This window comes from Leptolyngbya sp. AN10, from assembly GCF_050565645.1.
Lineage (GTDB): Bacteria > Cyanobacteriota > Cyanobacteriia > Leptolyngbyales > Leptolyngbyaceae > Leptolyngbya.
Window position 1 is genome coordinate 1 of sequence record NZ_JBNXVP010000041.1, and the last position, 57,671, is coordinate 57,671.

The following is a 57,671-nucleotide window of genomic DNA, read 5'->3' on the forward strand; positions in this document are numbered from 1 at the left end:
GAGTATCTATGAACTCACTCATCTTTTGATCAAGGTTGAACAGGATGCTACGGAGATGATCGAAGCCATAACGAAAGATGCTTTTGGCTCTGCGACCATGCTTTTTCAGCTTCAGGGGATTGAGTTGATGCAACCACTCTCAGACTAAGATCGCCCAGCACAAGGCTAATGAAAGGAGTGCTAATAGCTTGCTCAAGCGCTTGGGGTCAGTCAGGTGAGTCGATTCCAAGCAGAAGCCACGGGTCTTGAAAATGCCGAATAGGGTTTCAATGCCCCATCGCTTGGCGTAATCGGCAATCGCAGACTTCGGAGCGCTTTGGGTAGCGACCACGAGCAATTCGCCATTCTCTAATCGGGTTGCCGCAATGTAAACCCAATGCCCCCATAAACGGCGTTTGTGCCGCAGCACCTTCGTTTGACCGACTTGCAAATCCGCAAAGAGAACCCGAACTTTGCGACTGGTCTGCCCATCGCTCAGTTTGTGATTCTCACGAATCCGAATCCGAAAGGGCGTGAGCGGGTCTTGCAACAGGTAGCCAAACCAAGCTTTGCCGACAAACTCCCGGTCTGCAGTAAGACAAGCAATGTCGCGATCTCCAAAGCGTTCAAGAAACTGGTTGAATAACTCCATCTGTTCTGTACTGTTAGAATTGCCTCGCTTATCGAGTAGACACCACACCAGTGGAAACGCAACCCCATCCTGCACCACACCCAACATCAGGATATTGAACACACAATCGCCAAACTGCCAATCGGTACGGTCAATCGATAGCACCCAAGGTTCAGGAATTGCCATCAGGGTGACAATGGCTTGGGCAATCTCTGCATAATCCATCTCGTAATCTCGGAAAAATCGTTGCAGTCGCTTGTAATGTGAATCGGTTTGAGCTTTGCCATTGAACGCCGTTGCCAGTTCGCTAAAGTTAACGGTCTTCACCCGAAACAAGGCAATCAAGAAAGCAGCAACAAAGCTCAATCTTGCGCCATGCCAAGCGAGATGCGGTCGCAATTTCTCTTGAAGTCGAGTAACCTGATTCATAGGGGTTTTGTGGTTTAAGAATGTGGTAATTCTCATGAAACCCCTTCCTATGAATTATTTGCAAGCTTTTGTCCTGTACTTAGAGCAAACATACTAAAGACTGCACCAGAACAATCTATGCAATTGAGAGCAACAGCGGATAACGGCGAAGTCGTTGACAGCGCGATCGGACAGGGAACTGTGAGAGCTTGGAGAAGCATTTACTAAGCAATTTCATCTCACTCTGTCTGGTTAGAGAATGTGCTGAGTGATTCAACACGCCAAAGTATTTAATACGATTAGCGTAACCGTCTCTTGAATTTTGCGATGCTCTTTCATCTCGCTTTTTCAGCGATTTTCAGTTCAATCATCGCTCTAATCATGACTCGATGCGCTACAGTTTTTGCTTAAATTGCAGTCGATCGAGTCTCAGTTGGTGTTGGATGTTGAACAATGATCGAAAGCCTAGCAATACAATTCCAATCGTCGCTAGTCCAGTTGCGGCTGCGATCGCAAAAATCAGCACGATTTGATAACGGACTGCATCGGTTGGACTTGCTCCCGCGATGATTTGTCCCGTCATCATTCCAGGTAAGCTTACCGTTCCCATGACCATCATTTGATTGATGGTTGGAATCATCCCCGTTCTCACCGCTTCTCGAATGGTTCCCTGTGCAGCTTCCCAACGGGTCGCGCCCAGTGCTAGCAATGATTCGATTTGGTCTCGTCGCACCGTCAAATCTTCGGTAAAGCGATCGAGTGCTAGGGATGTTCCTGTCAGTGCATTGCCTAAAATCATCCCAAGCATCGGAATAATATATTGCGGATTGTACCAAGGCTCAACGCGAATGATTCCGCTCACGATTGCTCCCAGCATCAGTGCAGAAGAAGTAAATATCGAAACAAAGCTATTCCAATACATTCCTTGGTAGCGGCGTTTTGTTCGATCAATCGCGGATTGCCCTGCTAGAAGCGTCATAATCAGCGCTACAGATAGCACCGACCAAGATGATTGTAGTGCAAAAATCCATTTCAATACATAGCCAATCAGTAAAAGTTGAACTGTCATCCGAATGGAGCCAATCCATAATTGTTTCTCCAAGCCAAGTTGTAAGACGATCGAGAGGATGAGGTTGATCAAAATCAGCATTGCTGCTAGTGCAAGCTGTCCATCACTAATCAGAACATAATTTGTCATGGCCGTTTGAGGGTTAATCGTTGATCGGTCATTCGCTCTAATTGTTCTGGATTATGGCTTGTCCAGAAATACGATCGCACTGGGTTTTCCTGCTGCCAGAGGCGCACAAGAGCTTCAAATCGCTGCTCGGTCTGAGCATCGAGTGAGGCAGTTGGCTCATCGAAGAGCATAACAGTTGGAGAACAAAGTAAGGCTCGTAGGAATGCAGCGATTTGACCTTCTCCACCAGAAAGAGCATGAGTTGGATGATCGAGAAAGTCAGGCGATCGTCCCAGAATTGATAGATATTCTAGAATTCGTGGTCTTTGATCGCGGTAACGATCCGGCGAACGACGAACCGCCATTCTGTAGATCGCTTGTAAGTTCTGTTCAACAGTTCCTTCGAGCAGTGCAGGGCGTTGATGTAAGTATAGAACTTGAGTTCGGTAATGGGGAATGAACCAATCAGAAAGGGATTTTCCTTGAAGAGCGATCGTTCCAGATTGAACCGGGTCGAGTGCTGCGATCGCTCTCAATAGTAATGTTTTTCCGGCTCCGGCTTCTCCAGCGATCGCACATCGTTCTCCCGGATACAACTCAAAGTTGATCTGCTTCCAAACCCAACGTCCTTGAATCTGCCGCCCTAGATCCTGAATAACTAACATACTGATTCCTATCGGTACAGCAGAATCAATATACAAAATCTTAAACTCAAAGTGAAAGTTATGTGAGTTTCTTTACTCCAGCGAATATTCTATTCTTCACTAATCTAAATAATAACTCTAACCCAGGGCGAGGTCGTCAATTTGAGGCGGGGTGAAAGCAGATTTCAACGATCGCCCCATGCCTGATCGATTCAAACTGCCCTTGTTTTTTGCACACAAACAGGTACAATTAGGACTAATTTGCGTTAAGAGTCTTCTCTTACGATGACTTCTACTCTCCCTAAAGTTTATAAACCTCTCATTCCTCCTGTGTTGGGACTCGGTTTAGGCACGCTCATCTTGCTAATTATTCTGATTCACAGTGTCACCCTTGGTGCAAGAGATATTCCATTGCCAACAATTCTGGCATCGTTTACGACCTTTGATAACTCGTTTGATCATTTAGTAATTCAAACCGTTAGATTGCCACGATCACTGATTGCTCTCTCCGTCGGTGCTGCTCTTGCAGTCTCAGGTGCATTAATGCAAGGTTTAACTCGCAATCCACTCGCTGAAACCGGAATTTTAGGAATTGAAGCAGGCGGTGCTTTAGCGGTTGTCATTAGCTTATTTCTGTTTGGCAGTTCCTCGTTAACGATTTATGCAGGAGTAGCATTTTTAGGAGCCGCGATCGCAGCAATCCTTGTTTACTTTCTCGGCACATTGGGTCGAGGTGGCGCAACTCCGTTAAATCTGACAGTTGCAGGAGCCGCAATGTCTGCCTTGATTGCTTCAATCACGACTGCCATTCTGATTGTGAGCCAGCGCACGCTTGAGGAAATTCGCTTTTGGTTAGCAGGATCATTAGCAGGACGGGATTTTGATTTATTCTTGCAAGTTCTACCATTTTTGAGTGCTGGATTGGTGCTTGCATTCCTGCTCAGTCGGCAAATCACAACAATTAGTTTAGGTGAGGAAGTTGCAACAAGTTTGGGACAGCAAACCCTTTGGGTGAAGTTTCTAACTGCTACGAGCGTTGTTCTATTAGCAGGAAGTTCGGTCGCGATCGCAGGACCGATCGGCTTTATCGGCTTAGTTGTCCCCCATATGGTCAAATTTTTCATCAAGACCGACTATCGCTGGATTTTGCCCTATTCAGCCATCCTTGGAGCAATTCTATTGTTAGTGTCTGATATTGCGGCACGAGTGTTATTAAAGCCTCAAGAACTTCCCGTTGGCGTAATGACTGCGATCGTCGGTGCGCCGTTCTTTGTCTATCTTGCAAAATCGAAGGTGAAAAAATGAGCGATTGGCGTTCTCCTGTACTTTCTTTTCGGCTTGATCGACGAGTGCCTGCGATCGCGCTTTTGCTACTCGGAATTGGGTTTGCAGCAATTGTTTTCAATGTTGGACGAGGAGAATATCCGATTGCAGTATTCGACATCATCAGAACCTTGTTTGGGATTGATACAGGCAACCCGGATCATGCGTTCGTGATCCAAACGTTACGCTTACCTCGGACTTTAGTTGCATTCATGGTTGGGGCTGCACTCTCCCTATCAGGTACTATCTTTCAAGGCTTAACTCGCAATCCACTCGCTGACCCTAGCATCATTGGGATCAACACTGGAGCAAGTCTTGCAGCGGTCTCGGTGATTGTTTTGTTCCCAAACGCGCCTGTTTATGTAGTTCCGTTTTCTGCGTTTGCAGGTGCAGCATTAATGGCGATGTTAATCTATGGATTAGCCTGGCATGGGGGAAGCTCACCGACTCTGTTGATTTTGATGGGGATTGGACTCTCTGCGATCGCGAGTGCGTTTACCAGTCTGCTGATTACCTTTGGCTCAATTTACGATGTCAGTCAAGCTTTGGTCTGGTTAGCAGGGAGTGTTTACGGTCGCACTTGGGAACAATTTTTTTCATTTCTTCCCTGGTTGATTGTCCTTGTACCTGCTGCATTCGGGTTAGCAAGACATCTCAATGTGCTGAATTTAGGGGAAGACATCGCGAAGGGATTAGGCAGTCGAGTCGAATGGCAGCGAGGATTGCTAGCCATGGTTGCAGTCGGATTAGCGGGGGCATCCGTTGCAACTGCGGGAACGATCGGTTTTGTTGGGCTGATTGCGCCCCATCTGGGACGGCAGATTGTGGGCAATCGTCATGAAGAATTACTGCCGATCTCTGCACTTATTGGAGGGGTGTTAGTGGTAATGGCTGATTTTGTGGGGAGAACAGTTTTTGCACCAATCGAGCTTCCTTGTGGAGTCGTGACAGCGGGGATCGGAGCGCCGTTCTTTCTCTACTTACTGGTTCATCAACGGCAAACTGCGTAGCGATACTTTACTCTGCATCATCTTGATTGGAATTTGCAGCTAAAGTGTATATCTATCGAGTGCTAGACAATCGAATTGTGCGATCGCAGAAGTTACTCCTCATCTTCTTTCTCCGGTGAGAAGGTGAGAATGGAAGGAATACAGGCGAGTATTGTAGATTCTAGCTGCTGCGGTTGATTTTTCCAGCTAAAGCCACCTTTGGGATGATTGCTACACATCTGGATGAGTTGAAGTAACGCATGATCTGTGTCAGGCGACAAATCACCGAGTAAATAAATGCGTTTTTCTGGATTCGCTAAGGCAACACAACCATATATTTTCTCAAGAAGAGATCTCAAATAGGCTCTACAGAATTGGCAATTACTACTGCTCATCAAACCATCTTATTCCTTTAGAGCTGATATTCAAACTCATCTTGATTCAAAACAAAAGATGCCGAACAGTCTAAAGGCGAAGCTTTTCGACTATGCGGCATCCTTGTGATTAAACGCATCTATGATCAAGCGTACCTAAGCTCCCATAAAATTAGTGATAAAGGTTCTCATTAAGCGTATAGTAATAGACGAGTGTTGAGCAAGCCTGTGAAGTGGCTGATCAACGAGGCTCATCTCTTGGCTTAAGAGAATGTTGCCAGATTAGAAAGATAGGGAGGTCAAGAGAAATATGACATAACACCTGACAATGTGTTTGCAGGAAGCAAACTAGTTCAATACTACTAAAGTATCTGGAGCTAGAAAATGCGCCAAGTGGTAAGCCCGTTCCTCCGTTTTGAGCAAGATTGTCTCAAGTAGATGGCGGGTGGCACGATCGCCTAGGCTCTCCGTTTGTGATGCCAATCGACGAAGTAGCGAGATCAACGCTTGTTCGGCTGCCAAATCATTTTCAACCATTTGACGACACCGAAATTCTCCATCCGGTTCAGGTGTGAAGCAGCATAGTTCTGCAAGTTTTGCAAAGCTCGCAACTGGAACGCCACCTAATCCATTCAGTCGTTCTCCAATATCGTGAACATGTCCCTGAACCGCTTCATAACCTTCTTCAAAAAATTGATGCAATGAATAGAATTCAGCACCCTCAACAACAAAGTGATGCTTTTGATATTGCAAATACAACGCTTGAAAACTTGCCAATGCAATATTCAAGCCTTCACATACAGGTTCGGTTGTCGATCGATCTAGTAAAATCACGTTATCGGCAACTTGTCCAAAGGGTCTAACTAGCATTTGCGTCATCGGTTTTCTCCCAAGAAATAGATAGCCTTGAGCATTAACATTTTTTGTCTCTAGACAACTTCTTAAGGTCTGTTAGTAACTCTTGGTATGAACGCGAGTCTAACAATTCTCTTTACAAGTCAACTGTCACCTTCATGGAAATTTAAGGTGACAGAAATACAAGTTTCTTTCATCAATCACCCTGTAGAGTGACCCTGAATATAAAGACCATGATGATGGCGTTGTGCAGCTTTTCCTTTTATTACTTTGCCAGTTAGCCCTCACAGTAGACATTAGATGAAAATAACTCTCATGAATCCGTTAACAAATCAACACATTACAGGTAAGAAATAATATGGATATTAATGATTTATCTCAAGAGTTTGAGGAAATCGAAATTGATGGCATCGATCGCTGGTAAATTTATTTTCGGTTGCAAGAATTAGGCATTCCCTGCCGCTGCACCGGTCATGAACCCTTGAAAATTCTAATAAAAAATGCAAACTCAGCAACTCAAGTCTGGAGCGTAGCTAAACATATTGCAATGCACCGCCACGAACTCGTGCAGTGGCTTGAAAACTGCTGGGTATCACATTAACTCAATCAGATTCAGATTGAAGCAGTCTTTGCTCATCTTTACTAGGACACAATGGAGATGACTGGATGTTCATAGAGTGAAATACCCTAACACTGACACTTCAAGGGAACAAATCTTTTGAATAGCAGCAACACAATAGTATAGAGGAATGACAACTATCTCTCGCCTAGTTCGATCTTTACTACTTTTTGCTTTAACGATTCTGTTGGTTTGGGGATGTAACAGAACTCTTTCCACAACTCCACATCTAACCTCAGAACCGATACAACCAATACAGCCAGCCGCGAACTGTCAGTCCATTGAGCACGCCGCAGGGTCAACTAAGATATGTCGTCAGCCTCAGAAAATTGCTGTACTGAGTCCGTATCTGTTGGATATTCTGCTATCTCTAGGTGAACAGCCTGCTGGCTATGCAGGCACCTCCATAGGTCAGGGTCAATTCGATCATCCTGCTCACCAAATTCCTTACTTAGGAAATAGGATTATCACTCAACCTATGAATCTCGGAGATCGTACTTATCCGTCTTTGGAAGCTCTTGCGTCTCTTAAACCAGATTTGATCTTGGGTGAACTATGGCAGGGTAGCCAAGGCAAGTACGACCTGTTTTCACAAATTGCGCCTACAATCCTGATCGACGATCAACAGGGAGGTTGGCAGAGCAATCTTCAACTCATTGCCAAGGCAATGGGGCGTCTCGATGTTATTCAACCGCTGATGTTTGCACGGGAGCAGCGCATGAGTGCAGCGCGTCAGCAATTGAACGCTATCGTGCAGGCAAATCCCCGCATATTGTTATTGAGTTCTGGCGATCTCGCGAATGGTTTTTATGCGTATGGGCAAGACCGGAGCGTTTACTCGGATTTGTTGGAAGCATTGGGATTCAAGATGACTCGCTTGAATGACTCAATGTTGGAAGCGATAGGAGCCGCGCCGCTTTCCCTAGAAATGCTGCCTCAACTTGATACGGATATGCTGATTGTCTTAGGGTGGGATAGTAATCCTAATCAGAATTCCCTCGCCTGGAAACGCCTACAACAGAAATGGAACCAAACACGCCTGTTAAAGGCATTACCTGTATCACAAGCAGGACGAGTGTATTTTATGGATGGTCATTTAACAATGCTGCGAGGCCCCATCGCTGAAGCGTATATTCTGAATGACTTGCTGAAACAGCTTACCTCGAAAATGTGAGTCGGAGAGAAAAAATAATGGTTCCCTTTTTTTGTGCGGATGCTGCCCGGAGCTCGAATGCAGATCTAATTGGTACGGCTTCACCCTACAAAGCTTTTATTGCAGTTGAGTGTCCTCCACCTTGGACTCCGAATGAGCTAGATTCTAAATCCGTTCCAGCTAATCTCAGCACACTTGGGGAATGGGTGAATGAGGATTACGATCGATTTCAGACTTGCCTGCTATTGATCTACAACGAAACCTTGAATCAATCTGGGTTTACTAGACTGCTTATCTTTGAGCAAGCTTCCAACTTTACAAATACCTATCGCCAGCAAGAGTTTCACATCGCTGATCCCAATGAGATTGCCCCACTGATTCAAGCCTATTTAGCAGGTGAGCCTATCGATGTGACTCCGGTTGACAACTCGTTTCGAGATATTTTCGTTTGTACTCACGGGAGCCACGACAAGTGCTGTGCTAAATATGGGTATCCACTGTACCGCGAAGCTACCACGATCGTGAATCATCTATCGTTACATCAGGTTCGGGTTTGGCAAGTGAGCCATATTGGTGGACATCGGTTTGCTCCAACCGCGATCGACCTTCCAGCGGGACGATACTATGGACATCTTAATGGGTCATCCCTCACCTCCATTTTGACGCGAACAGGTGATATTCAGGTTTTAAGACAGGTGTATCGAGGCTGGAGCTACTTGCCTTGGGCAGTACAAGCATGGGAGCGCGAACTACTGTTGCAACAGGGTTGGGAGTGGATGAACTACAACGTTGCAATTCAAGTTTTGGCACAAAATGAAGATGAAACCTTGACTTCGGTAGAATTGACCTTTGAAACACCGGAGGGCGATCGACAGATTCATCGAGCCGACATTATTGCTGACCCCAACAAAGCTGTTTATCTCAAAGGAGAATGTGATAGCGAACAGGCATTTCCATTTCCCCAGTATGAGGTACAGAACTGGATTCGGATCAAGTAACGCTGATGCCCTTACTTGGAGCTATATGGTTCAACATCATGATCGCAGACGGTCGTTTCCATATCGCGCAACGTTGGAATCCAATATCCAATCGCACCCACCAGGACTAAACCGATCGATGAGATGACATACAGGAGTGCCATTCCTGCACCAGATCCGGTTCCAAAAATGCTACCGAATATTCCTGCAAGCCAACCTTCTGGCATCATGGCGGGTTCAAAGATTCGATCTGCCAGTGGTCCAGCCATTAAAGCCGCGATCGTTGAAACAACCAGGAGTAATAGTGAGCGAGTTGCTACAACTCGTCCCTGTCGCTCAGGGCTGACCTTGGCTAGCCAAATTGCATCATTGGAACTACCCAGAAGGGGAAAATTTAGGGAGGAGCAGAATTGACTAGGGAACCAAAGCAATGGTGATTGTCCCAGACCAAATATCGCTTTACTGATTCCTGCGCCAACCATTCCTAGAAGAAAACCATGGATCTTTCGTTTGGGACCTCCTAAGGTGCTCATGATGATCGCACCTATCACTCCACTGACTCCTGCGATCGCAGACAAGCTTGCTAAGACCGATGCATTGTTATTGCTACGCGCTAAAACCATTGCAGAATACAATGACGCACCAATGTCATGGGCAAACCAAAACAGCAAGGCTGCAACTAGGAGCGCAAATAATCCCGGTTGTGCAAACACATAGCGAAAGCCAACCAGCATTTCCTGCAATAGTGTTGTCTGACTTTGAAGTGAGGGTCGAGAAGCAACAGGTTGGGGAATATGAACTCGAAATACGGTCAAAATCGCAATACAAAACGTCAATAAATCAATGAGTAATATACCCAGTAGCCCAATACTGTAATAAAGAATCCCTGCCAGTGCAGGGGCAAAGATATTAGAACTATAATGCAGAACCGATCCCATGCTACTCGCGCGAGTATAGTCCTGCTTGGAAACCATCATTGGGATCGAAGCTGAGTAGGCAATTTCTTGAAGGTCGCTGAAAACGCCATTGATCGCACTCGTTACATAAAAGTGCCAAACTTGTAAATGCCCAGTCAGATAGAGTGAAAGAATGGCGACAGTCGATAGCGCAGCCACTGCATCACTCAACATCATCAGTTTTTTGCGATCGTAGCGATCGACAATGACCCCTGCGAAAGGAGTCACAACAAGACTTGCAACCTGACTAGAGAAAATAATTAGAGTCAGTGCTGTGGCTTGTCCTGTAAGCTGCCAAGCCCACAAAGTAATGGCAAAGTGCGTCATGTAGCTACCAATGGCAGAGACCAATTGACCACTCCAGACGATGACAAAGGTACGCATGGAAATCAGCGAGTGTTGGGTAGATCCAATACTGAGAGAATTTATCAACTATATAGCTTACTCAGCCTACCATCCTTTTGTGAGATCTAGTTTGTTTAGCTGGTTACCTCTGACAATCTTTTAATCAATTTACTCGGCGATATTAGAGATCTAGATTTCCATAAAGGCTTTATATTGCCTGGAATACAGCGGTTATCCGTTCAGTGGAGAAATCCCCTGAACTGAACCAACTTGATCGGGCAATCTCCTTGTACTTTTCATCTAAGCAACTGACAAGCTGATCAAAAAATTTTCAATAGGGCTTGCCAGAGGTAGCAGCTTTGCCGTATGGTAGCCTAGTAATTAATGCAAATTAGTTGCAATAGAGAATTCCATAGTTGGGGTGCTACAGGCACGTAGAGGATGATGAACCACCCTTCAGACGCTTTTCCAGAAACATTTTGGTGTGAATCGACCCTAGTAGCGTTGCTCCGTTACAGGGCGATGCATCAACCCGATCGCTTAGCGTTTACCTTCCTCTTGGATGGAGAAACCGAAGCGGTGAGTTTCACCTACAAAGAACTCGATCGTCAGAGTCGAGCGATCGCAGCTCGGTTACAAGCGATGGGATTGGGTGGGGAACGCGCACTATTGCTCTACCCACCTGGGCTGGATTATCTGGCAGCATTTTTTGGTTGTCTGTATGCGGGAGTGGTTGCGGTTCCTGCGTATCCACCCCACAATCAGCGAAACACACCGCGAATTGCAGCAATTTTATCGGACGCACAAGCTGCGATCGCGCTGACAACAACAGCCATCCTCGACAGAATGCAATCACTGTTGGCTGAGAAAATGAATGGGGATACAATCCAGTGGCTAACCACGGACAATTTGGAGTACTCCATTGCTGAAACTTGGCAGGAACCGCTGATTGAGAACAATACTCTCGCGTTTTTGCAATATACATCCGGTTCGACTGGCACACCCAAAGGGGTCATGCTCAGTCACAGCAACTTACTGCACAATGCTGCTGCGACCTATCGCTACATGGAGCATTCTCCTAGCAGCACGTTTGTCTCCTGGCTGCCTGCTTATCACGATATGGGCTTAATTGGTGGGATTCTACAACCGTTATATGGTGGGTTTCCTTGTATTCTGATGTCGCCTGCTTCGTTTCTTCAGCGTCCTTACCGCTGGCTGCAAGCTATTTCTCGCTATCAAGGCACTACTAGTGGCGCACCCAATTTTGCCTATGACTTGTGCGTGGAGAAGATTACGGCAGAGCAGCGCCAGACGCTTGATCTGAGTCATTGGAGCGTTGCATTTAACGGAGCAGAACCAATTCGGCACAGCAGTCTAGAACGGTTTGCGGCTACTTTTGCTGAGTGTGGGTTCCGTCGAGAAGCGTTCTACCCATGTTATGGGATGGCAGAGGCAACCCTGATGGTTTCTGGTGGAGTCCAAGCTACTGCACCCGTGATTAAGACAGTCCAGAAAGCAGCACTGGAACGTAGTCAAGTTGTAGAGGCTGATGCAGGAGATGCAGAAGTTTGGACGTTGATTGGATGTGGGAAAACAATTCCAGAGCAACATATTGTCATTGTTCATCCTGAAACCCTCGATCGCTGCCAACCCGGTGAAGTGGGAGAAATTTGGGTATCGGGTTCCAGCGTGGGACAGGGCTACTGGAATCGTCCAGAGGAAAGCGCCCAAACCTTTCAGGCGTATCTTTCAGACACCCATGCAGGACCATTCTTACGAACTGGCGACTTAGGCTTTTTGCACGATGGGGAACTGTTCATCACTGGACGCGCTAAGGATTTGATCATTATTCGAGGGCGCAATCTCTATCCGCAAGACCTTGAATTCACGGCAGAACGGAGCCATCCCACCTTGAGAATTGGTAGCAGTGCTGCCTTTGCGATCGCACTCTACGATGCAGAACGGCTTGTTGTGGTACAAGAGGTCGAGTTTCGTCAAAAGCCGAATGTTCAGGAGGTAACACAGGCAATCCGACAAGCGATCGCAGAAGCCCACGAGGTACAAGCCTATGCTGTTGTCTTGATTAAAGCAGGCACGATTCCGAAAACTTCTAGCGGTAAAATTCAGCGTCGGGCTTGTAAAGCAGCGTTTCTGGCAGGCAATCTAGCAGAGATCGGCAGCAGTATTTTAGAGATGGTTGAGGTTGAAAATCTTGAGACATCTCTAACTCGTGCAGATCTCTTCGCATTTGATTCTGCGGAACGCGAAACACAACTGACTGATTATGTTCGGCAACAAGTTGCACGAGTTTTGAGAATTGCAGCAACCCAAGTTGATGTGCAGCACCCTTTAAGCCGCTTCGGACTTGATTCGTTAATGATCTTTGAGATCAAAAGCCGCATAGAGCTTGATTTTGGAGTTGAGATCGCGATCGCGGATTTATTTGAAGGTGCTAGTATTGCCGAACTGGTCGCACAAATTCTAAATCAGCTTACAACCTCAAATCCTCAGTCAGCTTGTCCAATCGTGAGGGTTAAAAGTGCTACAAATTGCTATTCCCTTTCCTTTGCCCAACAGCGATTGTGGTTCCTTGATCAGTTAGAAGCTGCCAATTCTGCTTATCACATTGCGATCGCAGTGCAACTTCAAGGTGAGTTAAATATCACCGTACTGGAGAAAAGCCTCACCGAAATAATTCGACGGCACGAGATTTTACGAACAACCTTTTGCACGATCGCAGGGCAAGTAATGCAGCAAGTCACAGACGCGCAGATTTTGCCATTGACCGTTGTGGATTTGCGATCGTGGGTCAAATCAGAGCAAGAGGTTGAAGCGCAACGCATCACCAAACAGGCAATCCAGCAACCCTTTGACTTGCAGCAAGAACCGCTCTTCCGTGCCACCTTAATGCAACTTGGGCAGGAAGATCATCAGTTGCTATTAACTATGCATCACATCATCTCCGATCGATGGTCGGCGGAGGTCATGCTACAGGAGTTAGCAACACTTTATGATAGCTACTCCCAGGAATGGGTTTCACCCTTGCCGGAATTGCCCATTCAATACGCCGATTTTGCTCACTGGCAGCGAACCTGGCTTCAGGGTGAAGTGCTAGAAACGCAGCTTGCCTATTGGAAACAGCAACTCAACAGTGCGCCAACGGTTTTACATCTTCCGAGCGATCGTCCACGTCCTGCTGCTCAAACCTTTCGAGGGGCAACAAAATCGTTGCATCTTTCTCGATCGCTCACCAATTCGCTCAAGGCACTGGCGCGGCAAGAAGGGGTGACGCTGTTCATGCTGCTGCTGGCAGTCTTCAAAACCTTAATGTATCGCTATAGCGGGCAAGATCGGATTTCTGTTGGCTCTCCTATTGCGAATCGAAACCGCAATGAAATCACAGGGCTAATTGGATTCTTCGTGAACACCTTAGTGCTGCATACTGACCTTGCAGGAAATCCTAGCTTTCGAGAATTGTTGAATCGGGTTCGTCAGGTTGCCTTAGGAGCCTACACCCATCAGGATTTACCGTTTGAGCAACTCGTAGAAGCAGTCCAACCAGAACGAAACATGAGCTATTCGCCTCTGTTTCAGGTGATGTTCACGCTCCAAAATGCTCCACAGCTTCCAGAAATACCGGATCTGGCTCTGAAACCTATCAAAGTAACCAGTGAAACGGCACAGTTTGATTTAAGCGTGGCAGTTGAAACAGTCGAAAACGGGTTAGTTGCAGACTTTGAGTACAATACTGATTTATTTGATGAAAGTACGATCGCTCGGATGCAGCATCACTTTCAAACCCTACTAGAAAGCATTGTCACGAATCCGAATGCTCGGCTCTCAGACTTACCGCTCCTGACCGCGCAAGAGCAACAACAACTTTGGCAATGGGGAAATCAAGCGGTTTCTCTGAATCCCAATCCAGATCTATGTATTCACCAATTATTTGAAGCGCAGGCAAAGCGAACTCCTGATGCGATCGCGGTCATCTTTGAGCAGCAACAACTTACGTATCAAGACCTGAATAATCAGGCGGATCACCTCGCAAATTTCCTCCGCTCTTTGGGTGTTGCTCCAGAGGGACTCGTTGGAATCTGTGCGACGCGATCGCTAGATCTCATCATTGGATTGCTCGCCATTCTCAAAGCGGGAGGAGCCTATGTTCCGCTTGATCCAAACCTCCCGAAAGAGCGTCTCGCTCTGATGCTGGAAGATACTCAAGTGCCAGTCCTGCTGACTCAAACATCCCTGCTCAATATCCTGCCGGAAACGACGGCTAGAGTGGTCTGCCTCGATTCAGCATGGAATCTGAGCGAGCAACAATCTGCCGAACATTGTGCTCCGGTCGCCTCTAATCTGGCTTATGTCATCTATACGTCTGGGTCTACGGGCAAGCCTAAAGGGGTAATGATCGAACATCGTTCCCTCGTGAGTTATATCGAGACGGCAAGCGTTGAATATGGCATCAAACCGGGCGATCGCGTTTTGCAATTTGCTTCTCTGAGTTTTGATGTCGCAGCCGAAGAGATTTTTGTATCCTTGACGCAAGGAGCAACATTGGTGCTGCGGACTGATGCGATGTTGGATTCGGTATCTACCTTCTTGCAACAGTGCCGCGAACTGGCGTTAACTGTACTCGATCTACCGACTGCATTCTGGCATCAAATCACGGTTGAACTGGCTCAAGGGTTGGAATTACCTGAGTCTTTGCGTTTAGTGATTATTGGGGGCGAACCTGCACTGTCTGAGCGGCTTCTGGCTTGGCAAATGAAGGTTCGCGATCGCGTTCAATTGTTGAATGCTTACGGTCCTACGGAAACCACGATCGGCGCTACAATCTGCGATCTATCAACAGTATCCCCTGCAAATTCAGGACGAATTGCCCCGATTGGATATCCTTTGCACAATACGCAGCTCTATGTCTTGGATCAGAATCAACAGCCCGTGGCGATCGGGGTTCCTGGTGAGCTATATGTTGGCGGAGGTGGTATTGCTCGTGGCTATCTAAATCAACCTGAGCTAACGGCTGAACGGTTTATTCCCAATCCTTTCGATCGCAACTCAACCCTTCTCTATAAAACGGGCGATCGCGTCCGCTACCTGCCAAATGGCATGTTGGAATTCCTCGATCGCATTGATGATCAAGTCAAAATTCGGGGCTTTCGGATTGAGTTAGGAGAAATTGAAGCAACACTCCGGCAACATCCAGACGTTCAAGAAGCGATCGTTTTAGCGTGGGCAGATCATTCAAATAACAAACGTCTCACTGCCTACATTCGTGCTGCTACGCCCCCTACACCTATTGATCTGCGTCATTTTCTAGAGGAAAAACTGCCTCAGTACATGATCCCAGCAACCTTTCTCTTCCTGGATGCATTACCCCTCACACCTAGCGGCAAAATTGACCGCCGTGCCTTACCTGCTCCAGAGACGGCTCAAATTGCGTCAACGAGCACTTATGTTGCTCCCAAAACCGAAGTAGAGCAAGCGATCTCTGAAGTTTGGCAAGCGGTATTGCAGATTGAAAAAGTCGGCATTTACGACAACTTCTTTGATCTGGGCGGGCACTCCTTACTGGTACTTCAGGTACAAAGCAAGCTACAAATAGCGTTGAAGCGATCGATATCAGTCACGGATCTATTTCAGTACCCAAACATCAGTGCTTTAGCCAATTACTTGAATCAGACATCATCCTCTAAAGTTTCGTTGCAGGCAGTTCGCGATCGAGCCGCACAACAAAGAGCCGCATTCAATCGACAAAAGCAACTTCGTCAGTCAGGGAAATAGACTTATGAGTAATGTAATTAATGCGATAGAAGGCATCGCGATTGTTGGAATGTCGGGTCGTTTTCCGGGCGCGAAAACAGTCGATGCATTTTGGCAAAACCTACGATCGGGGATTGAATCCATTGCGTTTTTCACCGATGAGGAACTGATTGCGGCAGGCATTGATCCGGTTGTTGTGCGAGATTCTAATTACGTCAAAGCGTCTGCCCTGCTTGATGGGATAGAGCAGTTTGATGCAGCATTCTTCGGCTTCAATCCTAAAGAAGCGGCAATGATGGACCCACAGCAGCGGATCTTTTTAGAATGCGCTTGGGAAGCTTTGGAGAATGCAGGATACGACTGTCAACGCTGCGGCGATCGGATGGGAGTATACGCCGGAGTCGGTTTGAATCAGTATTGGGTCTTTCAGATCGCGCCCGATCGTCAATTGCTAGAATCTGCTGCTGGCTATCAAACGGTCATTGGGAATGAGAAAGATTTTCTAACAACTCGTGTTTCCTATCAACTCAATCTCAAAGGACCCAGCCTTGACATTCAAACCGCTTGCTCAACCTCACTGGTTGCAACCAGCTTAGCCTGCCAGAGCTTACTCAGTTACCAGTGTGATATGGCGCTAGCGGGCGGCATTACAATCCATGCGTTGCAAAAATCAGGCTATTTCTATCAAGAGGGCGGGATTTTGTCTCCCGATGGGCACTGTCGTGCTTTTGATGCCAAAGCTCAGGGAACTGTTCCTGGTAGTGGTGTGGGCATTGTAGTTTTGAAGCGGTTAGAAGATGCGCTGGCAGACGGTGATTGTATTCTTGCAGTGATCAAAAGTTCAGCGATTAACAATGACGGCTCGATGAAAGTCGGTTACACTGCGCCCAGTGTGGAGGGACAAGCAGAGGTTATTGCTGAGGCGTTGGCGTTAGCAGGAATTGAAGCGGACTCTATTTCCTATGTTGAGGCGCATGGGACAGGAACTGCATTAGGAGATCCGATCGAACTCGCAGCCCTAACTAAGGCATTTCGCGATAGTACCGAGAGGAGAAACTTCTGTGCGATTGGCTCTGTTAAAACAAATATTGGGCATCTCGATGCGGCGGCTGGAGTAACAGGTCTAATTAAAACAGTACTAGCACTCAAGCACCAACAAATTCCCCCCAGTTTGTATTTTGAGCAACCGAATCCTCAAATTGATTTTGCCAATACTCCTTTTTACGTCAACACAACGCTCACCGACTGGCAAACGCATCATCAGCCACGCCGAGCCGCAGTGAGTTCCTTGGGCATTGGTGGGACGAATGCACACATTATCTTGGAAGAAGCACCTGCGATCGCTTCGTCTAGCGCTTCCCGCTCTCATCAACTCTTGCTACTTTCGGCTAAAACTGCTTCTGCCCTAAAAACTGCAACGACGAATCTGGCAAATCACCTTCAGCAAAATTCTGACTGCAATCTCGCAGATGTTGCCTACACGCTACAAACGGGTCGCAAACGGTTTGAACATCGTTGCATGGTGGTGGTACGCGATCGTGAGGATGCCATTGAGAGCCTAAGCTCCCTCGATCCGCAACGGAACTTCATCCAATCGGCAGGAGGAGAACGCCCGATCGCCTTTATGTTCCCCGGACAGGGTTCTCAATACGTCAACATGGGACGGGAACTATACGAAACAGAGGCAATCTTTCGCGAACAAGTTGATCGCTGCTGTGAATTGCTCAAATCTCATTTAGGCTTAGATTTGCGATCGCTGCTCTATCCCGATGTCGAAACCGTTGAAACCGCGCAGCGCCTTCAACAAACCGCGATCGCTCAACCTGCTTTATTTGTTATTGAGTATGCCTTGGCGCAACTGTGGCTCAACTGGGGCATTCGTCCTCAAGCTTTGATTGGTCATAGTATTGGCGAATATGTTGCAGCATGTATTGCAGGTGTATTCTCTCTAAAAGATGCGTTAGCGTTGGTCAGCGCACGCGCACAACTAATGCAGCAACTTCCCACAGGAGCAATGCTTGCTGTTCCTCTTTCTGAGCATGATCTACAACCTCTACTAGGTCGCGATCTTTCCTTAGCTACGATCAATAGTGTTACCCAGTGTGTTGTTTCTGGGTCTGAAGCCGCGATCGTAACTTTACAACACCAATTATCGGAACAAGGCATCGAGTCACGTTTGCTGCATACGTCTCATGCCTTTCACTCTCAAATGATGGAAGCCATCGTTGAACCATTCATTCAACGAGTTAAAACCATTCCTCTGCATTCTCCTCAAATTCCCTACATCTCCAACGTGACGGGCACCTGGATTACGGCAGATCAAGCGACAAATCCGGCATACTGGGGCAACCATCTGCGTCAAACGGTGCGTTTTGCGGATGGTATTGACCAGTTGTGGCAAGACTCGCAGCGAATCTTACTCGAAGTGGGTCCTGGACGAACCTTGAGTACCTTTGCTCAACGCCATTCTGCTAAAACAGCAGCACATATAATTTTGACTTCCTTACGTCACCCGCAAAAGCAGCGATCGGATGTGGCATTACTGTTGCAGACCTTGGGGCAACTCTGGCAATGCGGAGTCTCAGTGGATTGGTCAACCTTTTATGCCCACGAGCGACGCTATCGCCTGCCTTTACCAACCTATCCCTTTGAGCGTCAACGCTATTGGATTGAACCGCGATCGTTCTTACAACCAAGCACGACATCGAATCGTTGGGATGAACTGATTCAGGCAGCACAACAACAGGCAAATCAGGGAATTTCAGCGTTAGCAGTTGACCCTTCGCAGGCTCCAAAAGTATTGTCTGCCCTGATGGAGAACGATCCACCCAAGCCAAATCTCCTCGATCGAATCGGGAAGAAGTTGGAGATGGCAGATTGGTTCTATCTACCCTCCTGGAAACGGTCTCTGCCCCCTGCGCCCGTTCAAACCCTTGCATCGAAGTGCTGGTTAGTATTTGTAGATGAGTGGGGTTTAGGTGAGAAATTAGCGCAGCGGTTGAACCAATCGGGTCAAACGGTTGTGATGGTTCGAGCCGGAACACAATTTCAGAGGTTACACAGCCTCGTAGAGCAAAATTCGGTCAATTGCCACTATACAATCGCGCCTCACCGTCCCGGAGACTACCGCACGTTGCTGGATGATTTGCGAACCCTGGGCAAACAGCCAGAAGCGATCGCGCATTTGTGGAGCGTTACGAACGAGACGAATTCATCTCTAGAATCCCTAGAGCAAACGGAAACTCTGAGCTTTTTCAGCCTGCTATTTCTAGCGCAAGCTCTTAGTGAGCAGTCTTCAGATTGTGCCATTGACATCAACATTATCTCCAACCAAGTACAGGACATCGCGGGTTCCGAGGAACTATGTCCTAGCAAAGCATTGTCTCTTGGACCTTGTAAGGTGATTCCACAGGAGTATCCCAACTTCACTTGTCGCAGCATTGATGTGGTGCTTCCGGTTCACAACCAAGATGAAAAGTTAATTCAACAACTGTTTGTAGAACTGACTACGCCATCCTCTGATCAGACGATCGCCTATCGAGGCAATCATCGTTGGGTGCAGACTTTTGAAGCTGTGCGTTGGGATAACACCCGCTCCTCTCGTTTACGGGATCAAGGCGTTTACTTAATTACAGGTGGATTGGGAGGTCTGGGACTCACGATCGCAGAATATCTCGCTCAAACTGTGCAGGCAAAATTGGTGCTGGTAGGACGATCGCCATTTCCTGCCAGAGAGGAGTGGGCACAATGGTTGGCGACGCACGATCGCCAGGATGAGACGAGTCTCAAAATTGAGAAGCTTCAGGCGTTAGAGAGATTGGGTGCAGAAGTGTTGCCTCTGAGCGCAGATGTATCAAATTCAACGCAAATGCAAGCCGTTTTGACGCGCATCAATGAGCAATTTGGGCAACTTCATGGGGTGATTCATGCGGCTGGGGTCACACCGGGAGGCATGATGCAAACTAAAACTGCCGAAGCTGCCGCTAGGATTCTGACCCCCAAGGTGAAAGGAACGCTGGTGCTAGCAGATCTGCTGAAGAATACGCCACTAGACTTCTTGGTGCTGTGTTCGTCCCTAACTGCAATTCTGGGCGGTTTGGGCATGGTGGATCACTGCGCTGCCAATGCGTTTTTAGATGCTTTCGCCTATCATCATCAGATTCAATATCCCGATCGTCTTACCGTTTCCGTTAACTGGGATAGCTGGCAAGAGGTCGGACAGGCAGCCAATACCATCATTCCAGCAACGCTTAAACAGGTACGCGAAGAAAATTTAAAGCAAGGGATTTTACCGCAAGAAGGGATAGAAGCTTTCTGCCGCATTTTGCAATGCATGGTGCCTCAAGTCCTGGTTTCAACACGCGATTTTCAGATGCAGTTACAGTACGATCATCTGCTGAATAGTGTGGAACATCTCGAACCTGTGAGGCAGGATCTGCACCCTAGACCAGCGTTGAGTAATGCCTATATTGCTCCTAGCAGCGCGATCGAACAAACTGTTGCAGAGATTTGGCAAGAGTCATTGGGAATTGAGTCGATCGGCATTCAGGATAACTTCTTTCACTTAGGCGGAGATTCCTTGTTAGCCGTGCAGATTGTCTCCCGATTACGAGATGCTTTCTCGGTTGAGTTATCACTGCAAACCCTTTTATCAGATGCCCCAACCATTGCTGAATTATCGAAGACGATTCGCACTCTACAAGCAGAAACAAATGAGCTTGACGTAATGAACGAACTGCTATTAGAGATAGAAAGTTTATCGCTGAGTGAAATTCAAGAACAACTGGAAGCAGCACAATTCAGTAATCATTAACCACGACACTCTGTAACATAACAAATCCTATACGGCTGGCAAAGAATGAACACGCTCTCTCAACGTCTCGCTGCTCTCTCACCGGAACAGCAGAGGCTTCTAGAACTACGTCTCAAGCAAAAAGGCTTAACGGCTCCTAAAGCCCAATCCGTTATTCAGCCTAGACAAAATCAGGACTCACTGCCCTTATCTTTTGCTCAAGAGCGGCTGTGGGTGTTGGATCAATTGCAGCCAGAAGTGCCGTTTTATAATGAAGTTCATTTCTTTCACCTGCGGGGGGCGTTGAATGTAGCGGCATTAGAGCAGGGTTTTAATGCTATCTCACAGCGCCATACTGTGTTGCGGAGTAGATTTGCGACTGTTGAGGGACGACCTGTTCAGCAGGTAGAGCCGTTTCAGCCTTTCCCTTTGCCGATCGTCGATCTGAGCCAAGCGGCAGAAACAGAGCGGGAGAGCGTTGCGAGAGCGATCGCGACTCAAGAGGCGCAGCAACCGTTTGATTTAGCCAATGATGTGTTAGTGCGAATTAAGCTTCTGCGGCTCACGCCAACGCATCACATCTTGCTGCTCACCGTCCATCACATTGTCTGTGATGGTTGGTCAGTCGGCGTGTTCATTCAGGAACTGGTCAGGTTCTACACTGCCTTTGCTACGGGGGAACCGCTCTCCCTTGCTAATCTGCCAATTCAATATGCAGATTTTGCGGCTTGGCAGCGAGAATGGCTCCAAGGTGAAGTGCTAGAGACTCAACTTGCTTACTGGAAACAGCAACTCGGTGGCACATTGCCCGTTCTAGAACTTCCCACAACCCGTCCGCGTCCTACCACGGAAACTGGACGAGGTGCGATTCAAACCTCATCTTTATCACCCGCCTTAACCCAAGCGCTCAAGACACTGAGTCAGCAAACAGGGGTGACGCTGTTTATGACTCTGCTAGCAGCTTTCAACACTCTGCTCTATCGCCATACCAGAATAGAAGACATTTTGGTGGGTTCGCCGATCGCAACCCGCAATCGGGTTGAATTAGAAGGCTTGATCGGGTTATTTCTCAACACGCTTGTATTCCGCACTGATGTTTCTGGCAATCCGACGTTTCAGGAGTTGCTCAATCGGGTGCGTGATGTCGCACTCGGAGCCTATGCCCATCAGGATGTACCGTTTGAAAAACTGGTTGAGGAACTGCACCCTGATCGCAACCTCAGCCAATCCCCGTTGTTTCAGGTGATGTTCATTCTGCAAAATACGCCCAAACCCGCCTTAGAGCTACCTGGTTTGACGATCGAACCCTGGGATATCGATAACGGAGCCGCGACCTTTGATCTCACGCTCAGTCTGCAAGAGACCTCTCAAGGTCTTAGCGTGAGTTGGGAATACAACACTGACCTGTTTGATGCAGATGCGATCGCGCGAATGCAAGGGCACTGGCAAACCTTGCTAGAAGGAATTGTGAAAAATCCCCAAGCTCGCCTCTCAGAATTGCCTTTGTTGACAACCCAGGAACTAGAGCAGCTTTGGACATGGGGAACCGGAGAACACGAAAGCCATGCTCTCGTAGGCACCCCGCAACATCTATGTATTCATGAATTATTTGAGGCGCAAGTTGAACAAACTCCCGATGCGATCGCGGTTGTTTTTGAAGATCAACATCTTACTTATACCGAACTCAACCACAAAGCCAATCAACTAGCCCATCAGTTGCGATCGTGGGGTATCCAACCGGAAATGTTGGTAGGGATCTGCATGGAAACCTCACTAGAGATGATGGTGAGCATTTTCGCAATCCTCAAAGCCGGAGGCGCTTACCTGCCGCTTGATCCTGCCTATCCGACAGAACGGTTAGCCTTCATGCTCAATGATGCGAAAGTATCGGTGCTCCTGACGCAAACTCATCTGCTCAACACGCTCCCTCAGCATCCGGCTCAGGTTCTTTGTGTCGATCGCGATCAATCCATTTCTACGGCTGCCTCCCTGTCTCCTGCACCTACTGGCTCAAACCTTGCCTATGTGATCTACACGTCTGGTTCTACGGATACCCCCAAGGGCGTGATGGTCACGCATCGCAGTTTGGTCAATGCCTATTTTGCATGGGAAAGTGCTTACCAGTTGAGAGCGGCTGTCACCTGTCATCTACAAATGGCAAGCTTTTCCTTTGATGTTTTTTCTGGCAATTGGATACGGGCACTGTGTTCTGGGGCAAAGCTCGTGCTCTGTCCTAGAGATTTTTTACTAATGCCTGATCAGCTTTACAGTCTTATGCGTCGGGAGCAGGTAGATTGTGCAGAATTTGTACCAGCCGTGTTGCGGAATTTACTCAGATATCTAGAAACAACGGGTCAATCGCTCGACTTCATGCGGCTCCTGATGGTGGGGTCGGATAGCTGGTATGTACAAGAGCATCAGGCTATCCAGCGATTGTGCGGAACCCAGACTCGGCTGATTAACTCCTATGGTGTGACTGAGGCAACGATCGACACAACTTATTTCGAGAGAACTGAGACAAAACTGTCTGTCGATAACTTAGTTCCGATCGGTCGTCCCTTTCCGAACAGTCAGGTGTACGTTCTGGATATCGATCGACAACCTGTACCAATTGGAGTGCCTGGAGAACTTTACATTGGGGGTGCTGGCGTTGCACGAGGATATCTGAATCGTCCTGAACTGACCGAGGAGCGGTTTATCCCTTACGTTGACCCTTTCACTCCTTCAATTACAACTCGTTTATATCGAGCTGGCGATCTGGTTCGCTATCTGCCTGATGGCAATCTGGAGTTTTTAGGACGGATTGATAACCAGGTAAAGCTGCGCGGGTTTCGTATTGAGCTAGGAGAAATCGAAGCAACCCTTGGGCGATCCCCTACTGTTGCAGAAACAGTTGTCGTGGTGCGAGAAGACGAACCTGGACACAAACGATTAGTTGCCTATGTTGTTCCTGTGCAGTCAACCAGTTTCTCACTTTCTGATCTTCGCAACTTTGTCAAAGACAGATTGCCGGGGCACATGGTGCCGTCTGCGTTTGTGGTGTTGGAGTTCCTACCGCTCACACCTAACGGCAAGATCGATCGACGATCGCTGCCTGTTCCTGAGATAGCAAGACCGAATTTAGAACATACATACATTGCACCTCAAAACCCAGTGGAAACGGCATTGGTCGGTATCTGGGCTGAGATACTTGGGGTGGCGCAAGTGGGCATTGACGACAACTTCTTTGAGTTGGGTGGCGATTCTATTCTGAGTATCCAAGTAGTCGCTAAGGCAAATCAGCAGGGATTGAGAATGACACCCAAGCAGGTGTTTCAGTATCAAACGATCGCAGAGTTAGCCACCGTTGTAGAACTCGTAGACGCGCAGACCATCGCTCCAGCAGAACAGGGAGCGGTGACAGGTGATTTACCACTCACGCCCATTCAACATTGGTTCTTTCAACAGGAATTGTTGGAGCCGCATCACTGGAATCAATCCATCTTGTTAGAAGTCCGACAAGCGATCGATGCCAGGCTTTTAGAAAAGGCAGTCCAGCATTTACTCACTCATCACGATGCATTGCGACTGCGATTTTCTCGGACTGCTGAAGGTTGGCAACAGCAGATGATCAGCCCCGATACGGCTGTTCCATTCTCCCAAGTGAATTTGTCAAACCTGTCTACAGCAGAACAAGCGATCGCGATTGAGCAAGCAGCAACACAACTCCAAGCAAGCCTTAATTTGAGCGATGGTTCGATCGTGCGGGTTGCTTGGTTTGACCTGGGACTCCATCGAGCGAGCCGTTTGTTGATTGTGATTCATCATCTTGCAGTCGATGGGGTGTCTTGGCGAGTGTTGCTAGAAGATCTGCAAACGATTTACCAGCAATTGAGAGATGTTCAACCGATCAAACTGCCGGCTAAGACCACTTCATTTAAACGGTGGGCAGAACAGTTGGTTAACTACGCACAATCGGAAAGTTTGCAACAAGAACAGTCCTTCTGGCTAACCCAATTGCAAAAGCCGATTCCGCCCCTCCCTGTGGATTTTCCAGGCGGAACGAATACCGTTGCCCAAGCTCGTACTGTCACCGTAACGCTGAATTCAGCAGAAACCCAAACATTACTACAAGACGTACCTGCTGCTTATAGCACCCAAATCAACGATGTGTTGTTAACTGCACTCGTACAAGCGTTTGCAGCGTGGACTGGAAAACCATCACTACTGGTGGAGCTAGAGGGACATGGACGCGAGGACATGATTGAAGGGGTAGATGTATCGCGTACGGTCGGCTGGTTTACTGCTGTGTTTCCAGTATTGCTGGAGTTGGATAGCAGGGTTGATAGTGCCCAAGCCCTAAAAGCGGTGAAAGAGCAACTGCGGCAAATCCCGAATCGAGGCGTTGGCTATGGACTGCTGCGCTATCTCAATTCAGGAGAAATCGCTGAATCCTTGCGAAAACTGCCTCAAGCGGAAGTCAGTTTCAACTATCTCGGACAGTTTGATCGGAGCTTTGCAGCGTCCTCTTTGTTTGGGCTGGCTCAAGAGTCGAGCGGCTCTTGTCATGGCTTGCAAGATCGTCGATCGCATCTATTTGAGATTGACGGCATGATTACCGACGGTCAGCTGCAAATGGTCTGGACGTATAGCGAAGCATTGCATCACCCTGCCACCGTTGAAGGACTGGCACAACGGTTTCTCGAAAAGCTGCGATCGCTGATTTGCCACTGCCAATCGCCTGACGCTAAAGGCTATACCCCCTCAGACTTTCCCCTAGCCGAGCTTAGTCAGGATGAACTTGATGCCGTATTCGCGACGGTTGAATTTTCTGTTGAATTTTCAGGGAGATAAGCCACCATGAGCGCCAAAAACATTGAAGACCTCTATCGTTTGTCTCCGATGCAGCAGGGAATGCTGTTCCATAGCCTCTATGCACCAGAATCAGGGGTGTATGTTGAGCAGGTCAGTGCTGAGTTACAGGGAGATCTGAATATTCCAGCCTTTGAGCAGGCATGGCAGCAAGTCCTCGATCGCCATCCGATTCTCCGCAGTGCTTTTGTTTGGGAGAACGTAGAAAAACCGCTGCAAGTAGTGGGACGGCAGGTCCATTTACCTCTGATGGTTCACGACTGGCAAAAGCTCACGGTGGCAGACCAGCAAGCCAAGCTGGAGGCATTGCGCCAAGCTGAGCGGATGCAGGGCTTTGAATTATCAAAGGCTCCACTGATGCGGTTGATCCTGATTCAACAAGCAGCGCAACAGTATCATTTTCTCTGGAGCCATCATCATTTGCTATTGGATGGTTGGTCTACGTCCCTGGTCTTGCAAGAAGTCTTTGTGGTTTATGAGGCAACTTGTCAGGGTCAAACCTTGCGACTGCCCAAGCCCCGACCGTACCGGGATTACATTGGCTGGCTGCAACAACAGTCTTTACCTGAAGCAGAGACATTCTGGCGGCAAACGCTCAAAGGTTTCACGGCACCCACTCCTTTTGGGGTAGATGTCGATCACTCTACCTCTGCCATCCAGGTTGGGGAATATCACACGTCCCTCGCAAGCGAAACAACCACAGCCTTACAATCGCTGGCACGTCAGCATCAATTGACGCTCAACACCCTAGTTCAAGGAGCTTGGGCATTGCTGCTCAGTCGATATAGTGGCGAGTCGGATGTGGTGTTTGGCACGACGGTTTCAGGTCGCCCGACGACCTTACCAGGGGCTGAAGCGATGGTGGGATTGTTCATTAACACCTTGCCGGTACGAGTACAGGTGCAATCGGATCGATCGCTTCTTCCCTGGCTCCAGCAGTTTCAATCGCAACAGGCAGAAGCACGACAGTACGAATACACGCCGCTTTTCCAGATTCAGCAGTGGAGCGAGATTCCACCCAATTCGCCCTTATTTGAGAGCCTTGTCGTTTTTGAAAACTATCCGATCGATCCAAACGTTGAGCAGGGCAATGCTGACTTAATCGTCAGTCGAGTTCAGGTGTTTGAACAAACGAATTATCCGCTGACGGTGATCGTTCGACCGGGTGCTGCGCTAGAAATTAGCTTGGTTTACGATCGTCACCGTTTTGATGCAGACACGATCGCTCGGATGGCGGGACATCTGCAAACCCTTCTGGAAGGAATGGCAGCAACCCTCGATCGTAGTCTCTGGGAATTGCCTTTACTCACCGCAGCAGAGCAGCATCAGCTTTTGGTGGAGTGGAATCATCCTCAAGGTACGGATTTAGTAACGCATTCTCAAACTGCCTGTCTGCATCACTTGTTTGAGGCACAAGTCGAACGAACTCCGAATGCGATCGCACTGGTCTATGAGGATCAGCAGCTCACCTATCGCGAACTGAACGATCGCGCCAATCAACTCGCCCATTACTTGCAATCGTTAGGAGTTACACCTGATGTTTTGGTGGGGATTTGCCTGGAGCGATCGCTTGAAATGGTCGTGGCGTTGCTTGCCGTTCTCAAAGCAGGAGGGGCATATCTACCTTTAGACCCATCCTATCCACCAGAGCGTTTAGCATTCATGATCGAAGATGCTCAGGTGCCTGTGTTGCTGACGATGGCAGGACAACAGAATCAATTTTCCACTCCAGCAGCCAAGGTGGTTGACCTCGATCGCGATGCTGCTATTCTGAGCCAGCAGAGCATCGAGAATCCAGTCGGCGAAGTCACGCCCGATCACCTCGCGTATGTGATTTATACCTCCGGCTCCACTGGAAAACCCAAAGGTGTATTGATTCACCATGCCAATGTTGTGCGGCTCTTTGCCGCCACTCAGCCCTGGTATCACTTCAACGAGCAAGATGTGTGGACACTCTTTCACTCCTATGCATTCGACTTCTCAGTGTGGGAAATTTGGGGGGCTTTGCTGCATGGTGGGCGACTGGTTGTGGTGCCCTACTGGACGAGTCGATCGCCCGAAGCATTCTATGACTTGTTGTGCCAAGAACGAGTGACGGTACTGAACCAAACGCCTTCCGCCTTCCGTCAACTGATTCAGGTCGAAGACTCCCTCCGTCGTCCGTCTACCCTTTGTCTGCGTCTAGTGATCTTCGGTGGAGAAGCGCTGTCCTATCAAAGCTTGCAGCCCTGGTTTGAGCGACATGGTGATCGATCGCCGCAGTTAGTGAATATGTACGGCATCACCGAAACGACGGTGCATGTGACCTATCACCCACTGACCATGGCAACGCTTGGTGAAACCAGGAGTGTGATTGGCAAACCCATTCCCGACCTTCAGGTGTATCTTCTCGATCACCATCACCAACCTGTACCCGTTGGGGTTCCGGGTGAAATGTACATTGGAGGCGCGGGTCTAGCACGGGGCTATCTCAATCGTCCGGAACTCACTGCCGAGCGCTTCATTCCCCATCCGTTTGACGATGCGCCAAACGCACGACTGTATAAATCGGGTGACTTGGCACGCTATCTGCCGAATGGCGAGATCGAATATCTCGGTCGGATCGACCATCAAGTGAAACTGCGCGGTTTTCGCATTGAACTCGGTGAGATTGAAGCGCTGTTGTGCCAATATCCGCAGGTGAATCAGGCTGTGGTGATCGATCGCGAAGATGTGCCCGGAGATCAACGCCTCGTGGCTTACATCGTTCCTGATTCCACCCTAAACGATGCACAACTCATCGACCTCCGCCATTTTCTGCAAACCAAACTTCCAGACTATATGGTGCCCGCTGCTTTTGTGGTGCTGGACGCCCTGCCTCTGACGGTGAATGGCAAACTCGATCGTCGGGCATTACCGGTTCCCAATGATTCTGCCTTGGCATCAGACGATCGCACTACGGCACCGCGCACACCCGTTGAAGAAATGGTGATGGGCATCTGGGCAAAGGTGTTGGGACTGAATCAGGTAGGACTTCACGACAACTTTTTTGAGTTGGGTGGTCACTCGCTGCTAGCAACTCAGGTGACCTCGCAAGTCCGAGCGGTGTTTCAAGTGGAGCTACCCTTGCGGTGTTTGTTTGAAGCGCCTACGCTCTCTGCATTTGCTAGGGAAATTGAGTTCGCAATTGGTACAGATCGTTCCTTACAGGCTCCGACGATCGATCGAGTCTCCCGATCCGAGCCTCTGCCCCTGTCCTTTGCTCAGCAACGGCTGTGGTTTTTGCAACAGCTTGATCCGAATGACACGTCCTACACCCTACCTGCGGCAGTACGGCTGCAAGGACGGCTTAATATTGCCGCGCTAGCGCAAAGCTTGAGTGCGATCGTGCAGCGTCATGAAATTCTGCGATCGCAGTTTGTCACGATCGCAGGACAACCCACTCAGGTGATTCTCCCAGAAGCCACCGTTCCGTTGATCCCGATAGATTTGCAGTCTCTATCGCCATCGGAACAAGATGCGGAAGTCCAGAGACTGGCTCTTCAAGCAACCCAGCAACCCTTTGATTTGTCCCAGGCTCCACTACTGCGATCGACCTTGCTGCAACTCGCAGAAAACGATTTTGTGCTGCTCCTGACGATGCATCACATTGTTTCGGATGGATGGTCGATCGGCGTGTTCATTCAAGAAATGGTTCAACTCTACACTGCTTTTGCTGAAGAACAAGCCTCGCCACTAGCAGCATTGCCGATTCAGTATGCCGATTTTGCCCTGTGGCAGCGGCAGTGGTTACAGGGAGAGGTTCTAGACGCTCAACTGGCTTACTGGAAACAGCAATTAGCCGGTGATCTGCCGATTCTGGAATTGCCGAGCGATCGTCCTCGTCCTGCGGTTCAGAGCTTCCGGGGCGCAACTCGATCGTTCCAGCTTCCCCGCGATCTATCCACAGCTCTGCAAGCCTTCAGCCAGCAACAGGGCGCGACCCTGTTCATGACCTTGCTGGCAGCGTTTAAGACCCTGCTCTACCGCTACACCCAACAAGCAGACATCTTAGTGGGATCGCCGATCGCAAACCGTAATCGGGCAGAACTCGAAGGATTGATGGGTTGCTTTGTGAACACACTGGTTTTTAGAACGAATCTATCCGGCAATCCGAGCTTTCAGACGGTGTTGAAACGAGTTCGGGAAGTCGCTTTGGGCGCGTATACCCATCAGGACGTGCCGTTTGAGAAGCTAGTCGATGAACTGCAACCCGATCGTGATCTCAGCCATCATCCGCTCTTTCAGGTGATGTTCGTGCTGCAAAACGCTCCGATGCCAGCCCTGGAGCTTCCCGATCTCACTCTCAGCACACTAGATATCGACAGTGGGACGGCTAGCTTTGACTTGACCCTGAGTTTGATGGAAACGCCCACAGGACTCAGCGGCAGTTGTGAATACAACACGGATTTGTTTGAGCCAGAGACGATCGCTCGGATGCTGGAACAGTTCCAAACTCTGCTCGAAAGCATGATTGCGAATCCGAAGCAATCGATTTCGGATCTGCAACTGTTACCAGAATCGGAACTGCACCAGCTTCAGGACTGGGGAACCGGAGAAATCGTAAGCAATGCGTCATCGCCTTTATGCCTGCATCAATTGTTTGAAGCTCAGGTTGAGCAAACACCGGATGCTATTGCCCTGCAATGGAATGATCAACACCTAAGTTATCGGGAACTGAATGATCGTGCCAATCAACTCGCAAGCCATTTGCAGTCTCTAGGAGTTGCGCCTGAAGTGCTGGTTGGAATTTGTGTCGATCGCGCTCCAGAAATGGTGATCGGTATTCTCGGAATTCTGAAAGCGGGAGGCGCTTATGTGCCGATCGATCCGGGCTATCCGCAAGATCGCATTGCTTTCATGCTAGAAGATGCCCAAGTCTCAATCTTGCTGACTCAAGCTCATCTGCTCGACACTCTGCCTGCTTGTCCTGCCACAACGATTTGCCTGGATACTCTCGATACGATCGCGGTACCACTTGCACTTTCTAGCCTTGCATCACCCACGAGTCTTGCCTATGTGATCTACACCTCTGGCTCGACAGGCAAACCCAAAGGTGTACTTGTCGAACATCAAGCCATTTGTAACCGTTTACTGTGGGGGCAAACGGTCTATCAGTTGAATGGGCGCGATCGGGTTTTACAAAAAGCCTCCTTCGGTTTCGATGTGTCGATTTGGGAAATCTTTGGGGCGTTAATTGCTGGAGCAACCCTGGTTCTGGCTCCAGCCGATGTTCCTCAAGATAGTGCAGCACTCGTTCAGTTCATCGCTCAACATCAAATTACGGTTGTAGATTTTGTCCCTTCGTTACTGCAAGTGTTTTTGCAGATGGAAGGCTTAGAAACGGCGTGCCGCAGCCTACGCTACATTACCTGTGGGGGTGAGGCAGTCAGTGCCCAACTGCAAGCACAATGTTTTGCCCGGTTGCCTCATGTGGAACTGCACAATCTCTATGGACCTACTGAAGCCGCGATCGATGCTACTTGGGAAGTTTGCCAACCGACAGATCAACAAACCGTCTCGATTGGTCGCCCGATCGCCAATACGCAGATTTATTTGCTCGATGCCAATCTCAAGCCTGTTCCCATCGGGGTTCCGGGTGAACTCTATATTGGTGGGTTCGGACTGGCTCGCGGCTATCTCAATCGACCGGAGTTAACCGCAGAACGATTCATCCCCAATCCTTTCTGGGGAGATCGAGATCAATCCTCAGCCCGCCTTTACAAAACAGGCGACTTAGCCCGTTGGCGATCGGATGGCAAAATCGAATTCTTGGGACGCATTGACCATCAAGTGAAGATTCGAGGATTTCGGGTTGAACTTGGTGAAGTTGAAGCTGCGCTAGAACAACATCCAGAGATTCAGCAAGCGATCGCAGTGATTCGAGAAGATGCCCCCAATCGCAAGCAACTTGTGGCTTACGTCGTTGCCACGCTTCCCGATGCTGCCCTGGGTTCCCTGCGTTCATTTCTTAAAAACAAGCTGCCGGACTACATGCTTCCTGCCGCCTTTGTGCAGTTGGAATCTCTGCCCCTAACGCCCAATGGTAAGGTGGATCGCCGTCATCTACCCGCCCCCGATCGCACTCATCTCGCAACGAAAACGCCACTGGTTACGGCGAGCCACGCGATCGAGCAGCGGTTGACTGAAATTTGGCAACAAGTTTTGGGCGTTGAGTCGATCGGTATTCATGACAATTTCTTTGAGTTGGGGGGCGACTCCATTCTCAGCATTCAAGTTGTGGCTAGAGCGAATCAGGAAGGCTTACGAATGACACCCAAGCAACTGTTTCAGCATCAAACGATCGCTGAACTTGCTCAGGTTGTCGATACCGAGCAGGCAGTGCAAGCAGAACAGGATGCCGTCAGCGGAGAACTACCGTTAACACCGATTCAGCACTGGTTCTTTGAGCAAGCCCTAGTCAATCCACACCACTACAACCAGGCAACGCTGCTCGAAGTCCCCGCTACTCTAGAGGGAAGCCAAGTTCAACAGATTGTGCAACAGTTACTGATCCATCACGATGCCCTGCGGCTGCGGTTTGAGCAAACCGAATTGGGGATTCGGCAAGTCAATGCACTGCCAGAAGAGACGGTGCCATTCGTTCAGGTCGATTTGTCAGCGATTCCTGAATCAGAGCAAGCTGAGGCAATCACTCAACACTGCGAAGAACTACAAGCTAGCCTCGATTTAACATCCGGTTCGCTCGTACGAGTTGCCCTCTTTAAGCTCGGTGCAAACAAACCGGGACGATTACTTATTCTGATTCATCACTTAGCAGTGGATGGGGTGTCCTGGCGAATTTTGCTAGACGACTTCCAAACTGCCTATGCCCAACTTCAGCAGGGGCAAGCAATTCAGCTTCCGGCAAAAACCACATCGTTTCAGCATTGGTCGCAACGCTTAACGGACTACGGACAGTCAGTGGCAGTGCAGCAGGAGTTGGAGTATTGGTTAGCTGCCCATCAACTGCCTAGTTTTTCTTTGCCGATCGACGATCCGAAGGGCATCAATACGATCGCTTCAGCTAACACAATCACCGTTACGCTCACCGCAGCAGAGACTCAAACGCTTCTGAAAACAGTGCCAGCAATCTACCGCACCCAAATTAACGATCTATTGTTATCGGCATTGGGTCAAACATTTACCCAGTGGACAGGTCATCCACTTCGGGTCGATCTAGAAGGTCACGGGCGAGAGCAACTTTTCTCGGATGTAGACCTGTCTCGCACGGTCGGCTGGTTCACGTCCATCTTCCCGGTGTATCTAGATTTAAGCAATGCAGATGGAATGGAGGATGCCCTGAGAACAGTCAAAGAGCAGCTTCGTCGCATTCCCAATCAAGGAATTGGCTGTGGCGTGTTGCGCTATCTCGCGCCAGCGGAAATTGCTGCACAACTCAGGGATTTGCCACAGGCGGAGGTCTGTTTCAATTACCTAGGGCAGTTTGATACAGCACTCGACGCGACGACCACCTTCAAGCTTGCTAAAGAATCGAGTGGTGCGGTTCACTGTCCCGAAGGAATTCGTCCCTATCTATTAGAAATTGATGGCTTCATTGCTGCCCAACAACTGCATCTGGAATGGAGCTATAGCTCTGCGATTCATCATCCAGCCACGATCGCGCAGTTAGCCGAAGGGTTTATAGAGGCATTGCGATCGATTATTGCTCGCTGCCACTCCCCGGAAGCGGGAAGCTATACCCCTTCTGATTTTGAGGCAGCCAAAATCAGCCAAAAGGACTTTGACAAATTGTTGGCAAAACTCAGCCAAACTGGGAGACATTCTTCATGAAAATGGACAATCTAGAAGACATCTACGAACTTTCGCCACTTCAGCAGGGCTTACTGTTTCATACGATCTATGCGCCACAGTCCGGCGTGTATTTTGAGCAGTTTAGCTGGACGCTCAAGGGCAATCTGAATGCAACCGCGCTTCGGCAAGCTTGGCAGCGTGTGGTCGATCGGCACTCAATTTTACGCACTGCCTTTTACTGGCACGACTTGGAAAAGCCTTACCAAGTCGTGTATGGGCAGATCGACCTCCCTTGGCACCAGGAAGATTGGCGACACTTTGATCCAGAGACACAGCGCGATCGCTTAGATGAATTTCTCAGGGTCGATCGCCAAACAGGATTTGAACTCTCCCAAGCTCCCCTGATGCGCTTGGCACTATTGCGTTTAGCTGATGATGCCTATCACCTTGTCTGGAGTAGTCACCATTTGCTGTTAGATGGCTGGTCAGAGTCGCTGATCTTCAAAGAAGTGTATGCCTTCTATGAAGCATTTTGCCAGGGACAAGACCTGCACCTGAGCCAACCGCGCCCCTTCCGTGACTACATTGCCTGGTTGCAGCAGCAAGATCTCGCTCAGGCGGAGGCATTTTGGCGGCAGAGGCTCAAGGGGTTCACTGCACCGACTCGTCTTGCGGTCGATCGCAACGCTCACAATTTACCTAGCCAGGAAGAAGATTATGACTGGCAGCGCATCGATTTGTCGGAAGCGACTAGTATCGCGCTCCAGGATCTAGCACGACAGCATCAACTCACACTCAACACCCTAGTCCAAGGTGCTTGGGCATTACTGCTCAGCCGCTACAGTGGCGAGTCTGATGTGGTCTTTGGCGTTACGTCCTCCGGTCGCCCGACGGACTTAGCCGGAGTCGAGTCAATGGTGGGGATTTTCGTCAACACGCTGCCCCTGCGCGTTCAGGTTCCTCCCGATGCCTCTCTGCTGCCCTGGCTGCAACAGATTCTGGCTCAACAAATGGAGGTGCTTCAGTATGAGTACAGTCCACTGGTACAGGTGCAGGGCTGGAGTGATGTCTCTCGCAACCAACCTCTGTTTGAAACCTGTCAAGTTTTAGAAAACTATCCCGTTGATGCCACGGTGAAAAACGGCGTTGAGGGGTTTGAGATTCAGAATCCACGATCGTTTGAGAAAACCAATGAACCTCTCCGATTGCTAGCGATTCCTGATGCGGCACTGCGGCTTGAGCTTTGGTATGATACGCGCCGCTTCGATCGAGCAACGATCCATCGAATGCTTGGACATTTGCAGACGCTCCTAGAAGGCTTTATCGCCCATCCTGAAGCGTGTCTCTCAGCGTTACCGATGCTGAGCAATGAGGAATTGCAGCAATTGAAAGTATGGGGAGAAGGAGCGGTTCAGCCGGCATCGGGCGAATGTATTCATCACTTATTTGAAGCACAAGTCGATCGCACGCCTGACAATATCGCAGTCATTTGTGCAGACCAGCAATTGACCTACCGAGAACTCAACGATCGGGCAAATCATCTGGCTCATTCTCTGCAAACCCTGGGTGTCAAGCCCGAAACACTCGTGGGGATTTGTGTAGAGCGTTCCTTAGAAATGGTCGTGGGCGTTCTAGCCATTCTCAAAGCAGGAGGGGCTTATGTACCCCTCGACCCAACCTATCCGGCAGAGCGGGTAGCATTCATCTTGCAAGATGCTCAGATATCCGTCTTGCTGACTCAGCAAACGCTTCTTTCCACGCTGCCTGACACCCCTGCCCAAGTGGTTTGCCTCGACGCGAAGACAAATTTTCCAGAAACTTTAGAGATCAATCAAAATCCACAATCTGCAATCACTCCCGCGAATCTCGCCTATGTCATTTACACCTCTGGTTCAACAGGTCAGCCAAAAGGTGTCGCCATTGAACATCGAAATACGATCGCGTTACTCCACTGGGCGCAATCCGTTTTCACTGCCGATCAGTTATCAGGCGTCCTAGCTTCTACGTCGCTCTGCTTTGATTTGTCGGTGTTTGAGTTATTTGCACCGTTGAGTGTTGGGGGAACCGCAATTCTGGCTGAAAATGCCTTGCATCTACCCACGCTAGCCGCAGCAGAGCAAGTGACGCTGATCAATACTGTGCCCTCTGCGATCGCTGCCTTGATCGAGATGAACGGCATTCCCAAGTCGGTGCAAACCGTCAATTTAGCAGGAGAACCGCTGCCGCACAAGTTAGTGCGCCAGTTGTATGAGCGATCGCACATCCAGCAGGTGTTTAACTTGTATGGACCCTCGGAAGACACAACGTATTCTACGTTTGCGCGAATTGATCCGCAGATCGAAGGGACACCTCCGATTGGTCGCCCGATCGCCAATACTCAAGTTTATGTTTTAGATCAGCAGTTGCAGCCTGTCCCCATCGGGGTTCCGGGTGAACTGTACCTGGGTGGAGCGGGGCTAGCACGCGGCTATCTCAATCGCCCCGATTTAACTGCCGAATGGTTTATTCCCAATCCGTTCTCAGCACCGGATTTTGCAGATCGGCTTTACAAAACCGGGGATCTAGTGCGCTACCTTCCCGATGGTCATCTCGAATTTCTCAACCGGATTGATCATCAAGTTAAAATTCGCGGCTTCCGCATTGAGCTAGGCGAGATTGAGGCGGCACTGAGCCAGCATCGGGCTGTTCAAGATGCAGTTGTATTGGCAAGAGAGGATGTTCCCGGAGAGAAACGCTTAGTCGCTTACATCGTCCCCCAATCTCTCGATCGCCATGCTTCTAGCCAAAACCTGGAAGACCAGCAGGTTTTGCAGTGGCAGATGGTATATAACGACGATCGCTTCCGTGACACTCAAACAGAATGGGAACCGACGTTCAACATCAGCGGTTGGATGAGCAGTTATACCAATCAACCCATTCCGGCAGAGGAAATGCGAGAGTGGGTCGATGCAACAGTTGATCGGATTCTCGCCTTACGCCCTCAGCGAGTTCTAGAAATTGGGTGTGGCACCGGTCTGCTGCTGTTCCGCATTGCACCCGATTGCACTGAATATTGGGGCACAGATTTTTCGCACATCGCCTTGAGTTATGTAAAACGAGTTTTGAGTCTGCCGCAATATCAACTGCCCCAGGTTCGGCTATTGCAGCAGCAGGCAGACCAGTTGGAAGGGATTGAGCCACACAGGTTTGATACAGTCATTCTCAACTCGGTCATCCAATACTTCCCTAGCATTGACTACCTTCTCCGCGTTCTGGAACATGCTGTCAATGCCGTTGCACCAGGAGGCACAATCTTTATCGGAGATGTGCGGAGTTTGCCATTACTAGAAGCATTCTACAAGTCTGTTGAACTCTACCAGGCTTCAGAGCTGCTCACGCCAGAGCAACTGCGCGATCGCATTCAACGCCGCCGACTTCAAGAACAGGAACTCGTGATCGATCCTGCCTTCTTCTCTGCCCTGCAACAGCACTTGCCGCAAATCGAGCATGTCCAGATTCAGCCTAAGCAGGGACGCTACGAGAACGAGCTAAATCAGTTCCGCTATGACGTGACCTTGCGGATTGGGGCAAACGTGGAAGCGCAAACCGGAAAAACTGAGGAGCGCTCCTGGCAGACCTATGCCAACAATCCTCTACAGCAACAAACGACCCGTGAATTTGTTGGTCAGTTGCGCGACTATTTGCACCAAAAACTGCCCGACTACATGGTGCCTTCTGCCTTTGTCTTGCTAGAGGCACTGCCACTGACCCCCAACGGTAAACTCGATCGTCGATCGCTGCCTGCTCCCGATCGACAGGAATCAACCGAGACTGCAACCGCCCCTCGCACCCCAATCGAAGAAATGTTGAGCGGCATCTGGGCACAGGTTCTGGGGGTGGCAACCGTGGGAATCAATGATAACTTCTTTGAGTTGGGTGGGCATTCACTGCTGGCAACTCAGGTCATTTCGCGTGTGCGAGAAGTCTTCCAGGTGGAGTTACCTCTGCGCTGCTTGTTCGAGGCTCCCACGATCGCGGCTTTAGCCCAGCAAGTGAAAGTAGCGATTCAGTCGCAGCAAGGCTTAGAAGCCCCTCCGTTATTACCCGTTCCGCGCGATCGAGATCTGCCGCTTTCCTTTGCTCAACAGCGATTGTGGTTTCTGCATCAGCTTGCGTCGGATAGCCCGCTTTACAATGACCCGGTTGCACTGCGGTTAGGTGGTTTGCTCAACGTCACAGCGTTAAAGCAAAGTATTAACGAAATTGTGCGACGACACGAAGTTCTGCGATCGCGCTTTGACACCGTCCAGGGGCAACCTGTGCAGATCATTACTCCTAGTTTGGATGTGCCGATCTCAATGGTTGATTTGGGAGATTTACCAGAGCCAGAGCGTGAAGCGGAAGCCCTGCGACTAGCAATTGAGGAAGCTGCCCGTCCCTTTGATCTAAGTGCCGATCCTCTGCTGCGGGTCACGTTACTGCGGTTGAGTGAAACCGATCATGTTGTCTTGCTAACCCTCCATCACATTGTTTCTGATGCATGGACAATGGGCGTTTTAGTACAGGAGTTATCAGCCCTCTATGCTGCTTTCTCGACCCATCAGCCTTCGCCCTTACCAGAGCTACCGATTCAGTATGCTGACTTTGCCCTATGGCAGCGGCAATGGTTACAGGGAGAAGTCCTACAGGCGCAGTTAAATTACTGGCGACAACAATTAGCAGCGTTACCCACCCTTGAACTCCCAACGGATAAACCACGTCCTCAAATCCAGAGCGATCGCGCAGCAACCCAAACCTTTGTTGTGCCCAAAGAAGTGAGTCGATCTCTGATCCAACTCAGTCAGCAGGAAGGTGTCACGTTGTTTATGACGCTGCTCACCGCCTTTAAAACACTACTTCACTGCTACACTGGACAAACGGATATCGGCGTAGGTTCCCCGATCGCGAACCGCAACCGAGCAGAGATCGAACATTTGATCGGCTTCTTTGTGAACACGCTGGTACTTCGCACCGATCTCTCCAACAATCCCACATTCCGTTCCTTGCTAGCACGAGTGCGAGAAACAACGCTCGGAGCTTATGCTCACCAGGATTTGCCATTTGAGAAGCTAGTCGAAGAACTGCGACCAGAGCGACAGCAGCAACATTCGCCGCTCTTCCGAGTTTGGTTTGTGCTACAAAATGCGCCGATGCCTCCGTTAGAACTACCAGGTCTTACCCTGACACCGTTCGATGTTGATAGTGGAACGACCAAGTTTGATTTAGCGCTGTTCTTCTTTGAAACCAGTGAGGGACTAGAAGGCTGTTTTGAGTACAACGCTGATCTATTCGATACATCGACGATCGCTCAAATGGTGCACCAGTTTGAAGCACTGCTCCAGACGGTTGTGGCGCAGCCGGATATCCAGTTGAGTGTTCTATCGAATCAGGTTGCCAAAGCTGCCAAAGAACAGCAGCTTCTCCAGGCACAAGCAATTTCCGCCACAAATTTACAACGACTTCAGCGCATCACCCGCAAACCGCTCAGTCGCGCTAAATCATGAGGAAGTAATGACACAACAAAACAGGGCAAAGCTAAGCCTAAACACATTGGGAACTACGAGCCGAAAATCTGTCAAGGTTTCGCAGTCCGCGTTAATTCAAACCAGCCATTTACTAGGAACCTCAATTCCGCTCGTGATTCAGCCAACGGTTGAGTCGATGGATCTGATTGCCTGGGCAACCTCGAATCGAGAGACGATCGAAGCGCTATTTCTTCAGCATCGTGCTTTGTTGTTTCGGGGTTTCAAGATCAAAAGTGCCGAGCAGTTTAATCAGTTTGTGCAAGCCACTGCTCAAGGAGAATTGTTGAGTTATCGCGATCGCTCCTCTCCCCGCCATGAAGTGGAAGGCAAGATCTACACCTCCACCGATTATCCGGCTCAAGAAAGAATCTTTCTGCACAACGAAGGAACTTACTGGTTAACCTATCCGCTCAAAATCTATTTCTGTTGTCTCACTGTTGCCGAACAAGGGGGCGAAACCCCGATCGCAGATACACAAAAAGTCTTGCAGCGTCTTGCACCCCAGATTCGCGATCGATTTACAGAAAAGAAAGTTCTGTATGTTCGCAACTATAACGATGGCTTTGGATTAACCTGGCAAACGGTCTTCCAAACCGACGACAAAGCTGTGGTAGAAGACTACTGCCGTCGCAATGCCATTGAGTTTGAGTGGAAACCAGGCGATCGACTCAGAACTCGTCAGGTGCGCGATGCGATCGCAAAACATCCGATCACAGGTGAACTAACCTGGTTCAATCACGCCGCGTTTTTCCATATTTCAACCCTAGAACCCACCATTCGCCATGCGTTGTTAACAGAATTCAAAGAAGAAGAGTTACCGCAGAACACCTATTACGGAGATGGTTCTGAGATCGAGCCGGAAGTCTTAGACGCGATTCGTGAAGCTTATCACCAGGAAACGATCATCTTTCCCTGGCAGGCTGGAGACATTTTGCTATTAAACAATATGCTCGTTGCCCACGGACGACGACCCTACAGCGGAGCCAGAAAAGTATTGGTGGGAATGGCAGAACCTTATTGCCACAGAGAATTCAACGTTGAGGAGTAGAAAGGTCAACATGCAGAGTGCAAGTATAGACAGACAGCAAGACACGATCGAGGGCTATTCCCTTTCTCCGCAGCAGAAACATCTGTGGAAGTTGCAGCAAAGGGATCAGCACCAACCTTATCGCGTCCAGGTTTCGGTGCAGATTGATGGAGCCTTCGATCGCGAGAGACTCAAATTGGCGTTGCAGAACGTAGTCGATCGTCACGAAATTCTCCGAACTACATTCAAATGCTTACCCGGACTTACGCTCCCGCTTCAAGTGATAGGTGAGTGCGATTTTTCTTGGTACAGCGAACTGAATTTGAGCGATCGTACTGCTCAAGTGCAAGTGAGCCAAATCGAAGCTCTCTTTCAAGAATTCGGTCAACTTCCGTTTGACTTCGAGCAAGGATCGCTGTTTCGGGTTGCTTTAGTGATGCTGTCGGCTCAGAAGCACATGCTGTTGATCTGTTTACCTGCCCTCTGCGGAGATGGCGTGGCAGTCAAAAACTTAATTCGTGAGATCAGTCAGGTCTATCGTGCCTGCACCCAGAATCAGGAATTAACCGATGAGCCGTTACAGTATGCCGATATTGCAGCATGGCAAAACGAATTGTTAGACGCTGAAGAAAGCGAAACGGCAAAACGCTATTGGCGCAAGCTAGCGATCGCAGAAGCACTCACAGTCAAGTTGCCCTATGAACGCTCGACTACTAAATCCTCTACTTTTCAGCCCCATGTTTTTAGTGCCACGATCGCTTCGCCATTAGTCGCCGAGATCAATGAATTTGCGAAAACATACGAGTGTTCTACAGAAACTTTCTTACTCACCTGCTGGCAAATTCTGCTGTGGCGCTTAACGGGGCAATCTGAGGTGGTGGTGAACACCGCCTTTAGCGGACGAAAGTACGAAGAACTAGAACCCGCGATCGGCACCTTCGTGAAATATTTGCCGCTATATGGGCAACTAAGCGATCGTGCTCAATTCATAAATGTGTTACGAAAAACCGAGGAGTTGCAGCGTGAAGCCGACACTTGGCAGGAATATTTTGCTTGGGAGGAAGAAGCGCGCGATCCATCCATCTTGCCCTTTGGCTTTGACTTTGAAACGCTGGATCTCACCAGTTGCGGTTCTGAGCTTTCCTGGTCAATTGATCGATTTTCTGTGTGTGTCGATCGCTGCAAACTCAGGCTTTCTTGTATCGATCGCCATGACGGTCTAACCACAGATTTTCATTATGATGCAACTGTCCTTCAAGCTGAGGACATCCAACGCTTGGCAGAACAGTTGCAGACGCTCCTCGAAAGCGTGATTTACAACCCGCAAGCAGAAATTTGTACCTTAAATATTTTGAGCGATCGTGAACGGCATCAACTGCTCGTAGCGTTCAATCACACGCAATTCGATTATCCAAATCAATGCTTTCATCATCTGTTTGAACAACAGGTTGATCATACTCCAAACAACATTGCAGTTGTCTGTGGTGACCAGCATCTGACCTATGCTGAACTCAATGCTCGTGCCAATCAATTAGCCCATTATCTGCGATCGCTCGGTGTCAAATCTGAAACGCTTGTCGGAATCTGTGTTGAACGCTCTCTAGACATGCTGGTTGGGATTCTCGGCATTTTAAAGGCAGGGGGAGCGTATGTGCCCTTTGACCCGGCTTATCCCCAAGCGCGCATCGCCTTTATGTTAGAAGACACCCAGGCTCCTGTCGTGCTGACCCAGGCGCGACTCCTTGATCGCTTGCCTGACACTTCAGCCCAACTCGTTTGTCTCGATTCCGCTTGGGAGACGATCGAACGATCGAGTGCAGAAAACCCGCCATCCTCGCTCACACCAGACCACCTGGCTTATGTGATCTATACTTCCGGCTCGACTGGAAAACCCAAAGGAACCTTAATTCCGCATCGAGGACTCGTCAATTACTTGTGCTGGTGTACGCAAGCGTATGGGGTTGAGCAGGGGGAGGGGGCATTAGTTCATTCGTCGATCGCGTTTGATGCCACGATTACGGGGCTATTTGCGCCCTTACTGGTCGGCTCGAAAGTCGAACTACTGCCCGAAGACTTGGGAATTGAAGCGTTAGCCATTGCGCTCCAAACAAAGTCGAACTATAGCTTGATCAAAATTACCCCTGCACAACTCGAACTACTGGCACAACAGCTTCCTGCTGAAACCGCGTCGCATCGAACCCAGATGTTCGTGATTGGCGGTGAAAATCTGACGGCACAGCACATTGCTTTCTGGCAAACTGCCGCTCCTGAAACGGCTTTGGTGAATGAGTATGGTCCAACAGAAACCGTAGTCGGCTGCTGTGTCTACTGGGTTCCTTCCGATCAACCCTCGACAGGTTCCATTCCAATCGGTCGCCCCATTGCCAACACTCAGCTTTATTTGCTCGATCGCAATCTTCAACCAGTTCCCACCGGGTTTCCCGGTGAGCTATACATCAGTGGCGCAGGAGTCGCGCGGGGCTATCTCAATCGTCCTGAACTCACAGCAGAACGCTTTATTCCTAACCCCTTCTGCTCAGGTTCTCGGTTGTATAAAACCGGTGACCTGGCTCAATTTCTTCCCAACGGCACGATCGAATATTTGGGGCGTATCGATCATCAAGTCAAAATTCGCGGCTTCCGCATTGAGCTAGGCGAAATTGAAACTGTTCTGGCTCAGCATCCAGCCGTGCAGCAAGCAGTTGTCATCGATCGCGAAGATACTCCTGGAGATCAACGCCTGGTTGCCTATCTCGTTCCTGCACCTTCTGCCACGCCCAACGCCTCCATTCTCCGACCGTTTCTTCAGGAAAAACTTCCTGCCTATATGGTGCCGTCTGCGTTTGTGGTGTTAAAGAAGCTGCCGCTCACCTCTAATGGCAAAGTCGATCGCAAAGCCTTACCCGCACCCGAACAAGTCAGACCCGAGCTAGAAGCTGCCTATATTGCGCCTCGCAATTCGATCGAATCAACCCTAGCCGCAATTTGGGCGGAAGTTTTGGGACTCGAACAAATCGGTGTGTATGACGACTTCTTTGACTTGGGCGGACATTCCCTCTTGCTCACGCAAGTCACCTCTCGCATTCACAATGCTTTGGGGATCGACTTACCCATGCGTCAACTGTTTGATGCCCCCACGATCGCTGCTTTAGCCGAGGTGATTGCTGACAAACAACTAGAGCAAGCAGACCATGACCTCCTGGCTCACCTGATAGCAGACTTAGAGCAATTGCCGGAAGCTGACGTTAAAGCTGCCCTGATTGCTGAAACATCTTCCACCGGGAGCATTGACCATGAGTGATCTAAGCCAACGCCTTGCTGCCCTCTCACCAGAAAAGCGGGCATTGCTGCTGCAACGACTGCATCAGACGAGCCAGCACCCAACCCCAACTCAGATTCAACGACAGGCACGATCGACGAACACGTTCCCGCTGTCTTTTGCCCAACAGCGCTTGTGGTTTCTCAATCAGCTAGAACCCGGTAACGCTTTCTACAATATGCCTGCGGCTATTCTGCTGAAGGGACACCTGAATATTGCAGCACTCGAACACAGTTTAGACGCACTAATTCAGCGTCATGAAGCCTTACGGACAAACTTTACCACCGTAGCAGGAGATCCTGTTCAGGTAATTGCAACCGCTCGATCGCACAATTTGTCGATCGTTGATCTGCATCACTGTTCAGAACCTGAACAAACCCAGAGAGTGCAACAACTCGCTCAAGCAGAAGCCCAACTTCCCTTTGATTTAGGGAACGATTCGCTCCTGCGGGTTTGCTTACTCCAACTGAGCGAGACGCAGCACGTCCTTCTGTTCACGCTGCATCACATCATTGCCGATGCCTGGTCATTGGGTGTGTTGATCCAAGAATTTGCCCAAGCCTACAGTGCTTTTTCGACAGGCGAGTCTCTTTCACTGCCAGAACTACCGATTCAGTATGCCGATTTTGCCGTGTGGCAACGGCAGTGGCTTCAAGGCGATGTCCTAGAGACTCAACTCCACTATTGGCAACAGCAACTCCAGCACGCCCCACCTCTGCTCGAACTGCCCACGGATCGTCCCCGTCCTCCGGTGCAGACTTTTCGGGGAGCCTATCAATCTCTCATACTACCCAACGCCTTGATGGAGGAACTGAAAGCCTTCAGCCGTCGTGAGGATACAACTCTCTTTATGACGATGCTGGCAGCCTTTAAGACCTTGCTGTATCGCTATACTGGGCAAACTGATCTTCTAGTGGGTTCCCCGATCGCGAACCGCAATCGCCTGGAAGTGGAGAATATCATTGGGGTGTTCATTAACACTTTGGTTCTTCGCACTGACGTTTCAGGCAATCCCACGTTTCGAGAGCTATTGGCTCAAGTTCGCAAAACCACACTCGACGCATACGCGCATCAAGACTTGCCATTTGAAAGACTGGTTGAGACACTGCACCTCGAACGCAACTTGAGCTATAACCCAGTCTTTCAGGTAATGTTCCAGCTTCAGAACGCACCGATGGCTGACCTGGAACTCCCCGGTTTAACGCTGAGTAACCTAGAAACTGCTGGAGAAACTACTCAGTTCGATCTGAGCCTCAACATGGCAGAAACCGAAGCAGGGTTGCAAGCCCTGATCGAGTACAGCACAGATTTATTTGATGATGAGACGATCGCTCGAATGTTAGGACACTTCCAAACCTTACTAGAAGGAATTGTCGCCCATGAGAACGATCGTCTCTCAAATTTACCTTTACTGACAAAGGCAGAACAGCACCAATTCCAGGAATGGAACCAGACTCAAGTTGAATTTGCCCAAGTCCCCATTCACCAGTTATTTGAGGCACAGGTCAAACGAACCCCGGACGCGATCGCTGCTGTATTCGAGCAGGAACACCTGACTTATCAAGCCCTGAACGATCGAGCCAACCAACTGGCAAGTCATTTGCAAACGTTAGGCGTTCGTCCCAATGGGTTAGTGGGAATTTGTGTCGATCGCTCCCTAGAAATGCTGGTCGGCATTCTCGCAATTCTCAAGGCAGGTGGGGCTTATCTCCCGATCGATCCGGCATATCCGCAAGACCGTATCGCCTTCATGCTAGAGGATGCAGACGTTGAGATTTTGCTGACTCAATCGCATCTCTCCCCTCCGCTTACCCAATCTAATCCAAAAGTTCTCTACCTCGATTCTGATTGGACAACGCTCTCCCCCGGTTCCCCGCTCCCCTGTTCTCCCGACCACCTCGCCTATGTGATCTACACCTCTGGCTCTACGGGCAAGCCCAAGGGAGTGCAAATCGAACACCATTCGCTGTCCAACTTTATCCAATCACTTCAGCAACACCTCAACCTCACCTCCCAAGATTTTTTCTTCTCGGTTACGACCATCACCTTTGACATTGCCGCGCTAGAACTCTTTCTGCCATTGACAGTGGGTGCCCGTGTCGTGATTGCCAGTCGCGCAGTCGCCTGTGATGGGGTGCGGTTATCTGAAGCGTTAGTCCAATCCGGCACCACGATCATGCAAGCAACGCCTGCGACTTGGCGGCTTCTACTGGCATCAGGATGGCAGGGTAACGCACAACTGAAAGTGCTTTGTGGTGGAGAGGCACTGCAAGCGGATCTGGCAAGTCAGTTACGGTCTAAGTGTGCTGCCCTCTGGAATCTGTATGGTCCTACCGAAACCACCATCTGGTCTACGATTCATGCGGTTGAATCTGACAACGAACCCGTTCCCATCGGATGCCCGATCGCCAATACCGAGATTTACGTGTTGGATCGCGATCGACAACTTGTTCCAGTCGGGGTCACGGGTGAACTCTACATCGGAGGTGCAGGGTTAGCCAGAGGCTATCTCAATCGTCCAGAATTAACCGCAGATCGGTTTCTCCAGCTTGAACTGCCAGAGCAGCAGCAAACACGACTCTATCGAACTGGAGATCTCGCCCGCTACCGCTCGGATGGCACGATCGAGTGTTTGGGACGCATCGACCATCAGGTAAAAGTTCGGGGCTTCCGCATCGAACTCGGTGAGATTGAATCCGTATTGTGTCAACATCCCACCGTACAGCAGGCAGCCGTTACCGTCAGAGAAACCGAATTCGGCGATCAACGCATCATTGCTTACGTTGTCCCTGTCTCCGCGTCTCATTCTGAATGGCGCAGCTTTCTCAACACAAAGCTCCCTGACTACATGGTGCCTGCTGCTTTTGTACGGCTAGAAGCATTACCTTTAACCCCAAACGGCAAAGTCGATCGCAAAGCACTTCCTGCACCGAGTGAGATTCCATCTGAGCTAGACCCAACACTTGAAGCCGCACAGACACCCGTTGAAGAAATGCTAGCTTCTCTGTGGTCGCAGATTCTCGGAGCCGAGATAGGCATTCACGATGACTTCTTCGCCTTTGGTGGACACTCCCTCTTAGCCACACAACTCATGTCACGCGTGCGGGATGTGTTCAATGTGGAGTTGCCGTTGCGTGTGCTGTTTGAAACTCCTACGATCGCGCGATTGGCACCGCAGATCGAGAAGGCAATGAAAACCAGACAACAGCTTGCCATTCCGCCTCTGCAACCCGTCGATCGTACTCAAGCATTGCCTCTATCCTTTGCCCAACAACGGCTGTGGTTTCTCAGTCAGCTTGCACCCGATAGCGCACTCTATAACTTTTCTGCTCACGTTCGCTTAGCCGGAACGCTCAATATATCTGCACTAGAGCAAAGTGTGAACGAAGTCGTGCGACGCCATGAAGCCCTGCGAACTGCCTTTGCTGTCGTAGAAGGACAACCCATCCAGATCATTGCTCCGACTTTGACCCTGCCCGTCCCGGTTGTAGACCTGCGATCTCTCTCCCCTGCCGAGCAGCAGACGGCTGTCCAACACCTAGTTGATGAGGAAGACCGTAAGCCCTTTGATCTAACCTGTTGTCCACTACTGCGGGTAACAGTGCTCCGGTTGAATGCAACAGAGCATGTCTTGCTATTGACCATGCACCACATCATTTCGGATGGTTGGTCTATGGGAGTGCTACTGCGTGAATTAATGGCATTGTACGAAGCGTTTTGTACAGGTCAGCCTTCTCCCCTGCCTGCGTTACCGATCCAATACGCTGACTTTGCTGTGTGGCAGCGACAATGGTTGCAGGGAGACGTGCTAGACCAGCAGCTTCACTACTGGAAACAGCAGCTTTTAGGGGGCAATTTGCCGCCGTTGAAGTTACCGACGAAGCCATCCCAACCTAAAAGCCAGAATTACCAGGGCAAAAGCCATACCAGTGAACTCTCGGTCGATCTCTCTAGACAGCTTCAATCCCTCAGTCGTCAAGAGAATGTCACTCTATTCATGACGCTGCTGGCAGCTTTGCAAACGTTGCTGCATCGCTACACCCATCAGGATGACATTGTGGTGGGCACCGACATTGCTAATCGCACCCATAGCGAAACAGAATCGCTCATCGGTTTCTTCGTCAATCTCTTGGTGCTGCGATCAGATATGCGCGGCAATCCTAGCTTTCGGGAACTGCTGCAACAAGTCCGGGAAGTCACACTCAACGCCTATGCTCATCAAGACCTACCTTTTGACAAACTGGTCGAAGAATTGCAACCAGAGCGCAACTTACATCAGACTCCGCTCTTTCAGGTGTTGTTCGTGTTGCAAAATACGCCCGTTCCGACGATCGAGCTAACGGATCTGACGCTGCATCCTCTCGACACCCAAGAGAACGACTTATCGAAATTTGATTTAGCCCTCTTTGTGACAGAGACGGAACCCGCCATTCAAATAGCCTGGAAGTTCAACGTCGATCGCTTTGACCCTGACACGATCGCTCAGATGGCAAATCACTTCACTGCTTTACTTGCCAGTATTGTCGCTGCACCCGAAGCACGACTTAGCACATTGAGTCTGCAAACCGCAGCCGAACCCAAACCACTTCATCAACCCCGCGATCGCAAAAACATGAGTTTCAGTAAATTTAAATCCATTCAACCAAAAGCCATTAGCGTACCCGAAACGGGACTCGTGACCACAAGCTATCTCCAGCCTGGAGAACCCCTACCCCTCGTTGTACAGCCTAATCTAGAAGATATCGATCTAATTGGTTGGGCAAAGAACAACCGGGGCTTGCTTGAAACGGAGTTATTAAAGCATGGTGCAATTCTCTTTCGCGGATTCAATGCGGCTTCAGTCCCAGAGTTTGAGCGGTTTGCCCAAACGATTTGCCCAGCGCTATTTGGGGAATACGGCGACTTGCCCCGCGAAGAGGTTAGCCAAAACGTCTACACCTCTACTCCCTATCCGGCTGATAAAGCCATTTTGTTCCACAACGAAAGTTCGCATCTGCACTGCTACCCAATGAAGATCTGGTTTTTCTGTGTGCAGCCTGCCCAATCGGGGGGTGAAACGCCGATCGTAGATTGCCGAAAAGTTTATCAACTGCTCGATCCCAAGTTACAAGAACACTTTGCCCAAAAGCAACTGATGTACGTGCGGAACTATACCGATGGACTCGATGTTAGTTGGAGCCGATTCTTCCACACCACGGATCGATCCGTTGTAGAATCTTACTGCCACAATCATGGCATCGAGTTTGAGTGGAAAGCTAACAATGGCTTGAGAACTCGCGAAATTCGTCCAGCAGTCGCAACGCATCCCAAAACTGGGGAAACGGTCTTCTTCAATCAAATTCAACTGCATCACTTGTCTTGTCTCGATCTCAGTGTCCAAGAGTCTCTGCTTTCCCTGTTTGGTGAGGAAAACTTGCCGCGTCAGGTCTACTATGGGGACGGAACACCAATTGAAGACTCAGTCGTTGAAGAAGTTTGTGAGGCGTATCGGCAAGCCACCGTTCAATTCCCTTGGCAGAAAGGTGACATCCTGATGCTAGATAACATGCTGAGCGCTCATGGGCGTAATCCTTATGGGGGTGCCCGCAAGATTGTGGTGGCAATGGGAGAACTCGTTAGTCCCGCAGAGACAGCAAGATTGGAGGCAGGCAATGCAGTTGCAAGATAGAGTGATTCAGGGATTTCGACTTTCTCCACAGCAAAAACGGCTTTGGGAAGTGCAACAAGAGAACGGCATCTATCGCGTTCAATGCACTGTGCGGATTGACGGTGATCTGAATTTAGGAGTGCTGAAATCTGCCCTTCAACAAATCATCGATCGCCACGAAATTCTGCGGACTGATTTTGTCCGTCCGGGTGGGCTAAAAACTCCCATTCAGGTCATTGCAGAAAGTGGTCAACTCGTATGGCACAAGATCGATTTGCGAGGCGGATCTGTCCAGCAACAACAGACCCACATCAATGCTTTATTTGAGCAAGATCGATGCCAAGCATTTGATGTGGAGCATGGATCAGGGCTGCGATCTACCTTGTTAACCCTGTCAGCCCAACAACATATTTTGTTGCTCAGTTTGCCTGCTTTGTGCGCTGATGCCAGAACACTGAAAAATCTCGTTCAAGAGGTGGGTCAGTCTTATCAGGCTTGCCTTCGGGGTGAAACACTTGATGACGAAATTGTGCAATATACGCAGTTCTCAGAATGGCAAAATCAATTCCTAGAAGATGAGGATGCCCACATCGGTCACACCTACTGGCAGCAACAAGACTTCTCAAGAATTACCACTCTAAAGTTGCCCTTTAAAGCAAAATCCATTCGTTCCGCTCCCTTTGATGTTCGCGCTTTGGAGCAGCAGATCGCACCGGAAACGATCGCTAAAATCAACGCACTCACCCAACAGCACAACACGACCCCAGCCACATTTTTTCTTGCTTGCTGGATGATTCTGCTCTGGCGCTTCACTCAACAAGGCGAGATCATCGTCGGTACTGCCTGTGAGGGTCGCAATGATGAGGAACTAGAAACTGCGATCGGTCTATTTGCCAAATATCTACCGCTGCGGTGCTGCCTGCAAGAACAGGAGACATTTGATCAACTGCTACGATCGATTGATCAAACAGTTCAGAATCATTTGCAATGGCAGGATTACTTTACTGGGAACCATTTAGAGCAACAATCTGAACGTGGATGGAAAGCACTTCCATTTTGTTTCGATTTTGATGATCAACCTGCGGTATACGCTGCTGACGGATTAGTGTTTACGCTTGAACGGCACTCTCCTTACACAGAACGCTTCAAGCTCAACCTCTCCTGCACTCAAACCGCAGAGGCTTTGTTCACCCGATTTCACTATGACGCGACTCTGTTTAGTGATGAAGACATTCAGCAATTAGGGGAACATTGGCAGGTGTTAATTGAGGGAATTGTTGCAAATCCCCAAAAAACGATCGCTCAACTCCCCATTCTCAGCGATCGACAGCGCCATCAACTGCTTGTTGAATTTAACAATACCCAAACTCCTGTCTCAAAGTTCTGCATGCATAAGCGATTTGAGGCACAAGTCGATCGCACTCCGAATCAGATTGCTGTCATCTTTGAAGACCAACAACTGACCTACGCCGAACTGAATACTCGCGCCGCTCAACTTGCTTGCGATTTACAAGCATTAGGAGTTAAGCCCGAAGTCCGGGTTGGAATTTGCTTGGAGCGATCGTGTGATTTCATCATTGCGATGCTTGCCGTTCTTAAAGCAGGAGGAGCCTATGTGCCCCTCGATCCTGCTTTTCCTCGCGAGCGCTTAGCCTTCATGATGCAAGATGCCCAGATCTCAGTGCTGCTGACTCAAACGCTTCTGCTCAAGTCAATTCCTGACATCACGGCTCCAGTGATCTGCTTAGACAATCGACCCGATTTCTCAGATTCGCCCCTACTCTCCCACCGTCCTACTCCCTCCAACTTGGCTTATGTGATCTATACCTCTGGTTCCACAGGTAAGCCCAAAGGCGTGGCAGTGGAACATCAGCAACTTTGCAATTATGTGCAGGGCATTCTGGAACGCTTGAACCTGCCCGAAGGATCTAGCTTTGCTACGGTGTCTACGATCGCGGCTGATTTGGGAAACACAGCAATTTTCTCGGCTCTTTGCACCGGGGGCTGTCTTCACATCATTTCTGCCGATCGCGCCACAACTCCGCAAGCTTTCGCAGACTATTGCCGCTACCATGCGATCGATTGCCTCAAAATCGTGCCCTCTCACCTGGAGGCGTTGCTCGCTAGTGGAAATGCTGATATTTTGCCTCGTCAACGGTTAATTTTGGGTGGGGAAGCTTGCAACTGGAGTTTAATTGAAACGATCCAGCAGCTAGCTCCTAACTGTGTCATTCTGAATCACTACGGACCCACAGAAACAACGATCGGTGTACTGACCTATCAAGTGGAAGACCTTCCTACTCATGCAAGAACGAACTCTGTTTTGCTGGGTCGCCCGATCGCGAACACACAGGCTTATGTCCTCGATCAACAGTTGCAGCCTGTCCCGATCGGCATTCCTGGTGAACTCTATATCAGTGGTGACAACCTAGCACGAGGTTATCTGAACCAGCCCCAATTAACCGCAGAACGCTTTATCCATCACCCATTTAGTCAGGACGGACGATTGTACAAAACAGGTGATTTAGTACGATACCGAACGGATGGAAACCTTGAGTTTTTAGGGCGAATGGATGATCAGGTTAAAATTCGAGGGTTTCGAGTTGAATTAGGCGAAATCGAGACAGCCTTATGCCAGCATCCCGATATTCAACAAGCGATCGTTCTACTTCGCTCCGATGTGGCAGGCAACCCGCGCCTAATTGCCTATGTCATTTCCCATTCTCAGGCAACCTCTACCACCCATGACTGGCGCAATTTCTTGAAAGCCCAAATGCCCGAATATATGCTGCCCTCAGCCTTTATTCGGTTAAAAACCCTTCCGCTCACGCCGAACGGTAAAATCGATAAGCAAGCCTTACCCATTCCCGATCTGTTCAAATCAGATCAGGAAACGACCTTTGTGCCACCCCGCGAAGCGTTAGAACTGCAACTCACCCAAATTTGGGAAGACCTGCTGAATGTGCGACCCATCAGTGTGACGGATAATTTCTTCGATCTAGGGGGACATTCACTTTTAGCAGTTCGGCTCATTGCTCAAATTGAAAAACAGTTCCAGCACAAATTGCCGTTGTCGAGCTTTCTTCAAGCTGCAACGATCGAGCATCTTGCAGGAATTCTCCGACAACAACCGCAAGCCTGGGAGCGATCGCCTCTGATTAAAATTCAATCGCACGGAACAAACTCGCCCTTGTTTTTCATGCACCCGATCGGAGGCAATGTGATTTGCTATGCCAGTCTGGCAAGCCATCTCGGTTCTGAGCAACCGTTTTATGGGGTTGAAGCGCCTGGTTTATATGGTGAGGAAGTTCCTCTAGAATCCGTTGAAGCGTTAGCAGCCCACTACATTCAAGCGTTAAAAACCATTCAACCTCAAGGACCGTACTATTTGGGGGGCTGGTCAATGGGCGGAATCGTGGCATTTGAAATGGCACAACAATTGCAACAACAAGGTGAAGCGATCGCGCTACTTGCCCTATTAGATAGCACCCCACCGCTCTCAAACACCCCATCTCCAACAGACAATACTAACTCTCTGGAAGATGCGAGACTGTTAGCTGATCTAGCAGAATCCACTGCACACTTTTTTGGTAAACAGTTGTCGATTTCACCCACTGAACTCCAATCGCTAGACCCTGAGCAGCAGTTGAATTATGTTTTAGAGGTGATGAAGGCTGCAAATTTTGTTCCTCCAGATATTCAGCCAAGTCAAATTCAGGCATTTCTTCAGGTGTATAAGAGCAATGCTCGCGCCCTAATGCGATACGTGCCGAAGCGTTATTCCGGTCAAATCACCCTCTTTCGATCCAGTCAGCCACTCCCAGAGCATCAAACCATTTCTGACACGATTTCCAGTTGGGCTTCGCTGTCAACTCAACCGATCGACATTCACACTGTTCCTGGAGACCATACCACGATGCTTGCTGAACCCAACGTTCAGGTTTTAGCAGCACAGATCAAAGATTGCTTGAAACGCACCGCCTAATTTGCACTAACCATTAAAGTGATGCACAGTAACTGGATCATCCGCTCAAAGCCCAATCCTCAAGCTCGACTGCGATTGTTCTGCTTTCCCTATGCCGGGGGTAGCGCGTCCATCTTCCGCTCGTGGTCGGATCAATTACCACAAAACATCGAAGTGTGTGCTGTCGAACTTCCAGGACGGGGCACACTGATGCGCTTAGCACCTTACACCCAGTTAAAACCATTAGTCGAAGCGATCGCACAATCGCTGTTACCCAATTTGAATCAACCTTTTGCGCTATTTGGTCATAGCATGGGCGCATTGATTAGCTTTGAACTGGCGCGTTTCCTGCGTCAAGCGTATGGATTAACTCCCCGTCATCTGTTTGTCTCTGGTCGTGCTGCTCCTTACATTCCCGATCGAGATCCACCCATCTATACCTTGCCTGACGCTGCCTTCATTCAGGAGCTACGTCGGCTGAACGGCACCCCTGAAGCGGTCTTGCAAAACCAGGAACTCATGCAACTGCTCACTCCGATTCTACGGGCAGATTTTGCCGCGATCGACACCTATCGCTATCAGCCTGAACCAGCCTTAGGGTGCCCGATCACAGCGCTCGGTGGCTTACAGGATTTAGAAGTGAGCCGAGACGATCTTGAGGCTTGGCAAACCCAAACGATCGCGCCCTTTCAGATCCAGTTATTTCTGGGGAATCACTTCTTTCTGCACTCGGCTCAATCGCTTCTATTAAAAGCGATCGCCCAACAATTACAAGCGGTTGAGCCAGCGATCGGTTAACAAAGACAACTCTTTATTCTCTAGTATTCATGCAATGAAGCATTTGCGATTGCCCAAACCACATTTTATCCGTCTAGATTCTATCTCTAGACGATTGAATCGCAACGCAGTTCGAGTGTTGCCATTACTGTTCGGTTTCATTCTGACCTTGATGTTGGGAACCTATAGTCTTGCGGCTGAACCCAAGGCGACCGAGATTCTCTGGGATACCATGGGGGTTCCTCATATCTTTGGTAAAGACGTGCCGAGTGCATTTCAAGCTTTTGGGTGGGCACAGATGCAAAGTCACGGGAACTTACTGCTGCGGCTGTATGGTCAGGCACGCGGACGATCCGCTGAGTACTGGGGCAAAGAATATCTCGAATCCGATCGCTGGGTACAAACCATGGGGATTCCCGATCGCGCTCGCCAATGGTATGAAGCCCAGAACCCCACCTTCCGTCGTGCGCTTGATGCCTTTGCGGCTGGTATCAATGCCTATGCGACTCAACACCCTGATTTGATTGGTGATGAGGTTGAGCGGGTGCTACCCATTCATGCCGTAGACGTAATAGCGCATAGTCAACGAGTTCTTCACTTTACATTTGTCGTTGATCCCCAAATGCTAGCTGGTTTGACCGACGAAGAAGTTCCAAGGGGATCAAACGCTTGGGCGATCGCACCTTCCCACTCTGAAAGTGGCAACGCTATGCTCCTTGCCAATCCTCATCTACCGTGGTCGGATCTATTTCTTTGGTACGAAGCCCAAATCACTGCTCCCGGAATTGATGCCTATGGAGCAACACTCGTCGGGATTCCTGTTTTAGCGATCGCATTTAATGATCACTTAGGCTGGACACACACGGTGAACACCCACGACGGTTGGGATACCTACGAACTGACATTAAGTCATGGAGGCTATCGGTTCGATGATAAAGTCCGTCCTTTTGAACGAGAAGAAAAAACTCTGAAAGTTAAGCAGTCAGACGGCAAATTGCGTAAAGAAAAACTGATGGTGCGGAGATCGATTCATGGCCCAGTCATCAAAGAAGAGAAGGGTAAAGCGATCGCACTGAGAGTCGTTGGACTTGATCAACCTGGCTTGCTAGAGCAGTGGTGGAACATGGCACGAGCCACCAACCTATCTCAATTTGAAACTGCTCTACGCCCATTACAACTCCCCATGTTCACCGTGATCTACGCCGATCGCGAGGGACATATCATGCACCTGTTCAATGGACAAGTTCCGGTGCGAAAACAGGGAGACTTCGCCTATTGGGAAGGCATCATTCCTGGGGATACATCTGCGACATTGTGGACAAACTATCATCGCTATGATCAATTACCACGTGTTCTAGATCCTGCTAGCGGTTGGCTGCAAAATGCTAACGATCCACCCTGGACAACGACCTTTCCTCGTGCGATCGATGCCAATGACTATCCCTCTTACATGGCTCCCCGTGGACCCATGAATTTTCGTGCCCAAAGTTCCGCTCGAATGCTCACTGAAGATAGCCGCATCTCATTTGAAGAGATGATTCAGTACAAACATTCAACTCATATGGAGCTTGCCGATCGTGTGCTAGATGACTTACTGCGTGCAGCCACAAATGATAGTAGCGAAATTGTGCGTCAAGCCATTCCAATTCTGAAAGCGTGGGATCGTAATGCCAATGCAGAGAGTCGGGGTGCGGTTCTCTTTGCCGCTTGGGTGGAAGCGATGAACCTTTCCAAAGCATTTGCAACACCCTGGAACGAAAACGCTCCTCGCACAACACCCAATGGATTGAGCAATCCAAAAAGCGCAGTTGCCGCCTTAAAAACCGCAGCTACTAAAGTGAAAACAGCGTATGGAGCACTAGATGTGCCTTGGGGAGACGTGTTCCGCTTACGTTATGGCTCGATCGATTTACCTGCTAATGGAGGTCCCGGAAAGCTCGGAATTTTCCGGGTGCTCAACTTTGTTCCGAACGACCAAGGGCAATTTGAATCGAGCGATGGTGATACCTTTACTGCTGCGATCGAATTTTCTAACCCAGTTCGGGCGATGGCACTCACAAGCTATGGCAATGCAACTCAACCCCATTCTGCTCATGTTGGCGATCAATTGAAAGCGTTCTCCCAAAAGCAACTCCGCCCAGTCTGGCGATCGCGTCAGGAAATTTTGGCTCATCTAGCTGAGCGACAAACATTTTGAAGAAATACCGCTCCCGGCTCAAATTGCTTCACTAATCATCACGTCTAGCAAATCTTGACCCTTGCAATTTGAGTCAGATTGTTTCTGAAGTTGAGCCTTTAGTCTTTGACAGTCATGCAAGCTTTCTGATAAATTCTTGATTGACTTATTTGAAAAATATTCTTAATAAGTCCCTAAAATGTGTTCGAGGGAAAAATGATGAGTGCAAAGGCTTGGTTGTGGGCAGTTGTCCCTTTTTTAGCATTATTACAAGGGGTGAAACCGGCAGATGCTCAGGTTTCGAGGCTCCCTGAAATCGAGTCTATATCAACCGCAGCAGGCACTGTAGTAGCACAGGCTCCGCCAACCGTGGAACGGGTTAATATTACTGATGTCCAAGTGAGATCGACAGAGAATGGTTTAGCCCTACAACTCACTACAGCGCCCAATGCAGCTTTGAAGCCTATCATTCAAACATCGGGGAATCGTTGGATTGCAACCTTTGAAAATGCAGCGCTGGCATTACCAAGTGGGCAATCATTTCAAGCAAACAATCCAACGGCTGAAATCTCGCAAGTACAAGTTCAACAAGTCAGTAATATACAAGTACAAGTAGAAATTATTAGCAAAAGCGAACTTCCTAATGTCGAGATCGCTCCCACTGCTGCCGGGCTGTCGCTCACGGTATTGGCGAATGGGAAAACATCATCCGATACAGCAACACGGTCTGATGCGGAATCAGAAGAAGAAGAAGTCGTCGTGACGGCAACCCGTACTGAGGAACCGTTAAAGAAAGTGCCGCGATCGATTACCATCATCAACCGCCAGCAGATTGAAGAACAATCACGCCTCACGCGAAATTTGGGAGATATTCTCGCGAATACAGTGCCAGGATTTAGCGCTCCAACTCAACGCACCAATACCTTTGGCTCAACTTTGCGAGGACGAGGCATTTCGGTCTTGATCGATGGCGTTCCTCAAAATGGAAACCTACAGTCTTTGCCCACGCAATTGACCTCGATCGATCCGAGTGCGATCGAGCGCATTGAAATCGTTCGGGGGCCAAATTCGATCTACGGAGGGCAAGCAACGGGCGGTACCATCAACATCATCACCCGCAAACCATCAAATCAATTGACCTCTACTCTTGAACTTGGAACCACCACTGCATTAACAGGCTCAGAGGACAAATTTGGGTATAACCTGCAATATCAGTTATCTGCCAAGCAAGGAGCGGTCGATCTAACTACTGGGATAGGGTTAACCACAACAGGCACATTTTATGACGCGGAAGGGGATCGAATTGCCAATAGCGTGAGTCCTGACGATACTCAGATTCTGAATGGCTTGTTGAAAGTTGGCGTAGATCTCGATCCACAACAGCGATTGCAATTTACTGCAACTCACTACAACAATCGTAGAAATAACAATTTAACAGAAGATGCAAGCATCGATGTGATACCTGGAATTCAAAAAGCACGCACATTAGCGATCGATGGGTTGCAAATTTTAGGCACAACTGAAGGCTCATATATTCGCAATACGAATGTAGCGCTCGACTATACGCACCAGAATCTTTTTGGCAGTAAAGTACAGGGGCAGGTTT

General features: G+C 49.2%; 22 protein-coding genes and 1 pseudogene (1 of these 23 running past the window's edge). 17 read left to right on the plus strand and 6 right to left on the minus strand.

The window, feature by feature from the left end:
* The 3 genes and pseudogenes from ACQ4M5_RS34005 to ACQ4M5_RS34015 all read right to left on the minus strand — a co-directional run.
* Positions 1–1,039 (minus strand): annotated as a pseudogene (locus ACQ4M5_RS34005) (IS4 family transposase); the annotation flags it as partial.
* 373 nt (positions 1,040–1,412) lie between these two features.
* Positions 1,413–2,216 carry an ABC transporter permease gene (locus ACQ4M5_RS34010; protein ID WP_017291687.1) on the minus strand — a complete coding sequence of 268 codons (804 nt, stop codon included), beginning with the start codon at positions 2,214–2,216 and terminating at the stop codon, positions 1,413–1,415.
* The gene (locus ACQ4M5_RS34015) at positions 2,213–2,860 is read right to left on the minus strand and encodes an ABC transporter ATP-binding protein (protein ID WP_017291688.1); all 648 of its coding nucleotides are present in this window, start codon (positions 2,858–2,860) and stop codon (positions 2,213–2,215) included. The genes ACQ4M5_RS34010 and ACQ4M5_RS34015 overlap by 4 nt, the downstream gene beginning before the upstream one ends.
* Before the next feature lie 264 nt (positions 2,861–3,124).
* Here ACQ4M5_RS34015 and ACQ4M5_RS34020 point away from each other — a divergent pair, with 264 nt between their 5' ends.
* On the plus strand, positions 3,125–4,144 hold the full coding sequence (locus ACQ4M5_RS34020; RefSeq protein ID WP_017291689.1) for a FecCD family ABC transporter permease: 1,020 nt from the start codon (positions 3,125–3,127) through the stop codon (positions 4,142–4,144).
* On the plus strand, positions 4,141–5,172 hold the full coding sequence (locus tag ACQ4M5_RS34025) for a FecCD family ABC transporter permease (protein ID WP_017291690.1): 1,032 nt from the start codon (positions 4,141–4,143) through the stop codon (positions 5,170–5,172). The genes ACQ4M5_RS34020 and ACQ4M5_RS34025 overlap by 4 nt, the downstream gene beginning before the upstream one ends.
* Before the next feature lie 92 nt (positions 5,173–5,264).
* On the opposite strand, the gene ACQ4M5_RS34030 is transcribed toward ACQ4M5_RS34025, so the two are convergent.
* Together ACQ4M5_RS34030 and ACQ4M5_RS34035 are read right to left on the minus strand one after the other, a co-directional pair.
* Entirely contained in the window at positions 5,265–5,510 is a 246-nt protein-coding gene (locus ACQ4M5_RS34030; protein ID WP_172410515.1) for a DUF1636 family protein, read from the minus strand.
* A gap of 363 nt (positions 5,511–5,873) precedes the next feature.
* A complete protein-coding gene (locus ACQ4M5_RS34035) occupies positions 5,874–6,404 on the minus strand; it encodes a Dps family protein (RefSeq protein WP_017291691.1) in 531 nt (176 codons plus the stop codon).
* Between the two features lie 412 nt (positions 6,405–6,816).
* On the opposite strand from ACQ4M5_RS34035, the gene ACQ4M5_RS34040 reads away from it, so the two are divergent.
* The 3 genes from ACQ4M5_RS34040 to ACQ4M5_RS34050 all read left to right on the plus strand — a co-directional run bounded on the left by ACQ4M5_RS34040 (position 6,817) and on the right by ACQ4M5_RS34050 (position 9,150).
* A complete protein-coding gene (locus tag ACQ4M5_RS34040) occupies positions 6,817–6,981 on the plus strand; it encodes an Asr1405/Asl0597 family protein (RefSeq protein ID WP_347276259.1) in 165 nt (54 codons plus the stop codon).
* 148 nt (positions 6,982–7,129) lie between these two features.
* On the plus strand, positions 7,130–8,173 hold the full coding sequence (locus ACQ4M5_RS34045; protein ID WP_071596259.1) for an ABC transporter substrate-binding protein: 1,044 nt from the start codon (positions 7,130–7,132) through the stop codon (positions 8,171–8,173).
* A gap of 17 nt (positions 8,174–8,190) precedes the next feature.
* Positions 8,191–9,150 (plus strand): sucrase ferredoxin, encoded by a 960-nt coding sequence (locus ACQ4M5_RS34050; RefSeq protein WP_017291693.1) that lies wholly within the window; start codon positions 8,191–8,193, stop codon positions 9,148–9,150.
* 11 nt (positions 9,151–9,161) lie between these two features.
* On the opposite strand, the gene ACQ4M5_RS34055 is transcribed toward ACQ4M5_RS34050, so the two are convergent.
* A complete protein-coding gene (locus tag ACQ4M5_RS34055; RefSeq protein WP_017291694.1) occupies positions 9,162–10,469 on the minus strand; it encodes an MFS transporter in 1,308 nt (435 codons plus the stop codon).
* Positions 10,470–10,871: 402 nt separating this feature from the next.
* On the opposite strand from ACQ4M5_RS34055, the gene ACQ4M5_RS34060 reads away from it, so the two are divergent.
* From ACQ4M5_RS34060 to ACQ4M5_RS34115, 12 genes are all read left to right on the plus strand, one after another.
* Complete coding sequence (locus ACQ4M5_RS34060) at positions 10,872–16,217, plus strand: non-ribosomal peptide synthetase (protein ID WP_026149071.1); 5,346 nt, start codon at positions 10,872–10,874, stop codon at positions 16,215–16,217.
* Positions 16,218–16,221: 4 nt separating this feature from the next.
* Positions 16,222–21,009 (plus strand): type I polyketide synthase, encoded by a 4,788-nt coding sequence (locus ACQ4M5_RS34065; RefSeq protein WP_017291696.1) that lies wholly within the window; start codon positions 16,222–16,224, stop codon positions 21,007–21,009.
* 45 nt (positions 21,010–21,054) lie between these two features.
* On the plus strand, positions 21,055–25,821 hold the full coding sequence (locus ACQ4M5_RS34070; RefSeq protein WP_017291697.1) for a non-ribosomal peptide synthetase: 4,767 nt from the start codon (positions 21,055–21,057) through the stop codon (positions 25,819–25,821).
* A 6-nt stretch (positions 25,822–25,827) separates the two neighbouring features.
* Complete coding sequence (locus ACQ4M5_RS34075) at positions 25,828–33,651, plus strand: non-ribosomal peptide synthetase (RefSeq protein ID WP_017291698.1); 7,824 nt, start codon at positions 25,828–25,830, stop codon at positions 33,649–33,651.
* Positions 33,648–39,134 carry a non-ribosomal peptide synthetase gene (locus ACQ4M5_RS34080; RefSeq protein ID WP_017291699.1) on the plus strand — a complete coding sequence of 1,829 codons (5,487 nt, stop codon included), beginning with the start codon at positions 33,648–33,650 and terminating at the stop codon, positions 39,132–39,134. Before ACQ4M5_RS34075 ends, ACQ4M5_RS34080 begins: the two co-directional genes overlap by 4 nt.
* 7 nt (positions 39,135–39,141) lie before the next feature.
* Positions 39,142–40,203 carry a TauD/TfdA family dioxygenase gene (locus tag ACQ4M5_RS34085; protein WP_017291700.1) on the plus strand — a complete coding sequence of 354 codons (1,062 nt, stop codon included), beginning with the start codon at positions 39,142–39,144 and terminating at the stop codon, positions 40,201–40,203.
* A 10-nt stretch (positions 40,204–40,213) separates the two neighbouring features.
* Positions 40,214–43,483: a non-ribosomal peptide synthetase gene (locus tag ACQ4M5_RS34090; protein WP_017291701.1), complete on the plus strand. Its 3,270-nt coding sequence runs from the start codon at positions 40,214–40,216 to the stop codon at positions 43,481–43,483.
* Positions 43,476–49,169 carry a non-ribosomal peptide synthetase gene (locus ACQ4M5_RS34095; RefSeq protein ID WP_017291702.1) on the plus strand — a complete coding sequence of 1,898 codons (5,694 nt, stop codon included), beginning with the start codon at positions 43,476–43,478 and terminating at the stop codon, positions 49,167–49,169. Before ACQ4M5_RS34090 ends, ACQ4M5_RS34095 begins: the two co-directional genes overlap by 8 nt.
* A complete protein-coding gene (locus ACQ4M5_RS34100) occupies positions 49,153–53,133 on the plus strand; it encodes a non-ribosomal peptide synthetase (protein WP_017291703.1) in 3,981 nt (1,326 codons plus the stop codon). The genes ACQ4M5_RS34095 and ACQ4M5_RS34100 overlap by 17 nt, the downstream gene beginning before the upstream one ends.
* A gap of 21 nt (positions 53,134–53,154) precedes the next feature.
* On the plus strand, positions 53,155–53,910 hold the full coding sequence (locus ACQ4M5_RS34105) for a thioesterase II family protein (RefSeq protein WP_017291704.1): 756 nt from the start codon (positions 53,155–53,157) through the stop codon (positions 53,908–53,910).
* Between the two features lie 34 nt (positions 53,911–53,944).
* Positions 53,945–56,086 (plus strand): acylase, encoded by a 2,142-nt coding sequence (locus ACQ4M5_RS34110; protein ID WP_017291705.1) that lies wholly within the window; start codon positions 53,945–53,947, stop codon positions 56,084–56,086.
* 195 nt (positions 56,087–56,281) lie between these two features.
* Positions 56,282–57,671, plus strand: the 5' portion of a protein-coding gene (locus ACQ4M5_RS34115; RefSeq protein ID WP_017291706.1) for a TonB-dependent receptor domain-containing protein. 1,202 nt of this gene lie beyond the right edge of the window; the window shows 1,390 of its 2,592 coding nt (coding positions 1–1,390); the start codon lies at positions 56,282–56,284; its stop codon lies off the right edge, out of view.

Excerpts from the sequence above, each read along its gene's own strand:
- ACQ4M5_RS34105 (WP_017291704.1), top strand. The coding sequence starts at position 53,155 with ATGCACAGTAACTGGATCATCCGCTCAAAGCCCAATCCTCAAGCTCGA.
- ACQ4M5_RS34085 (WP_017291700.1), top strand. The coding sequence starts at position 39,142 with ATGACACAACAAAACAGGGCAAAGCTAAGCCTAAACACATTGGGAACT.
- ACQ4M5_RS34035 (WP_017291691.1), bottom strand. The coding sequence starts at position 6,404 with ATGACGCAAATGCTAGTTAGACCCTTTGGACAAGTTGCCGATAACGTG.
- ACQ4M5_RS34045 (WP_071596259.1), top strand. The coding sequence starts at position 7,130 with ATGACAACTATCTCTCGCCTAGTTCGATCTTTACTACTTTTTGCTTTA.
- ACQ4M5_RS34075 (WP_017291698.1), top strand. The coding sequence starts at position 25,828 with ATGAGCGCCAAAAACATTGAAGACCTCTATCGTTTGTCTCCGATGCAG.
- ACQ4M5_RS34060 (WP_026149071.1), top strand. The coding sequence starts at position 10,872 with ATGATGAACCACCCTTCAGACGCTTTTCCAGAAACATTTTGGTGTGAA.
- ACQ4M5_RS34025 (WP_017291690.1), top strand. The coding sequence starts at position 4,141 with ATGAGCGATTGGCGTTCTCCTGTACTTTCTTTTCGGCTTGATCGACGA.
- ACQ4M5_RS34080 (WP_017291699.1), top strand. The coding sequence starts at position 33,648 with ATGAAAATGGACAATCTAGAAGACATCTACGAACTTTCGCCACTTCAG.
- ACQ4M5_RS34010 (WP_017291687.1), bottom strand. The coding sequence starts at position 2,216 with ATGACAAATTATGTTCTGATTAGTGATGGACAGCTTGCACTAGCAGCA.
- ACQ4M5_RS34065 (WP_017291696.1), top strand. The coding sequence starts at position 16,222 with ATGAGTAATGTAATTAATGCGATAGAAGGCATCGCGATTGTTGGAATG.
- ACQ4M5_RS34015 (WP_017291688.1), bottom strand. The coding sequence starts at position 2,860 with ATGTTAGTTATTCAGGATCTAGGGCGGCAGATTCAAGGACGTTGGGTT.
- ACQ4M5_RS34090 (WP_017291701.1), top strand. The coding sequence starts at position 40,214 with ATGCAGAGTGCAAGTATAGACAGACAGCAAGACACGATCGAGGGCTAT.
- ACQ4M5_RS34095 (WP_017291702.1), top strand. The coding sequence starts at position 43,476 with ATGAGTGATCTAAGCCAACGCCTTGCTGCCCTCTCACCAGAAAAGCGG.
- ACQ4M5_RS34100 (WP_017291703.1), top strand. The coding sequence starts at position 49,153 with ATGCAGTTGCAAGATAGAGTGATTCAGGGATTTCGACTTTCTCCACAG.
- ACQ4M5_RS34020 (WP_017291689.1), top strand. The coding sequence starts at position 3,125 with ATGACTTCTACTCTCCCTAAAGTTTATAAACCTCTCATTCCTCCTGTG.
- ACQ4M5_RS34110 (WP_017291705.1), top strand. The coding sequence starts at position 53,945 with ATGAAGCATTTGCGATTGCCCAAACCACATTTTATCCGTCTAGATTCT.
- ACQ4M5_RS34050 (WP_017291693.1), top strand. The coding sequence starts at position 8,191 with ATGGTTCCCTTTTTTTGTGCGGATGCTGCCCGGAGCTCGAATGCAGAT.
- ACQ4M5_RS34055 (WP_017291694.1), bottom strand. The coding sequence starts at position 10,469 with ATGCGTACCTTTGTCATCGTCTGGAGTGGTCAATTGGTCTCTGCCATT.
- ACQ4M5_RS34070 (WP_017291697.1), top strand. The coding sequence starts at position 21,055 with ATGAACACGCTCTCTCAACGTCTCGCTGCTCTCTCACCGGAACAGCAG.